This window comes from Saccharomonospora sp. NPDC046836 (assembly GCF_040645195.1).
GTDB lineage: Bacteria > Actinomycetota > Actinomycetes > Mycobacteriales > Pseudonocardiaceae > Prauserella_A.
The window spans coordinates 55199-110924 of the sequence record NZ_JBEYXW010000006.1 but is presented as its reverse complement, the minus strand read 5'-3'; the positions used below and the strand labels follow the sequence as shown (position 1 = coordinate 110924).

Sequence of the window (55726 nt, the reverse complement as noted above, 5' to 3'; positions counted from 1 at the left end):
TGACGCCGCGCTTGTCACGATCAGCTCCACCAGGCTCATCCACCAGGCTCGCCGCCCGCTGACCCGAAATCCCTATCTGCCCGACCTTGTAGGTCTCGCCACGACCGACACTGACGCCGTGCTCGTCACGATCAGCTCCACCAGGCTCATCCACCAGGCTCGCCGCCCGCTGATCCGAGACATGCCCGACCTTTGCAGAACTCGCCGCGACCGACACTGACGCCGCGCTTGTCACGATCGGCTCCGCCGGGCTCGTTCCACCAGGCTCTACAGTGGGCCGATGCCGCCCTGGGTTGCTCGCGGACTCGGCATGGCCGTGCTGCATGCCGCCGCCACCGTCGCGCTCGCGAAGATCGCGGTCTACCAGCCGACCGAGTCGACGTTGCGCACTGCCGTGGTGCTAGCGCTGCTGGTGGGGGCCGCTGTGCTGTGGGGTGCGGTCGACGGCTGGCGCCGGCTGCCGGACGCGAGCCGTGGCTGGTTCGTCGGCGCACTCGTCGCCGGGCCGCTGTCCGGTGTGCTCGCCGTCCTCGGGCGCGCGGCGTTCGTCGACCAGACGGGCATCAGTGAGCTCGGCGTCGCCCTGACCGGAGGGGCCGCGTTCACCGCCCTGCTCATCCTCGTCCCCGCGGGGCTCGGGTTGCTGGTCGGCGGCAGGCTCGCCCAGCCAGCACAAGCCGGGGACGGCGCGACCACCGAACCTGGGAAGCCCTCGCCTCGGCCGCGGCGGCCGAAGGTCGGCCCCACTGGCTAGACCACTCAGCCACTCAGCCACCTGCGCCCAACGTCGGCCCGGCCGGGTAGGTCTCCCATTCCTGGCGGCTCACCGGCTCGGCGGTCGAGCCGTTCAGTTCGATTGCCGCCGGAGGCACGACCGGCCACAGCGTGCCGTCGATGACGAACCCGGCCCCGAGCCCTGGCGCCTCCACGGCCTGCGCAGCCGACGGCAGCCGTGCGGTGACCGGAATCCGATCCAGTACGGCGAGCCGCTCGTCGAGCACCACGTCGGCGATCTCGGTGGCCACCGATCGGCGGTCGACCCGCACCACGGCGCCGCCGACCACCAGGTCCATCGTGCGGACTGGTGACGGCATGGCGAAGCCGTCGAGCACCGCCAGCGCGCGTCCGGCATCGGCGCACCCGTCCAGGCCGTGCACATCGAGCCCGTAGTGGCGCAGTGCCGTTGGCGCGTTGGCCCTGCCGATCACGGTCGCGTGGATGACGTCGACCGGGACCCGCCCGCAGGGGTCCCCGGCCGATATCGGAGCGTGCCCGTCGGGCTGACGGACCAAGCCGGGACCTTCCTCCCATTTGTCCGGGATGAGCACGGGCTCGTACGGCGTGGCCGTGAAGTCGCGGTTCCAGAAGGTGATCGTGGTGCCACCCGAGGTCTGGTGCGCGATGGCGAAGGCGTCCAGCGCGTCCACCCACATCAGGTCCGCGCTGAACGCGTCGACCAGCGAGCGTGTGCGGTCGGTCGCCGTGTGCGGCACTGGGACGAAGCCCTGCGCTCCCAGGGCCTCGACACCGGCGGCGAAGGTGGGGTCCTTGGCCCGCAGGAGGAACTGCCCCGCACCGTTCCAGCCGGCCGCGCGGCCGGTGGTGTCGGTGAACATCAGGTAGAACCAGCCGTCGAGGTAGACGGCCGCCGGTTGCCCGGCACCGTAGGTGTTGTCCCGGCGGGTGTCGTGGGCGGGGCGGACGATCGGCTCGTCGTCGAGCCTGGTCCAGTTCCGGCCGTCGGTGCTGGTGACCACGCCGATCGCGTTGCCGTGTTCGTGGCTGCCCGCCGCACCCGTGTAGTACAGGTAGTAGGTTCCGTCGACCCTGATGACCGACGGGTCGCAGGTGTGCACCGCATCGAAGGCGCCGGGGTTTCCGGACAGTACAGCCTCCGGGATGCCACCGCCGGGGCCGGTGAACGGCCCGTCCGGCGAGTCCGCCTGCGCGTACAGGATGTCGTCACCGGGCGGTGGGGCGCTGCTGTACTGGCTGCACCACCACATCCGGGTCCGCCCGCCATCGGTCATCACGGTGGGGCCGTAGTTGTAGACGGCGTCGGCGCCCCCGGCCGCGACGACGCCTTTGCTGGCGCGGTGCCGGTCGACGGCCAGGTTGACCGGCTCGGGTGTCTCGGTGGGTTTGGCACCGCCACCGCCGGTGCCCGGCCGCATTCCGTCCGCCTGTGGCCGCGCGCTGCTCACGGTGCACGCCGCCACGAGCAGGGAACTCGACGCGGCCAGCGCCACGGCGACGAAACGCCCACGACGGTCCCGGGTGCGCATGCTGGCGGTAGACCTCCATCCCTCCCCACGGCCAAAGTGATGTCGGCCCGGGACCCCGCCCAGTCTACGGTTCCATCACCCGAACGGGTGCATGGTGGGTGGTGTGGGCAACGAGCCCGACCTCGAAGCCGTCCTCGTTCTCCAGGTAGGCCGCGTAGTGGCTCGTCCCCTGCATGCGGGTACGCCGCGGCAAAGAGCGGTCGCCAACGAGCAGCCACCCGAAGCCGGCCTCGGCACGCACGAGGCCGGGTACCCACAGCTCGATGTGGGTACCCGGGATGGCGGCAGAGCCACATACACCCGATGCTCGGCGCCGTAGTGCGTTCCGCCATCGACATCGAGGAAACCCAGCAGTTCCACCAGTTTTGACTATCTACATTGGACTCATGAACGAGCGACCAGACCGCGGCCACGCCAGCGCGCCCAAGGCGTGGTCGAGCAGCCGCGCCACGGCCTCCGTGGCCAGCCCGCGCCCGCTGCGGGCGCGATCGAGCGTGTAGCCGATCTCCGCGACGCCACCGGGCAGTTCAGCAGCTGCGCCGTGCCGATGACCCGGCCTTGTGCCTCGACCACTCAGTTACCTGTGCCGGGTGGCCCGTCATAGGAGAGCCTGCGCTCGATCATGGCGCGGCATCCCCTGTGAGGTAGCGGCTCGGCTCCGGATAGGTGTGGAGCTGGACGAGCGCGTTGGTGTCGGCGCGGTCCAGTCCGCGCAGCAGAACCGGGTCGCCGCGCAGGACCGGGAACGCGTTCAGCGCGCGTTGTCGGCCAGCCAGCGCAACGCGAGCCGGTACCCGTCCACACCGAGCCCGACGATCACACCGGTCGCGATGTCGGAGAGCACGCTGTGATGGCGGAACTGTTCCCGCTTGTGGACGTTGGAGATGTGCAGCTCGATGAGCGGTGCTGTGAGCTGGGCGGCGGCATCGCGCACAGCGATCGAGTAGTGCGTCCAGGCACCGGCGTTGAGCACCACGGGCGCACCCGCGTCGGCGGCCTCGTGCAACCAGCCGACCAGCTCGCCCTCGTGGTCGGTCTGGCGTACCTCGACGTCCAGACCGAGTTCCGTGCCCGTGTCGACGCACAGGCCGGCCAGGTCCTCGTGCGTGGTGGAGCCGTAGACGGCGGGCTCACGCTTGCCGAGCCGGCCCAGGTTCGGTCCGTTGAGAACGAGGACCTTCACAGGAGCACTCCCCCGCCCTGTCCTTCGGCTGCCGCGACGGCGGAGTACGCACCGGCGAGCAGCGCCGGGTCGGGGCCTTCGAGCCTGCCCGGCTTGGCGAGCCCGTCGAGCACCACGAACCGCAAGGTGCCGGCCCGGCTCTTCTTGTCCGCCCGCATGCCGTCGATGAGCTGCGGCAGCGCATCGGCCTCGTAGGTCGTCGGCAAACCCAGCGAGCGCAGTACCGCGGCGTGCCGGTCAGCGGTCGCATCGTCGAGTCTGCCGGCCAACCGCGCCAGCTCGGCAGCGAAGACCAGTCCCACACTCACGGCGGCGCCGTGGCGCCAGCGGTAGCGCTCGCGACGCTCGATGGCATGACCGAGCGTGTGCCCGTAGTTGAGGATCTCCCGCAGGTCCGACTCACGCAGGTCGGCGGCGACGACCTCGGCCTTGACCTGGATCGACCGCTGCACCAATTCGCCGAGCACCTCGCCCCGCGGGTCGAGTGCCGCCGCGGGATCCTGCTCGATCAACTCCAGAATCCGCGGGTCGGCGATGAACCCGGCCTTGACGACCTCCGCCATCCCCGCGACGAGCTCGTTGTGGGGCAGCGTCTCCAGCGTCGCCAGGTCGACCAGCACGGCCGCAGGCTCGTGGAACACCCCGACGAGGTTCTTGCCCGCCTCGGTGTTGATGCCGGTCTTGCCGCCGACGGCGGCATCCACCATGCCGAGCAGCGTGGTCGGCACGTTCACCAGTCGCACACCGCGCATCCAGGTGCCCGCGACGAATCCGGCCAGGTCGGTCACCGCACCGCCGCCGAGGGCGACCACGACGCCGCGGCGGTCGAGCCCGATCTGGCCGAGCACGTCCCAGCAGAAGTCGGCGACCCGCAGTGCTTTGCCGTCCTCGGCATCGGGAATCTCGACGCGATGCGCGTCCAGCCCCGCCTCGACGAGCTCGGCGCGGACGGCCTCCGCGGTCGTGGTCAGCGTCGGCGGGTGGATCAGCGCGACCTTGGACGCGTCGCGGACCACCGCGGTGAGCTCGGCGAGCAGGCCGCGGCCCACCACGACCTGGTATGGCTGCGCCGTCGTGACCTCAATGCGGACGGGTTCGGTGGTCATCGTGCTCCTCACTGCGGCAGGCGACCGCGCGGCGCGCCCGCATGCCCACTGCCTACTCCACAAAGGACCGTTCGGACGCCTGGCGTGGAGATTGTTCCACAGCCTCACCGGACAGCCGCTCGACGATCAACGCGACGACCTCGTCTGGTGTGCGGCCGGTGGTGTCCACCTCAACGGTGGCCACATCGCGGTAGACGGGCAGCCGCTGTTCGAGCAACGCCTTGTACGTCGCGCGTGGGTTCACGCCGACCAGCAGCGGGCGCGCGCTGGAAAGGCCGGTGCGCTGGACCCCATCGGCCATGCCGACATTGAGGAACACCACCGTATGCTCGCGCAACCGCTCGCGCGTGGTCTCCAACAGCGGCGCGCCACCACCCAACGCGTAGACGCCGGTGTACCGGCCGAGGCCAGCGGCGACGATCTTCTCCTCGATAGCCCGGAACACGGACTCACCGTCGTCGGCGAAGATGTCGGAGATCCGCCTGCCGGTCTCGGCCTCCAGGTCGACATCGGCGTCGGCGTAGTCCACCCCGAGCCGCCGCGCGAGCAGCAGCCCCACCGTGCTCTTGCCCGAGCCGGGCGGACCGACCAGTACAACCGGGCGACGAACAGTCATGCAGGTCACGGTAGCCTCCGCGCACCGGCACCGTTCGAGCGCCTCACTGCTCGCGGACCCGCGGCGCCCGGCTCGGACGCGCCGTCAGACGGTGACACGGGTCAGCGCTGCCACCACGACTCCAGGCCGGCGAGGTAGGCGTCGGCATTGCGCCTGGCCTCGGCCAGTGAGTCGCCACCGAACTTCTCCAGCGCCGCATCGGCCAGCACGAGCGCGACGACCGATTCGAGCACCACACCGGCCCGCGGCACCGCGCACACATCGGACCGCTGATGGATCGCCACCGCGGGCTCACCGGTCTCGACGTCCACTGTGGACAACGCGCGGGGCACCGTCGAGATCGGCTTCATCGCCACCCGGACCCGCAGTGGTTCACCGTTGGTGATGCCGCCCTCCAGGCCCCCGGCGCGGTTGGACCGCCGGGTCACGCCCTTCGGCCCCGCACCGCGGTCGATCTCGTCGTGCGCCTGGCTCCCCCAGCGGCGGGCGGTGGTGAAACCATCGCCCACTTCGACGCCCTTCATGGCCTGCACGCCCATCAGCACGCCGGCCAGCCGCGCGTCCAGCCGCCGGTCCCAATGCACATGAGAACCGAGCCCCGGTGGCAGCCCGTATGCGAGCACCTCGATGACGCCGCCGACGGTGTCGCCTGCCTTGCGCACCGCATCGACCTCGGCGACCATCGCCTCGGTCGCCGCCGTGCCGAACGCGCGCACGGGACTGGCATCGATCGCGGCCAGGTCACCGGATTCCGGCAACGGTCCCTCCGGCGCCTGCGCGCCGCCGATGGACACCACATGGCTGAGGACCTCGACGCCGAGCAGCTGCCTGAGGAACGCCCGCGCCACGGTACCCAGCGCTGTCCGGGATGCCGTCTCCCGCGCGCTGGCCCTCTCCAGGACCGGACGGGCCTCGGCGAAGCCGTACTTCTGCATGCCGGGCAGGTCCGCGTGGCCAGGGCGCGGCCGGGTCAGCGGTTCATTCCGCGCCAGCCCCGCCAGCTCCTCGGGGTCGACCGGGTCGGCCGCCATCACCTTGTCCCACTTGGGCCACTCGGCGTTCTCGATCTGTACCGCGATCGGCCCGCCCTGCGTGCGGCCGTGCCGGACACCGCCGACGAACTCGACACGGTCGGTCTCGAAACCCATCCGGGGGCTCCGGCCGAAGCCGAGCCGCCGGCGAGCGAGCTGCTCGCTCAGGTCAGCGGTCGAGATCTCGACCCCGGCGACCATCCCTTCGAGGATGGCGGCGAGAGCGGGGCCATGTGACTCACCTGCGGTGATCCAGCGCAACACACATCGATCCTGTCATGCGGCGCCGCCTCGGCTTCAGCTACCCATACCCACCTCCGATCCGGTTTCCAGTCCCCCGCCAGGGAACAGCGCGACCAGGCAGGTGGCGGCCAGCAGGCCCGGCCCGTGCGGTACCCCCTCCCGCCATCGGCGCATGTGGAACAGCGCCGCGACGGCTGCCAGGACCAGCGTGGTCACCGCCGCCGTGCCGGCGGCGACCACGAGGGCCTGCCAACCCGTCGCGCCGAGCACGCCACCGAGGCTGCCCGACAGCTTGACGTCACCCGCACCCAGTGCGGCCGGCGCGACGGCGTGTACCAGGGCGTGGGCCGCACCGAACAGCACAGCGCCGACCATCGCCCGCGCGGCGAGCGCACCACCGGGCCCGGTGACCGCCGCGATGCCGAGCGCTGCGCCCGCGAGGGGATAGGCGGGCAGCGTGAGCACATCGGGCAGCCGCCGGTGGCGAAGGTCGGCGAGCGTGAGCGGAACCGCGAGGGCGGTGACCACGAGCGGCACGGGCAGCCACCACTCGGGCATGCCACTCACCGACCATCGCCACATCACCACAGCCCACAACGTCGCCGTTCCCGCCGCACACCACTGAGCCGGCACGGCAGCCGGGCGCCGCGCTCTGCTCAGCACCCGGCTCGCGGCCCAACCTGTGAGAAGGCCGGCAACGGCAACGATCGCTCCCCAGTACACGCTGTCCAGCGTCGCGGTCGCCGTTGCGAGAACACAAGAAACAAGCGGAGCGAAAACTCCGTTCGCGCGGGGAACCCACCAGATCTCACCCGGTTGGACCAGCGCCCGGCCGGCCTCGCCACCCGGGCTAGCTGGAGACAGGCAGTCGTAGCAGGGCTCGGCCGTCGGGCAAGCGGATCTCCAGCGCCGCGATCTCGTCCGGGTGCAGCGGGGTGCCGACGGACATCTCGGCGGTGTCCTCCGGCACCGCATACCAGCTGGCGAGCTCCCGCACCGTGCCGTCGCGCCGCACCGCGACCAGCACGTAGTCGCCGCCGCGAGCCCCGCGATAGCTACACGACATGGCCACCTTCGTACCCCAGGCGGCTGGCTCGAGACTCACGCTGGCGCGCACCGGGTAGGGCCCGAGCGCCGTCATCTCGGTGCCCTGAGGTTCGTTCCCCGGCAACACGAGAGCGAGCACCAGCGTCACCGCCGCCGCGACGGCGGTGACGGCCGCGGCCACGGTCGTGACCAGCCGGCGACGGTGCCGCCGCGCCCCCGCGAGCAACGCGGGCAGCACGCCGGCAGGCGGCGGCTCCGGCCGCAGCTGGCTGCGGACGTCGACCTGGGCCAGCAGACCGGGCATCCCGGCGAGCTCGCGCACCGCATGCGCGCAGGCCGCGCAGCTGCTGAGGTGGTCTTCGAACGCGGCACGGTCCTGCGGGGACAGCGCTCCCAGAACGTAGGCGGCGTCGAGGTGCGCGAACGGATCCCCGCTCGTCGCGAAGGTCTCGTTCACCGGGTCACCCCCTTTTCCTCGAGCGCGAGGCGCAGCGCACGCAGCGCGTAGTGCGTACGCGACTTGACGGTGCCCTCGGCGATCCCGAGCCGCACGGCCGCATCCGCGACCGACATGCCCTCGAAGTAGCAGAGCAGCAGCACCTCCCGGTGCCGGTCGGAGAGCTCACCGAGCGCGTCGGCCACGATCCAGCCCTGCACGGCGCGCTCCGTGTCGTCGGGCACTGCCAGTTCGGGTGGTGCGTCGGTGGCGATCTCCGAACGCGTGGCCGCCGAGCGCCACTCGTCGATGGCGATGCGGCGGGCCACGGTGAACAGCCACGCCCTCGCGGAGCGCTGCGACTGGTCGAGCACCTTGGGGTGCCGCCACGCACGCAGCAGGGTCTCCTGCACGACGTCCTCGGCGCGCACCCGGTTACCACTGGTCAGCTGTAGTGCGTAAACCCACAGCGCGGGCGCGTGCTCATCGTGTAGCGCCCGCATGAGCCCCTCCTCGCTGTGGTCACTCACACGTGTTCGCTCTCCCGCGCGGGCGCCCTAGGTAGGACACCAGCAGCGCCAGGCCGAACACCACGCAGCCGGCCTCCGTGATCACACCCCAGACCTCCGCCTGTGTGGTGAACTGCTCCCGCACATCGAAGAAGCCCACGGTCAGCGAGAGCACGTACGCCAGCAGGGTCGCCGCCCCGAATCCGATGGCCACCAGCGGGGCGAGCCAGTGCCGCCAGGCGAGCACCGCAACGGCGATGACAACGCCGGCGATGACGTTGACCAGGAACAGCGGACCGACCACAGCGGTGTATCTGGCCCAGTCGAGCCAGACGACCCAGTGCACCCCGGCCGAGCCGAGCAGTCCCAGCGCGACCAGCACCCGCAGAATCCAGCCCACCATCGCTCCTCCAGCCGCCCTGGAATGGTCCCTACCCCTGCACACACGGCGCAGCACCCGTTCCGGTTCGATGTTCACCGCGATTGAACCCGCAAGGCGGCGGGCTCGTGTGTTGCCGTATGACAGCCCGATCTCACACCCGGCGCACCCTCCTGACCACCGGCGCCGCGGCGGCCGGAGCAGCCGTCGGCGCCCTCGCGCTGAGCGCATGCAGCGGCGACGACGCCTCCTCCGGCAACGGCCAGGGTTCCACCGTTACGGCCGGTGAACGGCTCGCCGCGGTCGATCAGGTGCCGGTCGGCGGCTCGACGGCCGTGACCACACCCGATGGCAAGGACGCGATCGTGTCGCGCCGGGCCGAGAACGAGGTCTCGTGCTTCAGCGCGGCGTGCACCCATCAGGGCTGCAAGGTCAACCCCGAGGGCGCCGACCTGGTGTGCCCGTGTCACCGCTCGGTGTTCGACGCGTTCACCGGGCAGGTGAAGACGGGCCCGGCCAGCACCCCGCTGCCCGCCATCGCGGTCGCGATCGAGAACGGTCAGATCGTCACCACGTAGCCGGGAGCGTCCCGTCAGCTCGTCCAGGTGAACAGCACGTCGCCGACGACGACGGAGGCACCGAGGCGAAGCCCGGCCAGCACGCCGTCCACCGCGTCCAGCGCGATGACCGGCACGATCGGCGAGTAGCCCGCGGCGCGCACGGCGCCGGGGTCCCAGCCGATGACGGGCTGGCCCGCGCGCACCGTTTCCCCTCGGACGACGTGCACAGTGAAGCCCTCGCCCTGCTGCTTCACCGTGTCGATGCCGAGGTGGACCAGGACGGCCCTGCCCTCGGCACCGGCGATCACGAACGCGTGCGGATGCAGCGTGACGACGGTCCCGTCGATCGGCGCGACCGCGTCGGCGTGCCCGTCCGGGGGCTGCACCGCGATTCCTGGCCCCACCATGGCCTGCGCGAACACCGGATCCGGCACATCCCGCATCGGCGCCGTCGTGCCCGCGACCGGACTGTGGACCGGAAGGCTCACAGCAGGTCCTGGATGTCGCCGGCGATCGTGTCGGCCTCTGGCCCCACGATCACCTGCACGACGGCACCGACTTTCACCACGCCGTGCGCCCCCGCTTTCTTCAGCGCGGGCTCGTCGACGAGCGAGCCGTCCGCGAGCTCGCAGCGCAGCCGCGTGATGCAGCCCTCGATGTCGAGGACATTGCCCGCACCCCCCAGCGCCGCAAGGATTTTCTCCGGCCTGTCGTCCGCCATCGCGGCCTCCTGAATCGTCCGGTTACCGAGCGCGAACCCCGTAACGGTGGTTGACACCTGGTCGGGTAACGGAGCATTCTGCCCCATCAATAAATGGTCTAGACCGCAACGTACCAACCCCGGCCTGCTGACGCGAGCGACCACAGACCAGCGCATCCCGCACCGAACATGGAGGACCCCATGAGCGCAACGACGGCGGCGGAAGCACAGGACAAGGGCAGGAGACTCGCCGGGCTGCAGCGCTTCGGCCGCAGCCTGATGCTGCCGATCGCCACCCTGCCCGCGGCGGGGCTGCTGCTCCGGCTCGGTCAGGACGACATGCTCGGCAGATGGTCTGCCACCGAAGGTGTCGCCCAAGTGCTCGCCGCCGCCGGTGGCGGGCTCTTCGACTGGTTGCCGTTACTGTTCGCGGTCGGCATCGCTGTCGGTTTCGCCCGCAAGGGTGACGGCTCCACCGGCGTCGCCGCGGTCGTCGGCTTCATCGTGTTCAGCAGGGTCGTGCAGGTCTTCGCTCCCATCGAGGACATCGAAGGGTTCTCCGAGAGCTGGTACCTGCAACCGGTCAGGTGGCCCTACAGCGTGCTGTCCGGCGTGGTGGTCGGTCTCGTGACCGCCGTGCTGTGGCAACGCTTCCACCGCATCAAGCTCCCGCCGTACCTGGCTTTCTTCGGCGGGCGCCGGTTCGTGCCGATCATCAACTCGGTCGTGCTGCTCCTGCTCGGTGTGGTGTTCGGGCTGATCTTCCCCGTCATCGACGCCGGGATGCAGCACCTTGGCGAGGCGGTGACCAGCGACGCCGTTGTCGGTGGCGGCGTGTACGGCCTGCTCAACCGGCTCCTGATCCCACTCGGCCTGCACCAGCTGCTCAACGTCCCGGTGTGGCTGATCTTCGACGGCGGCGACATCAACAACTTCTTCGCGGGCGACCCGAATGCCGGTGCCTTCATGACCGGCTTCTTCCCGATCTTCATGTTCGCGCTGCCCGCTGCGGCGCTCGCGATCTGGCAGACCGCGCGGCCGGGACAGAAGAAGGTCGTCGGCGGCATCATGGTGTCGGCGGCGCTGACCTCGTTCCTCACCGGCGTCACCGAGCCCATCGAGTTCGCGTTCATGTTCGTGGCCTGGCCGCTGTATCTGGTCCACGCCGTGCTCACCGGACTGTCCCTGGCCCTGGCGAACGCGCTGGACATCCACCTCGGGTTCTCCTTCTCGGCAGGGGCGATCGACTTCGTGCTCAACGCCGGTGCTCCGGCGGCCAGCAAGGCGTGGCTGCTGATCCCGATCGGCCTGGTCTACGCGCTCGTCTACTACCTGCTGTTCCGGTGGGTCATCACGAGGTGGAACCTGCGCACCCCCGGGCGCGAGGAGGACACCGAGACCGACGGGTAACCGCCCGGCGACTGGGTACTCCGCGGTCATGGAGCAACGGCGGCAACGGCCTCGCACGCGGGAGGAGTACGCACGCGGTCTACCCGACTACCACGACCCGACCGGCGGGTACGGCGGTGCGGCGCCGTCCTACAGCGCACTGACGCTGCGGATCATCCTGGCCGCGTTCGCGGTGGTGCTCTGCGCGGGCGCCGCGGTGCTGTTCGCCGTGAACGGCATCGTCTGGGCCACGGTGGTGCTGTGCGTGCTGGGTGTGGTCATGCTGATCGACCTCGGGTGGGTGATCCACCGCAAGCGGCGAGGTGAACCCGGCTGATGCGCAGGCCCCTCACCCCTCCCAGCGTCTTCACCGACCGCAGCGACGCGGGCCGGACGCTGGCCGAGCTCCTGCGCGAGCGCGACTGGGTGGAACCTTTGGTGCTCGGGCTCGCGCGCGGCGGCATGGCGGTCGCTGCGGAGGTCGCCGTCGAGCTCAACGCACCGCTGGATGTGGCGGTTGCGCGCAAGATCGGCGCGCCCGGCTATCCGGAGTTCGGCATCGGCGCGGTGACGGCCCACGGGCCGGCGATCTACGACGAGCACAGCATGCACCTGCTCGGGCTCACGCCCACGGATCTGCACGACGTCTGCGCACAGGAGCGGACGGAGGCCCAGCGCCGCGTTGAGCGCTACCAGCGCGGGCGCGAGCCCGAACGCATCGAGGGGCGCGATGTGCTCCTCATCGACGATGGGCTCGCCACCGGTGTCACCGCGACGGCGGCGCTGCGGGCGCTGCGCGCCGAGGGTCCGCGGCGGCTGGTGTTCGCCTCGCCTGTGTGTGCGATGCCCGCGGTCGCCCGGGTCCGCACCGAGGCCGACGAGGTGCTCTGCGCGGCGCAGCCGGCCGAGTTCCGCGCGGTCGGCCAGTGGTACGCGGACTTCGCACAGGTCACCGACGACGAGGTGATCGACCTGCTCGACAAGGGCATGCCGCGCTGACGGGCGGTGCCTGTCCGCCAAGGGTGCCTGTCTTCGTAGGGTGGGTTCATGGACAGCATGCGGTTGATCGAGCAGTGGCCGGTGCACAACGCCGCGGCGGCAGTGGTGGCGACTGACGGCACGGTTCTCGGGCGGCACGGTGAAACGGACCGGGTGTTCCGGCTGGCCTCGGTGACGAAGCCGCTGACCGCCTACACCGCGCTGATCGCGATCGAGGAGGGTGTCGTCGAGCTGGACACTCCCGCGGGCCCGCCCGGCGCGACGATCCGGCACCTGCTCGCGCACGCCGCCGGTCTGAGCTTCAGCGAGCACAAGGTGCTCGCGCCACCCGGTCGGCGCCGGATGTACTCCAACGCCGGTTTCGAGCAGCTCGGCGACGCACTCGCCGAGCATTCCGGCATCCCGTTCGCCGCTTACCAGGACGAGGCGCTGTTCCAGCCGCTGACCATGACTCACACGCGGCTCACCGGCTCGCCCGGCGCGGGCGGGGAGTCCACTGTGGATGACCTCGTGCTGTTCGCCGCCGAGTTGCAGCAGCCGAAGCTGATCGCACCGGAGACGCTGGCACAGGCGACGCAGGTCGTCTTCCCTGGACTGGACGGTGTTCTGCCGGGCTTCGGCCACCAGCGGCCCAACGACTGGGGCCTCGGTTTCGAACTGCGCGACCACAAGAGTCCACACTGGACAGGCAAGAACAGCTCTCCGCGCACGTTCGGACACTTCGGACAGTCGGGCACGTTCCTGTGGGTCGATCCGGACGCTCGCGCCGCGTGTGTCGCGCTGACCGACCGGAACTTCGGTCCCTGGGCCGCCGAGGTGTGGCCTGCCTTCACCGACGCCGTGCTGGCGGAGCTGGCAACGACCTAGCTCGCCCGGGTCCCGGCCATCGCCGCGACCCGACGGGCGAGCTGGGCGGCGGCCTCCCGCAGCTCCGGTGGCTCCAGCACCTCCGCCTCGAAGCCGAGCCGGGCCACGTGCATGGCGAGCCAGTCCAGGTCGTCCCCACCGACGACGAGCACGCACCACCCGTCGCGATCGTCCTCGACGCGCCCCACCTGGGGCGGCACCAGCTCCCGAACCCGCTCGGGCCGGGCATGCACCCGCACCCTGGCGAGATACCGGTACGGCGCCTCGGCGACCGACCGCTGCACATAGGCGACCGGGTCCGGATGCGCTCTCGCCCGGAAGCGCCAGGTCGTCGCCACCACCTCACGCATCCGGTCCAGGCGGAAGGTGCGCCAGTCGTCGCGGTCGACGTCCCAGGCCATCAGGTACCAACGGCGGCTGGTGGCGACCATCCGCACCGGCTCGACCGTGCGCTCGCGGTCGGCGCCGTCGCGTCCGGCGTACCGGAACCGCACGCGCACGGCGTCGCGACAGGCGCGCGCGAGCGTGACCAGCAGCTCCGGGTCGATCTCGGTTCCGGGACCGAAAAGGGTCTCGGTAGCGCCGTGCACCGCCCGCACCTCGGCGCGCAGCCGGGGCGGCATCACCTGGTCGAGCTTCGCGAGCGCCCGCAGTGCCGCCTCACCCGCACCGGCGACCGTGCCGCCCGCCGCCAACCGCAGGGACACCGCCGTCGCGATCGCCTCCGCGTCGTCGAGGGGCAGCGGCGGCAGCCGGGTGCCCGCGCCGAGCTGGTAGCCGCCGCCGACACCCGCCGTCGCGTGCACGGGGTAGCCGAGCGCTCGAAGCCGTTCCACGTCGCGGCGCACCGAGCGGTCGGTGACGCCCAGCTCGGCGGCGAGCTCAGCACCGGTCCAGGACGCCCGCCGCTGCAGCAACGCCAGCAACCGCAGCACCCGCTCGGTCGTCGCCTCGACGCTCACGGGCTCATCGTTCCACAGATCACGGAACGATCCTGTCCGCTATCTGCGCGAAGCTACGACCATGACCGCCCCGTCCTGGAACGCTCTGCTCCGAGACCAGCTCGCCTGGCATTGGACCAACCAGCTGCGCGACCGCCTCCACGGGCTCACCGATGACGAGTACTTCTGGGAGCCGGCGCCCGGCTGCTGGAGCGTGCGCCCCCGCGGCACCGGCATCGCACCAGTGCAGGCCGGGTCCGGCGCGATGACCATCGACTTCGCCAGCCCGGTACCCGACCCACCACCGTTCACGACGATTGCCTGGAGGCTCGGGCACGTGATCGTCGGCGTGCTCGCAATGCGCAACGCCGCGCACTTCGGCCGCGCGTCCACCGACTACCAGTCGTTCTCCTACGGGGCGACCGCGGCCGAGGCGCTGGCCCAGCTCGACGCGGAGTACGCCACGTGGCTGGCCGGGGTCGAGTCCCTCGGCGAGGCCGGCCTCGCCCGCCCGTGCGGACAGGCGGAGGGACCGTTAGCCGAATATCCTCTGGCAGCGCTGGTGCTGCACATCAACCGCGAACTGATCCACCATCTGGCCGAGGTATGCCTGCTGCGCGACCTCTACCTGCACACACACCAGGAGGCGAGCTGAGATGGCCCGCGACGTCCAGGTCACCTTCGACTGCGCCGACCCGGCCGGGCTGGCCGCGTTCTGGGCCGAGGCCCTCGGCTACCGGCTGCAGGACCCGCCGAAGGGCTTCGAGTCGTGGGAGCAGGCCCTGGAGGCGATGGGCGTGCCGCCCGAGAGCCGCAACGACGCCTCGGCAGTGGTCGACCCCGAGGGTTCCGGGCCGCGGCTGTTCTTCCAGCGAGTGCCGGAGGGCAAGCAGGCCAAGAACCGCGTGCACCTCGACGTGCGAGCGGCCCCCGGGCTCGAGGGCGACGCGCGGATGGCGGCACTGGAGGCGGAGGCCGAGCGGCTCGTCGCCCATGGCGCCACTCGGCTCCGGCGCCACGAGCCCGCTCCCCCGCTCGGCGCCGGTCACCTCGTGCTGGCCGACCCCGAGGGCAACGAGTTCTGCCTCGACTGATCAGCCGACTGTCACGGTTCCCGCCGTACCCTGGCCAGCCAGGCGGCCATGTCGGCATGCTCACCGGCCGGCAGGCCGAGACGCGGCGCGTCGTCCGCGCCGATGAGCACGCGGTACCGGCTCGGCTTGAGGCTTTCCAGCACCCAGCCGTCGGCGAAGGCGTCGCGGATGACCGTGTCGCTGATGCGCGGGCCGATGCCCGGCTCCGCGTCGGACAGCGCCAGCACGAAGACCCGCGCACCCGGACGGCACACCGCATGCAGGCTGCGGGTGTACGCCGCCCTGTCGCCGGGGCCGAACACGTGGAACAGCGCGGAGTCGACGACCGTGTCGTAACGCGGCTCGGATCCGAGCCGCAGCGCGTCGGCGACCTCGAACCGGGCCTCGACACCCTGTGCGGCGGCATTGGCACGTGCCTGCGCGACGGCGGGCGCGGAGAAGTCGACGCCCTCGACGTCGTAGCCGCGCCGTGCCAGGTAGATCGTGTGCTCGCCCAGACCGGTGCCCGGATCCAGTACCGAACCGCGAATCCAGCCCGCGTGCTCCAACTCGACGATCGCCGGCTGAGGTTCACCGATGATCCACGGCGCGGACCGGGTTTCGTAGGCGGAGTCGAACACGCTCCGGGGCACAGTGGGCTCCATGGCCTCGATCCTGCCCGGCGGCGAAAAACCGTGCCACGTGCCCGCTGAATTTGGCAATTTCACCAATGGTTCACCGGCGCCCCGCGATAGTGGCTGCGTCGCATCGACGCGCATCCCTGACCTGGCGGTCTTCCTGCAGCCTGGAGAGGCAGCATGCGCGCATACCGTGATCACATCTTCGGCACCGAGGTGTCGCTGGCCGGACTCGCCGCGCCCGCCGAGGAGTTCGGGTGGCTGAGGACCGTCGAGTCGACGTTGAGCCGCTTCGATCCCGGCAGCGAACTGTCGAGGTTGAACCAGGCGCGGACCGCCCGGGTGAGCCCACTGCTGCTGGACGTCCTGCTGGCCGCCTGCCGGTGGATGGCCTGCACGGACGGCCTGGTCAGCCCGTTTCTCGGTGCTGAGCTACGGCGGCTGGGCTATGACCGGTCGTACGAGCTGCTCGGTGGGCACGACGCGCCCACGCCAGCGCCGGCCGCGCGTGGTGGCGAGGTCCGTATCGACCCGGACGACCGCACCGTCGAGCTGCCGCCGGGAGTGGAGCTCGATCTCGGCGGATTCGCCAAGGGCTGGGCGGCCGCGAGGGTACGTGCCCGGCAGCGCACCGTGCGCGGGCTGGTCAACATCGGCGGCGATCTCGTGTGCTGGTCGTCAGAACAGGCGTGGACGATCGGCATCGGGGACGGGCCGTTACGGGTCCACGTCCACGACACTGCGGCCGCGACCAGCAGCACCATGCGGCGAACCTGGAATGCGGGTGGCGTGGCCCGGCACCACCTCATCGATCCCCGCACCGCAATGTCCACGGACACCGACTGCGTGCAGGCCACGGTACTGGCGCAAGACCCGATCGCATGCGAGGTCGCTGCGAAATGCTGTGTGCTGCTCGGCATCGAGCAGGCGGGGCGGTTCGTTGCTGATCTGGTTCCCGGTGCGGAGTGGGCGCTGCTGGACCGCTCCGGTCGCTGGCACCGCTCGGACAATCTGCCGTCGACGGATTCGTGAGGAGCCGCTCGTGAGAGCCACCACGGTGCGTATCGTGCTGCCGGCCGTCGTACTGACCGGTGTGGTCGGCGCGGCCGGTCTCACGCAGGTTCTGGCCGAGGCGGACAGCGCGCCGCCACCAGCCAGCGCACTGACCCAGGGCACCCCCGCGCCGGATCCCGGCTCCGTGCAGGCCTCCGCGGCGCTCGGCCTGCTGCGGATCGACTACCACTACGAGCGGCAAGGTCGCTCCGCCAGCAACCAGTACGCCATCTGGATCGAGGACGAGGCGGGCGACTACGTCGCCTCCGTCTTCGCGACCAGCTGGATCGGGCACGGCGGGTACACGCGGCGCCCGATGGGGATTCCCACGTGGCGGGGGAAGGCGAACTGGGCGGAGGCCACACAGGCACAGATCGAGGCCGTGGTGCGGCCGGTCCCCGGTACCGGTGACCAGGTCATCTACTGGAACGGTCTGGACGCGCAGGGCGCACCGGTGCCGTCCGGGACCTACCGGGTGCGCATCGAGGGCAACGTCGAGTGGGAGCGGATGGTGGAGTTCTCGGCGTCGTTCACCGTCGGCACCGAGGCGTCCGAGGTGACGGCCGAGGAGGTCCGCAACGATCAGCCCGAGGACCGGATGATCTCCGGCGTGCGGGTCTCCTTCCTGCCGGGCGAGCCGCTCACCACGGACATGGTGACCGAGTACACCAGAGGATCCTGATGGCAGTGGCGCCCACCGGGACGGTCCCGCGGCGCACCCGCGTGGGGAGCGTCCGCGTGCTGCGGGTCACGATCGCGGTGTCCGCACTGCCGATGCTCGTCCCGCTGTTCTCCGCGGACGACGGCACACCGCCCCTGGTCCCGGTGGCCGCGGTGCTGGGGTTGCTTGGTGGGCTGCTGTTGTGGTGGCAGACGGTGCTGGGCATCCGGCAGCTCACCCGGTACCTGACGGCGGACCGCGCCGCAGTGGTGCGGTTGCACACGTGGCTCGGTGTGACCGGGGCGATGGCGGTTCTGCTGCACCCGTTGCTGTGGCGGCTGGCCGAACATCAGGACTGGCCCTACCTCTGGACTCTCGACTTCACCTGGGTCGAGGGCCGTTTCGTCTCGCTCGGCCGCATCGCGTTCCTGCTGTTCCTGCTGGTCTGGTTGTCGAGCACCCTCGCGCGGTACGCGCTGAGCTACCGGTGGTGGCGCTACCTGCACTACCTCACCTACCCGATCACGATGCTGGTGTTCATCCACGCCCACGGAGCCACCGGCGTGCTCGCGGGCAACACCGCGCTGCTCGCGTACTGGTGGCTGCTCACCGTGGGACTCGCGGGCGCGCTGGCGCTCCGGCTGGCCAGTCCGTTGCTCGCCAGGCCCTATACGCTCACCATGCACCGGCGCGCCGGCTCGCGCATCGCGTTCTGCACTGCCACGCCGGGGCAGCTGCCGCTGCCCGCGCGGCCAGGGGAGTTCTTCTTCGTGCGTGCCAGCCGGTGGCGGCGCGGGCATCCGTTCAGTGTGGTGTCCACAGCAGACACCGGCGCCGTCCACTTCGCGGTGGGCGAAGCGGGGCGCTTCACACGCACCCTCGGCACTCTCGAACCAGGCTCCATTGTGGACGTCTACCTCGACGGCCCGTACGGCGCTTTCCCGGACAATGCCGCGGACTCGGGGCACGAGGCGGTGTTCATCGCAGGCGGTATCGGCATCACTGCCTTCGCACACCAGGCCCTGCACACCGATCCTGAGCGGACCTGGCTCTACCACCTGGTGCGCGATCCGGCGGAACTGATCTACGACCACGACCTGGCAGCGACGCTGGGTCAGCGCTACCGGCCGGTGGTGAGTGCGGCCGATGGCCGGCTCACCGCGGACGCCGTGCCCGAGAGGTTGCGCGCGACGGCGACGTTCTCCGTGTGTGGCAGCCCGCGCTTCACCGAGAACTGGTACCGGCAGTTGCGCGGCGCCGGTGTCGCAAGGGAACGGATCCGGCTGGAGCAGTTCGAGTAGCGAACCGAGTCTAGGGCCGCATGACCCGGATGGGCTCGCCTGCCTGGTAGGCGGCGATGTTGGCCACCGCGTCGCCGTAGAAGACCTCGTACACATCGCGTGTGACGTAGCCGAGGTGTGGCGTGAGGACAGTGTTCGGCATTGTCCGCAATGGATGGTCGGCAGGCGGCGGCTCCTGGTCGTACACGTCGAGCGCGGCACCGCCGATCCACCGCTCCCGCAACGCCTCCAGCAGTGCGGCCTCCTGCAGGATCGGCCCGCGGGAGGTGTTGACCAGCCACGCCTGGGGCCTCATCGCGGCGAGCTCGGCGGCGCCGATCAGCCCACGGGTGCGGCGGCTGAGCACCAGGTGGATGGTGACGACGTCCGACTCGCGGAGCAGGTCGACCTTCGACACGGCGGTCACGTCGTGCTCGGCCGCCTTCTCCGGCGTCAGGTTCTGGCTCCACGCGATGGTTCGCATACCGAACGCCTGGCCGATCCTGGCCACCCGGGAGCCGAGCCTGCCGAGACCGATGATGCCCAGTGTCGCCCCTGCGAGGCTGCGGCCGATCGTGCGCTGCCAGCCGCCCTCACGGACCGAACACTCCTCCACGGGCAGGTTGCGCATGGCGGCAAGGATCAGTGCCCAGGTGTGCTCGGCCGTCGGATGCGGCAGGTACCCGGTGTAGGTGACCAGGATTCCCCGCTCGCTCGCGGCCGCGACGTCGATCGAGGCGTTCCGCTGGCCGGTGCTGACCAGCATCTTCAGGTCCGTGAGCTCGGCGAGCAGGTCCGCGGGGAACGGCGTGCGCTCCCGCATTGCGACCACCACCTCGAACCCGCTCAGCCTGCGGACCAGCTCCGCGCGGTCGGCGATGTGCTCGGTGAACACTTCGATCTCCGCGCCGAGCGAAGCCCAGTCCGCGAGGCTGAGCGCGACGTTCTGGTAGTCGTCGAGAATCGCAATACGCATATCCGCGAGGCTAGTGCCCCTACGGCACAGCGACCTCGATGTGGACGAGGTGGTGGTCGGAGGCGTCGTTGAGCCGGGCCAGTTCCGTGCCGGGGACCGGCCAGAACACACAGGCGCCGCGCGGGATCAGGTTGCGCGAAGGCAGCACGTAGTCAACGCGCAGGTTCCCCGGCTCCGTGTCGGAGAAGTCGGCGGTGTCCAGCGCCGGGTCGCCCTTGTGACGGGCATTGGCACCACCCTGCTCCTGCGCAGCGACGACGGCGCCCACGCTCGTGGGCTTGGTGTCGCGCACCCGGGGCGCGCGCAGCAGTTGGCCGGCGGCGCCGGCGACGCTGTCACCGTCCAGCGGGTCGGCGTTGTAGTCGCCGGCGATCACGAAGCGCTCCCCCGGCTTCAGCCCGCCGCGCTGCCCGCCATCGTCGTAGATGTAGCGGCCCTTACCCGGTGTGACGTAGTCGGCCCAGAACCGGATCTCGTCGTGGTTGCGGGTGCCGTTGCGGTCCTCGGGACCGTCGAAGGTCGGCGGGGTGGGGTGCGCGACGAGGAAGTGCACCGTGCGCTTGCCGACGCGGACCGGCACGTCCCAGTGCGACTTCGACGACAGGCGCAGCACCTCGAGCGCCTCGGGCGAGTACCAGTCCGCGGGTTCCGGGGTCGCCGGGTCATCCGGCAGCAGGGCGCCCGGCATGTCCTTCCACAGGAAGTGCTGGAACGTGCGGACCGCCTCGGTGTCGATCGGGTACTTCGACAGCACGAGCATCCCGTACTGGCCCTCGAACACCCCGAAACCGTGCGCGTCGTTGCCGCCGCCCACCGTCCCATTGCGATCGAGATCGAAGCCCGTGGGCACGCCGGTGTTGACGGGTGCGGTGTAGGCATACGGGTAGCGGATCGGCTGGGCACCCTCCTGGCCGATCTGCAGGTAGTTCTCGCGGAACGCGTCGGCCGCGGCATTGCCGGGAACGTAGTCGAACTCGTTGATCAGCAGCACATCCGGCCGGCTGCGCTGGATCACCTCGGCCACCTCGCGCGCCTGCGGGTTGTCCGGTGTGGACAGATCCGTCAGCAGCTGCCCCGCGCTCGCGCGGTTCAGCGAGGCGTTGAAGGTGGCGAACCGCACCGGTTCCTTGACATGCGGTGCCGCCGCGGCCGGCACGGCGGGCAGGACGGACGCCGCCAGTACGGACGCGATGAGAACAGGCTTCCAGCCACGAGAATTGCGCACAGTGGTACCTCCAGTCGGCGGTCACCGTACTGGGTGAAGGTGAACAATGGCAGGCGCGCAGATTCCCGGGATGTGATGTGCCGTCACCTTCGCGGCCGCGGGGAGCCAAAGCAGGCAACTCGCGAGCTGGAGCGGGCAACTCGCGAGCCTAGGCGGGCAACTCGCGAGCCTAGGCGGGGGACTCGCGAGCTGGAGCGGGCAACTCGCGAGCCTAGGCGGGCAACTCGCGCGCCTGAGCGGGGGACTCGCGCGCTGGAGCGGGGGACTCGCGTTCAGTCCAGCGGGAGCGGCAGGATCTCGCCCGTCGCCTCGCGCAGGGCGTCCCGCATGGCCACGCGCGGTGCCGCCAGCCCGGTGAACTGCTCCACCTGCCCGAATGCCTGGTGCAGAAGCATGTCCAGCCCGGTCGCGACCCGTCCCCCGCGCGCGGCCACCGCGTCGGCGAGCGGGGTCGGCCACGGGTGGTAGATGACGTCGAGCACGCATGGCACCACCGACAGCCCGGCCAGGTGCGGGGTGACCGCGTCCGGGGGAACGGTGTTGACCAGCACAGCGGCGTCGGCAGCCGCGGCCAAGAAGTCCACATCGGACCAGCGCAGTACCTCGACGGACAACCCGGCACGACGGGCCGCCTCCGCGGACTCCGCCGCCCGCGCGGGTTCCCGCACGATCAGCTGGACCCGGCGCAGACCGAGCTCGGCGAACGCCGCGACCGTCGCCGCTGCCGTACCGCCTGCGCCGAGCACGACGCCCAGCTCACCGCCACCGGCGTAGCCGCCCGCCGCGCGCAGCGCGCCGACCACACCGTCCACATCGGTGCAGTCCGCGCGCCAGCGGCTGGAATCCAGGCGCACCAACGTGTTCGCGGCGCCGACCGCGGCGGCGCGCGGCGTCACCTCGGCCGCGAACTCCAGCGCCGCGCGCTTGCCCGGCATCGTCACCGACAGCCCCACCCACTCGGGGCCGAGACCGGCGACGAAGCCGGGCAGGCCGCCGGCGTCGACCTCGATGCGCTCGTAAGTCCAGTCCCGCAGACCCAGCGCCCGGTAGGCGGCACCGTGCAGCACCGGCGACAGCGAGTGCTCCACGGGCTTGCCCAGCACCGCGGCGCGACGGGCCTCAGTAGACACCGCGAGCCTGCGCCTCCCTGGCGTACTGGCGATGTTCGTCATAGGTGACGGCGAAGCACGACAACCCGTTGGCCTCACACTTGACGAAGTAGACCCAGGCGCCCTGTGCCGGCCGCTCCGCCGCGGTGATCGCATCGAGGCTCGGCATCGAGATGGGGGTCGGCGGCAACCCGAGGTTGCGGTAGGTGTTGTAGGGCCCCGCCCGTAGCCGGTCCTCTTCCGTGGTGCGGACCTCGGGACGATCGAGCACATAGTTCACGGTCGAGTCGAACTGCAGCCGCATGGGTTCGGCGATCCGGTTGTAGATCACCCGCGCGACCTTCTCGAAGTCCTGGCGTACCGCTTCGCGCTCGACGAGTGAGGCGATGATCAGCAGCTGATAGGGGCTGAAGCCGGTGCCGTCCGCGGCATCGGGCAGCCCGGCCGCCTGCAGCCGCAGCGTCGAGGTCTCCAGCACCGCGGTGAGCAGTTGCTGGGCATCCCAGCCGGGCTTCACGTCGTACACGCCCGGCGCGATCAGGCCCTCCAGCTTGCGCTTGGGCTCGGCCTTCTGCGCATCGGCAATGGCCCACTCCGGCACGCCGAGCTCGGCCAGGTCGGCGGTCTCCGCCACCTCGCGCAGCCGCTCCACCGGTATGCAGGTGCTCTCACCGTTGAGGTCGGCACAGGAAGCGTTGGACAGCAAGGCGAACACGCCGGGCGTGACCTTGCCGTCGGGTTGGTTGATGTCGTCGAGCTGGGTACCCGCACGCAGCTGCAGCTCACCGACCCGCGACTGCGGCTCGACGAGCGCACCGACCGCGTCGGCCCCGGACATCTTCGTCTTCACCACGTAGTAACCGGGCTGGATGCCGAGCACGCGGCCGTCGTCCTCGCTCGCGCTGACGAACGCCTCCGAGCTGGCGACCACGTCGAGATCGCGGAGCTTCCCCGCGATCGCCCTGGTCGAGTCGCCCTCCTCCACTTCGAGGAGCACGTCCCGCTCGCCGGCGCCGGCGTAGTCCTCGTAGCCGAAACCCAGCAGTTCGCGGGCTCCGTAGTAGGCGCCGCCGCCCAGCAGCACGATCACCGTCAGCGCGGCGAGCCAGCCGAGGAACCGCTTGCCACGCCGGGCCGAGGTGCGTTCGGCGGGTGGGTCGTCGTCCTCGTCATCGTGCGCGTCCCCGAGCAGGGCCGAAGCCGACCGCTCCTCGTCCTCGCGGAAGTCGTCGCCGCCAGCCTCGTCGGCATCGTGCCGGTCGTCGTAGTCGAAGCCGAGGTCGAGGATCTCGGTAGGGCTCTCGTCGGCCGGTACGCCATCGTTGGGCGAGCGCCTGCGCCGCGCCGGCGGTCGGCGCCTGCGTTCGGCCGGCTGCGCCGCCTGAGCCTCCCCTGGCCGGGATCCATCGGGCTCGGCTGCGGCCTGTGGGGCTCGCCCTGTCCGGCGCCGGGCACCGGGCTGGTCGGCGAGTGCAGGGCGCGGTGGCTCCGCGGCATGGCGGGGCGGACGTTCGGTCGGCAGCGGGCGCCGGGCCTGCCGCGCACCCGGTCGTCTACCGGATCCGTCGTGGGGCGTGGTCATGACCGGCCCTTCCTCGCGATCGCCGCGGCCCGCGCGTCGAGCCAGCCCTGCAGGATCTCCACCGCCGCGGCCTGGTCCACCACGGCCCGCTGCTTGCGGCCCCGGACACCCCGCTGGGACAACATCCGGCTCGCGCTGACGGTGGTGAGCCGTTCATCGGCCAGCCGCACCGGAACGGGCGCGACCCGGTCGGCGAGCCTGCTCGCGTAGTCCGCGGCGGCCTCGGCGGCGGCTCCGTGGCGGTCGGCAAGCGTCCTTGGCAAGCCCACGATCACCTCCACGACTTCGTGTTCGGTGACAAGGCGGGCCAGTTCGTCGAGATCGCTGTCGTCCTGCACATCACGCGACAGGGTAACCAGAGGGGTAGCCAGGATGGGTGAGGGATCGGTCAACGCCACACCAACCCGCACCGACCCCACATCGACGCCAAGCCGGCGGCCGGCACCGGGATCGTGCTCCCCGGGCCGGTCAGGTCGGATGTCGGTCACCCCGCCGCGACGGCTTCGCGCAGGGCGGCGATGGCCTGCCCGATACCGGCGGGGTTGGTTCCGCCGCCCTGGGCCATGTCCGGCTTCCCACCGCCGCGGCCACCGACCGGCCCTGCGAACGCCGGCACCAGCTTGCCCGCCGCGAGGCCCTTGTCCCGTGCCGCCGCCGTGGTGGCCACGACGAAGCTGACCTTGCCGTCGGACGGCGCGAACAGCGCCACCACACCGGGCCGGGAACCGAGGCGGTTGCGAATCTCGCCCGCGAGGGCGCGCACACCGCCCGCGTCGATGCCGTCGGCGAGCTGCTCGGCGACCAGCGCGACACCGCCCACGTCCTGTGCCTTGTCGGCCAGCGCGCTCGCCGAGCCGAGCACCTTCTGGATCCGCAGCTGCTCGATCTCCTTCTCCGCGGAACGCAGCCGGGACAGCACGTCGTCGATGCGGGCAGGCAGCTGCTCGGTCGGCACCTTCAGAGTGTTCGCCAGCTGCGAGACGAGCAGCTGCTCCTTGCGGACGTGGCGCAGCGCATCGGTGCCGACGAGAGCATCCACGCGGTGCACCCCCGACCCGATGGACGCATCGCCCACGAGCTTCACCAGCCCGAGCTCGCCGATGCGCTCGACGTGCGTACCACCGCACAACTCACGCGAGTAGTCACCCATGTCCACGACCCGGACGTCGTTGCCGTACTTCTCGCCGAACAGCGCGATCGCGCCGACCTCGAGCGCCTTGTCCTTGGTGGTCGTGTAAGCCTGCACCTCGACATCGGTCTGCAGGTAGTCGTTGACCTCTTCCTCGACCTCGGTCAGCACGTCGGACGACACCGAGCCGGGAGTGGTGAAGTCGAACCGCATCCGGCCCGGCGAGTTCAGCGACCCGGCCTGCGCGGCACGGTTGCCATAGGCACCCCGCACCGCCGCGTGCACGAGGTGCGTGGCGGAGTGGGACCGCGCAATGGACGCCCGCCGGGTGGGGTCCACCGATGCCGTCAGCTCGGTGTCCAGCGCGACCTCGCCCTGGAGCACCTCGACGCGGTGCACGAACAGCCCGGGAACGAGCTTCTGTACATCGTGGACCTTGAGCTCGACGCCGTTGCCGATCAGCACGCCGGTGTCGGCGACCTGACCACCGCTCTCGGCGTAGAACGGGGTGCGGTCAAGGATGAGCTCGGCCCGCCGGCCCTCGCGCACCACCGGCACCGGCACACCGTCGGCGAGCAGCCCGATCACCCGTGCGGTGGCCTGCAGGTCGGTGTAACCGAGGAACTCGGTCTCCCCGTGCTGCTCCAGCACCCGCCGGTAGACCGAAAGGTCGCCGTGACCGGTCTTGCGCGCGGCGGCGTCGGCCTTGGCGCGCTGCCGCTGCTGCTCCATGAGCGTGCGGAAGCCGTCCTCGTCGACGGACAAACCCTGCTCGGCGGCCATCTCAAGGGTCAGGTCGATCGGGAAGCCGTAGGTGTCGTGGAGCTGGAACGCCTTGTCCCCGGCCAGGATCGCGGCGCCGGAACGCTTGGTCTCCTCTGCAGCGAGGTCGAAGATCCGGGAGCCGCTGGTGAGGGTGGCGAGGAACGTCTCCTCCTCGACACGCACGACCTCCGAGATACGGTCGAAGTCGTTGACCACTTCCGGGTAGGTCGGGCCCATGGTGTCGCGGACGACCTCGGCGAAGGCGGGCAGCACCGGCTCGTGCACGCCGAGCAGGCGCGCGGAGCGGACGATACGGCGCAAGAGGCGGCGCAGCACGTAGCCGCGACCGTCGTTGCCGGGGGTGACGCCGTCGCCGATGAGCAGCACGCCGGTGCGTGCGTGGTCGGCGATGACCCGGAAACGGACGTCGTCGGTGTGGTCGTTGCCGTAGCGGCGGCCGGACAACTCCTCGGCGCGGCCGATCACCGGACGGACCAGGTCGGTCTCGTAGACGTTCTCGACGCCCTGCAGGATGGTCGCGACCCGCTCGACGCCCATACCGGTGTCGATGTTCTTCTTCGGCAGTTCGCCGATCGGCGGGTGACCGTGCTTCGGGCTCTTGTCGCCGCGGATGTCCTGCATGAACACGAGATTCCAGATCTCGATGTAGCGGTCCTCGTCGGCGGCGGGGCCGCCCTCACGGCCGTATTTCGGGCCACGGTCGTAGTAGATCTCAGAGCACGGGCCGCCGGGACCGGGCACGCCCATGTCCCAGTAGTTGTCCTTGCCGTCGCGGGCCTGGATGCGCTCACCGGGCAGGCCGGTGATCTTCCTCCACAGCCCGGCCGCCTCGGAGTCGTTCTCGTACACGGTCGCCCACAGCCGGTCCGGGTCCAGCCCATAGCCGCCCTCGCTCTGCGGCGTGGTGATCAGCTCCCAGGCGAACTCGATCGCGCCTTCTTTGAAGTAGTCGCCGAAGGAGAAGTTCCCGGCCATCTGGAAGAAGGTGTTGTGCCGGGTGGTCTTGCCGACCTCGTCGATGTCCGGGGTGCGCACGCACTTCTGCACACTCGTGGCCCGCGGGTACGGCGGCGGGACCTCACCGAGGAAGTACGGCTTGAACTGGACCATGCCCGCGTTGACGAACAGCAGCGTCGGGTCGTCCAGGATCAGCGAGGCGCTGGGCACCTTGGTGTGCCCGTGCTTTTCGAAGTAGTCCAGGAACCGCTTGTTGATCTCGTGTGTTTCCACTGGTCTTCCTTGAAGAAGTGCGGCTCGGCAGCCACCGGATCGGGCACCGGCCTGGTTTCGGGGGACGGCTGCGACGGCGGAAGGCGCGGCAAGGGCGCCGCTCAGCCCTCCGCCCGGGGAGCTCGCCGAGCATGCGGCGCGGCGGCGGCGTGCTTGCCGGCGCTGGTCACGTACCGCCGCACAGGCGTGGTCCCGCCCTGCAGGCCCGAGCGCTGCTCCACGATCTCGTTCAGCTCCTGCTCCCGCTCGCTCATCCCGGCGCGAACCTCCGCGCCGAACGCTCCGATGGCGCCGGCCAGCTCGCGCACGGCCTCGCCCACGTTCGAGGCTAACCCTGCGGGAGTGGCTTGACGAGCCGTTTCCGTGGCCTTGCGGGACAACGCGACGCCGGCGGCGACGCCCATGCCGAGCCAGAACAGCCGCTTCATCGGTTGCTCTTCCTGCCTCGTCTGCGCGAGTGCTTCCCGTCGGCGACCTTGCCCTTGCGCCGTGCGCGGACGGCCTTGCTGATGCCGTAGGACAGCGCCGCCGTCTTCACCAGCGGGCCACCCAGCGTCGCGGTGAACACCGACGACAATGCCGCGACGTTGCCGGAGACGGCCTGCGCGTTGGCCGTGATGCCGTCCACCCGCTCGAGCTGGGTGTTCACGTGCGTGATGGTGTCGTTGGCACCGTGCAGCAACGGGTCCGTGTTCTCGTGCGCCTTGCGGATGGCGATCGTGGCCTCGTCCAGCGTCCGGCCGAGCTTGATCAACGCGATCGCCAGGAACAACACCAGCAACACGAAGGCGCCCGCGGCGATCAGCGCGGCGATCTGCCCTGCCGACACGTCCCCTCCTCCAGGATCGATGGCCACGTCAGTTGCCGGTCAGGCTACCGTGCGGCGCGTCCGGCGGAGCGGGCCGCCCTATCGCTCGGTCACTGTCTGTGTCGCGACTGCGCGGTACAGCACCGCCATGTCCTCGTCACCGTGCCCTGCGTCGATCACGGCCCGCAGGTGGGCCAAGGCCGCCCGCACCCCGGCGAGGTCGGTCTCCCCCGCTGCGTCGAGTACCAGTCCGGCGTCCTTGGCGGCGTGCCGGGCCGCGAAGCTGAGCGGGTACTCGCCGCTCATCATCGCCGCGCTCTTGAAGTGGGCGTAGCCAACGTCGAGTGACCCGCCGGAGATGACGTCCAGGAACAGAGCCGGATCGAGCCCGAGCTGCCTGGCCAGCGCCACGCTCTCCGCGGTGGCGTTGGTCAGCGCGAGCACCCAGGCGTTGGCGACGAGCTTGAGCCTGCTGGCCGCGCCCGTGGCGCCGACCCAGAGCACGCGCGACCCGACCGCGTCGAACACCGGTGCACAGCGCGCCCGCAGCGCCTCCGGGCCGGACCCGAGCACCACCAGCGCACCCTGCTCGGCGGCGCCCTTCGTGCCGAGGACGGGTGCGTCGACGAAGCTCACGCCGGCGTCGGCGGCGAGCCCGGCGAGCGTGGCCGTCCACTCGACGCCGATGGTGCTCATCTGCAGCCACACCGCGCCGGGGGCGAACGCGTCCAGCACGGGTTCCACCGTGGCGCGCACCGTGGGGCCGTCGGAGAGCATGGTGACCACCAGGTCGGCACCCTCGACGGCCTGCCGTGGGTTCTCCGTGACCATCGCACCGCGCGGGGCGAGCGGGCGCGCCTTGTCAGGTGTGCGATTCCAGGCCCGTACGGTGAGCCCGGCGTCCAGCATCTTCCCCGCCATCGGAAAGCCCATCACCCCGGTGCCCAGCACCGCGACAGTCGGTGTGTCCGCCATGTGCACACTCCCTTCCTGCCTACCCGCCCGGCACCTCCGGGCGGTGCCCGTTCAGCGAGGTATGAGGTCACGCGGATAGGGCGAATGCCTGCTGCGCAACGACAGCCCCTATCCGCGCAACCTCTCACTCCGGATGGTGCGGCGCAGCTTCGGCACCCGCTCGGCGAGCGTGCGCTCGGCGCCACGCTGGGTCGGCTGGTAGTAGTCCCTGCCCAGCAGCTCGTCCGGCGGGTACTGCTGGGCCAGTACGCCGTCGGCGACATTGTGCGGGTAGCGGTAGCCCTGCGCGTTGCCGAGCTTCGCGGCCCCGGCGTAGTGCCCGTCCCGCAGGTGTGGCGGCACGGTGCCGACCCCGCCGGCGTGGACGTCGGCCAGCGCCGCGTCGATGGCGGTGATGACCGCGTTGGACTTGGGTGCGGTGGCCAGGTGCACCGTGGCTTGTGCCAGCGCGAGCCTGCCCTCCGGCATGCCGATGAACTGCACCGCGTGTGCGGCCGCCACCGCCGCCTGCAACGCCGTCGGATCTGCCATCCCGATGTCCTCGCTGGCGTGCACGACGAGCCTGCGTGCGATGAAGCGCGGGTCCTCCCCCGCCGCGATCATGCGGGCGAGGTAGTGGAGTGCGGCGTCGACGTCGGAACCGCGGATGGACTTGATGAACGCGCTGATCACGTCGTAGTGCTGGTCGCCGTCGCGGTCGTAGCGCACCGCAGCCTTATCCACAGTGGACTCGACGGTCGCCAGTTCGATGGTGCGCTGCGCGGTGGCGGTGGCCGCGTCCGCGGCGGCCTCGAGTGCGGTGAGCGCGCGCCGGGCATCCCCCGCCGCCAGCCGCACCACGTGTGCCATGGCCTCGTCCGTGAGTTCGTACTCGCCGCCGAGGCCCCGCTCGTCGGCGAGTGCACGCTGAAGCAGGTCGCGGATGTCGTCGTCGGTCAGCGGGCGCAGCTGCAGCACCAGTGACCGCGACAGCAACGGCGACACCACGGAGAACGACGGGTTCTCGGTGGTCGCCGCGACCAGCAGCACTGTGCGGTCCTCCACGGCGCCGAGCAGCGCGTCCTGCTGGGTCTTGGAGAAGCGGTGCACCTCGTCGATGAACAGCACGGTGTTCTCGGCGTTGTAGCGCCTGCGCCGCCGCGCCTCCTCGATGACGCCGCGGACCTCTTTCACACCGGCGGACAGCGCCGACAACGCGACGAAGCGGCGCCCGGTCGCGGTGGACACCAGGTTCGCGAGCGTGGTCTTACCGGTGCCCGGTGGCCCGTACAGCAGCACGGAGGCGGGGGCCGCGCCCTCGACGAGCCTGCGCAGCGGTGCACCCTCGCCCAGCAGATGCTGCTGGCCGACGACCTCGCCGAGCGTGCGCGGTCGCATCCGCACGGCCAGCGGCGACCCCGGCGGCACGGGCGGCGGCGACACCGCGGCCACGGGTTCCGGGGGCGGCGCGAGGTCCGGATTCACCGTGAAGAGTTCGTCTTGTTGCACACCTCGACGGTAGCGGCGAGGGCCGACAACCGGCGCAGACACCTCAACGGCGGACCGCACGGTACCTCAGATACTCGGCAGGCAGGACGAGCGTGCCGTCCGTGGCGGTGTTGAACGACGACACCAGTTCGGTCAGCTCGGCGGCCAGCCGCTCCTGGCCTTCGGGGGGCAACCCGCCGAAGGTGGTGATGGTGGGGCCGAAATAGGCGCGGAACCCTTCCACGTAGCTCGCCACCGAGGGATAGCGGAAGACCTGGTCCAGGGTGCTCGCGCGGACCTCACGCACATGGTCGCCGAGCAACTCCGCGAGCCCGGCCTCCTCGCCCCAGACCATTGGTGACGGCAGGTCCTTCGGTGGCGGGACGTAGCGGGCGTACAGCTCGAACACCTGGCCGGCGAACCCGCCCGCCGTCCAGTTGGTCAGCCCGAGGCGGCCACCCGGACGGCATACGCGCACGAGCTCGTCCGCCGCCTGCCGCTGATCCGGTGCGAACATCACCCCGATCGTGCTGAGCACGACGTCGAACGCGCCGTCCGCGAAGGGCAGCTCTTCGGCGTCACCGACCTGGAACGTGACCGTGAGCTGCTCTGCCGCGGCACGGACGCGGGCCCGCTCGACGAGCGCGGGGACGTAGTCGATCCCGGTCACCACGCAGTGCCTGCGCGCCGCCGACAACGCCGTGTTGCCGCTGCCGGTGGCGACGTCGAGGACCCGCTCACCACCCCGCAGATCGATGTCCTCACACAGCAACTCGCCCATCAGTGGCATCGCGCCGGCGATCTTGGCGTAGTCACCGCTGGCCCAGGTGCGCCGCTGCGCGGCCTTGAGTTCGGTCATCACCTCAGCGTGCGCCGGGCGGACCGGCCCCTGGAACACCGGGATTTTCAGGCGCTCACGAGCGCACCGCGGCGGGCAGCTCCTGTGGGCTGGTGCCTTCCGTGTCCGCTGTGCCGGCTTCCCGGCGGGGACGCCAGGCGCGCCCGGCCATCGAACGCAGGATGATGCCCGCCGCGTACGGCAGCAGGTCCCGGCCACGCCGCCACAACCAGGGCGCGCCCTTGACCACCAGCCAGCCCACGTGATCGAGAGTGCTCGTCTGCGCCCCGCCGGAGCAGGTGAGCCCGACCGGCGCGGGCACAGCGAACCCGGCCTGGCTCAGTAGTTCGGTGAATCCGCGTGCGAGCAGCCGGTGTCCCAGCTCGGACGGGTGGAGCCGGTCGACGCTCCACGACGCCAGGTCGTAGGTGCCTGGTACGGCGTCGAGGTCGAGGCAGGGCACCTCGTGCCGCGTGACGGCGGTGCCGATGGCGGCGTTGAGCTCGCCGATACGGGCCCGCAGGGCTCGGCGCAAAGCGCCGGGCAGGCGGAATACCCTGCCGTGATCGTGGAAGCACACCACGACCGGCAGCGCGCCCTCCGCGAGCAGGGCGGCCAGCACCCGGTCGAGGTCTGCGGCGAGCTTCGCGGGATCGAAGTCGGAGCGCAGGGTGTCGTTCATCCCGGCAACCAGCAACACCACGTCGGGGCGATGGGCGAGCGCGACGGGCAGCTGTTCAGTGCGTACGCACCGCATGCGCGCGCCGGTGAAGGAGCAGTTCAGGTAGCCGTCGGGGGTGATGCCGAGTGCCTCGGCGGCCAGCGGCCCGACACCGCGCCAGCCGCCGCCCGGCAGTGGATCGCCGAGCCCGACCGCGGTCGAGTCGCCGAGCACGGCCAGGCGCTGGGCCGTGCGGGTGGGAGCGTCGGGAGCGGGAGTCTTGGCGGAGTCGTCGCGCACCACGACTGACACCTTCAGGTGCCCACACTCACCACCGGTGATGCCTGGGTAACGTCAGGCGGTCGGCCTGGCGAAAGCTTGGTGCCGGCGGGGCGCTAGCGGAACGCCGGATACAGCGCGAGCTGCAGGCCACGACCGAAGCGGGCACCGAGGGCCTCCGCGACGGCGGCGGCGTGCTCGGCGACGGCTTTCTCACCGTCGCGCTCGGCGTGCTCGCCGAGGTCACGCCACCAGGTCACGAGCGCTGCGGGGCGGCTCGTCGGGGTAACGCCGCGGGCGGCACCGAGGGCGGGCAGGTGCCGCCACGTGGCGTGCCAGACCAGTAGCAGCTCGGTGTCGAGCAGGTAGGCCGCCAGTGCGTCCTCGTCGGCCAGCGCGGGCCACAGATCCACAACCTCGGCACGCCAGGCCGCCACCATCGCCTCGCTCATCCCGCGTGGCAGGGCGAGCGGCTGCGGGCTGGACACGAACGGCACCCGCAGATGCGCCGCATCGACAAGTGCGCTGCGGACACGGCCGCGCTCGAAGTCGAGGAACCGCACCCCTTCCGCGGTCACCAGGTTGTTGTCCGGCCACAGATCGACTGGGCTGAACGCCCGGTACCCCGGCGAACGGGTGTGGTCCGCTGCGCGCTTGGCGGCCTCCCGCACGGCGGGCGGAGTGAGCAGGCCGAACGTCTCGTTCAGCAACACCGGCAGTCGCTCGGCGGCGGCCGCGAACCCGGTCTCGGCATGACCGGCCTGCCGGGCACCCTCGTCGGCGCGTTCCCGCGTACCGAGCCTGCGCAGGAGCGCGTGGAAGTCCGCTTCCCGGTTGGCGGTGCTGAAGTGCATGCGCCCGAGCGCACGCGCCCACGACAGCAGTGCCGTCTCCGCGGCGCGGCTGTCCGAGCCGCGGAGCTTGTCCTCCAGCGTGGCGGTCCGGCCGAGGTCGTCGATCACGAGCACCCGGTGATCGGCACCGTGTGCCAGCAGCTCGGGGCACGTCCGGTCCTCCGACGGAAGTGCGGTGAAGAGCTGGTAGCTGGCGGCCTCCCGCGCGTACGGGTCGTCCCCTCCGGGCTGCGGTGACCCCGGGTAGTGCTTGATCACCAACGTGCGTGGCAGGGCGAACGGCGACGACGCCACCCGCGCTCTGACCACCGTGGCCGGGCCACTCCCGGCGAGGTCTTCGGCATCGATCAAGGTGATCGTGCTGCCGAAACGTTGTGCGAGCACTGATTCAGCAGCGGCGACAGCGGCGTCGATCGAGAGGTACCCCGCTCCTGCATCGACTGTTGAATCGTCGGTCGAGGAGGTGTCCACAGTCATTGGCTTCGACCCTACTAGTGAACGGGTAACGATGACCACAAACGTTTGCCGACGAAACGTTTCGCCGTCGAACGCCGGTGGTTGTGAGATCGGGCGCCCGCGTCGTGCGGCCCCGCACGCGCCGGGCATTACGCAGGCACGGCTCGCCGGAACCCAGATCGATGCGTACGCGTCGGCGCGCATCGCCGCGGGCGCCTGGTGCGCACGCCGCCCGGGAACCGAGCGGCGTGTGCCGACGCCGCGCCGGCCGGGGAACCGAGCGGCGAGCGTCGCCACGGGCGCGTTATGCGCACGCCGCCCAGAAACCGGGCGGCGTGCAGTCCGGGTGGCGGGGCGTCAGCTAGCCGCGCGGCTGCGGCTTGGCGTCGACGCCCGCTTCCTTGCGCTGCTCGGCGGTGATCGGCGCGGGTGCACCGGTCAGTGGGTCGAAACCGCCACCGGTCTTCGGGAAGGCGATCACGTCGCGTAGCGAGTCGGCACCGGCGAGCAACATGACGATGCGGTCCCAGCCGAACGCGATGCCACCGTGCGGCGGCGGGCCGAACTGGAAGGCATCCAGGAGGAAGCCGAACTTCTCCTGCGACTCCGCCTCGGAAAGCCCCATGATCTCGAAGACCCGCTTCTGCACGTCGGCGCGGTGAATACGGATCGAGCCGCCACCGATCTCGTTGCCATTGCAGACGATGTCGTAGGCATAGGCCAGCGCGTTGCCGGGGTCCGCCTCGAACTTGTCGATCCACTCCGGGGTCGGCGAGGTGAACGCGTGGTGCAACGCGGTCCACTTGCCACTACCGACAGCAACGTCGTCGGTCTCGTCCGCCGCCTCGAACAGCGGGAAGTCCACGACCCACACGAAAGACCAGGCGTTCTCGTCGATCATGCCGAGCCTGCGGGCGATCTCCACACGTGCGGCGCCGAGCAGCTGCCGGGCGTCGTTCGGCTTGCCCGCGGAGAAGAACACGCAGTCACCCGGCTTCGCACCGGCAGCGGCCGCCAGGTTCTCGCGTTCGTGCTCGGACAGGTTCTTCGCGACCGGGCCCCCGAGGGTGCCGTCCTCGCCGATGAGTACGTACGCGAGGCCCCTGTGCCCGCGCTGTTTCGCCCATTCCTGCCACGCGTCGAGCTGTCGCCGCGGCTGGTCCGCGCCGCCGGGCATCACGACGGCACCGACGTACGGCGCCTGGAACACCCGGAACGGCGTGTCGGCGAAGAACTCGGTCAGCTCGGTCAGCTCGAGCCCGAAGCGCAGATCCGGCTTGTCCGTGCCGTACTTGGCCATGGCTTCCGCGTAGCTGATGCGCTGGAACGGGCGCGGCACCTCGACGTCGATCAGCTTCCACAGCGCCGTGACGACCTGCTCGCCCATCGCGATGACGTCGTCCTGCTCGACGAAGCTCATCTCGATGTCGAGCTGCGTGAACTCCGGCTGCCTGTCGGCGCGGAAGTCCTCGTCCCGGTAGCAACGGGCGATCTGGTAGTAGCGCTCCAGCCCGCCGACCATCAGCAGCTGCTTGAACAGCTGCGGCGACTGCGGCAGCGCGTACCAGGAACCCGGCCGCAACCGAGCCGGCACGAGGAAGTCCCGGGCGCCTTCCGGCGTCGACCGGGTCATCGTCGGTGTCTCGACCTCGACGAAACCCTGGTCGTGCAGCACGTTCCGCGCAACGCGGTTGACTTCGCTGCGCAACCGCATCGCGTTCGCCGGGCCACCGCGCCGCAGGTCGAGGTAGCGGTACTTGAGCCGGATCTCCTCACCGACGTCGAGCCGCTCGTCGATCGGGAACGGCAGCGCCGCCGACTCGGACAGCACCTCCAGCTCGGTGACCAGCACCTCGATCTCGCCGGTCGGGATCTCCGGGTTGTCGTTGCCCTCCGGCCGCTTCGCGATCTCGCCGACGACCTTGATGCAGTACTCCGCGCGGAGCTGGTGTGCCCGCTCGGCCATCTCGCCTTCCCGGAACACGACCTGTGCGATCCCGCTCGCGTCGCGCAGGTCGATGAAGATCACCCCGCCGTGATCGCGCCGCCGGGCCACCCAGCCGGTGAGTGTGACGGTCTGGCCGGCCTGCTCGGCACGTAGTGTGCCGGCGTTGTGGGTGCGAAGCACTTCGCGGGGTCCTCTCGGAAAGCGGTGGTCACGGTCTTGCCATCGGTGTTTGCCGGCAACACGCCGACGGCTCAGGTTAACCAACCGGCCCTGGTTGGCCGCCACCAGGTTTCCCAGACGGAGCCCGCGTCACGCATCGCTGCGCACTGCGGGCGGCGGCGTCACAACAATGTCATCTGGCCTCCCTCCGTGCGCGCACTTTCGCCAGCGGGACGCGGCATGCTGCCCTCCGGCCAGCCTGCGTCCCCATCCCCTGGCACCCCGCGTTCCGCTCCGCCCGAGCGCGGTGCGAGCCCGTGCCGCCTCAGCAGTGGTGTGACCCGCGCCGAGAGCCACTTCCGGTAGCCGGCCTGCACGTAGCTGCCCCGCGCGTACAGCTCGCGATAGCGCGGGACGAGCTCGGGGTGCTGCGCGGCAAGCCACTGCGCGAATCACTCGCGCGCGCCCGGGCGCAGGTGGAGCGGAATCACGGTGACGCCCGTCGCCCCTGCCTCGGCGACGGCCGCCAGCAGCCCGTCGAGCGCCTCGACCGAGTCGGTGAGGCCGGGCAGTACCGGAGCGACGAACACGCCGCACGACAAGCCCGCCTCACGAGCCTTGCGCACCAGTTCCAGCCGCGCCTGCGGGCTGGGCGTGCCCGGTTCGAGCGTGCGCTGCAGTTCCCGGTCGAGCAGGGCGATCGACACACCGAGCCCAACCGAAACGTCCGCGCTCACCGAACGCAGCAGCGGCAGGTCCCGTGCGAGCACCGTGCCCTTCGTGAGGATCGAGAACGGTGTTCCCGACCGCGCAAGCGCGGAGATGATGCCCGGCATCAGCTCGTACTTGCCCTCCGCACGCTGGTACGGATCGGTGTTGGTGCCCATCGCGACGTGCTCGCGCTGCCAGCTCCGCCTGCGCAGCTGGGCGGTGAGAACCTCCGGCGCGTTGACCTTCACCACGACCTGAGTGTCGAAATCGCGCCCGGCGTCGAAGTCGAGGTAGGTGTGCGTGTTGCGGGCAAAGCAGTTGTGGCTCACCACCCCGTTCGCAATGAAGTCACCTGCGCCTGTGGTGATGTCGAACAGCGGCAGGCGTTTCCCGAGTGGTTCGACGGACACCACACCCAGCTTCGCCGCCGATTTGATGGCCGTGCCGTCGATGGTGCGTTTCCTGGTGACCGCCGGACCGGTCGTGTGGAAGAACCGCAGCCGCTCACCGAGCCCGCCGGCTAGCCGGAGCACGCGCAGGCCGCCAGCCCGGCCCGGGTCCTCCACGACATGAGCGAAACCGAACCGCTTCAACGCCACCCGCGCCGTGCTCAGGACCGTCGCATCAGTGAGAGGAAGGCGGAGGATCCCCCGCGAATGGCTGCCCTCGATGTCGAAGAGCCCGGCGAGGAAGCCCCGCTGCCAGTCCTCTTCAGGCGCGATGGGGAACTCGCCCGCATCGACGTCACAGTCCGGTGCGAACCGCCGGAGCCGGTCCAGTACCTCCGCCTCCGCCGGGCGCCGGCCCGCGTGCGCACCAGCGAGGTAACCGGCCCGGTACGCAGGAGTGTCCGGTGGCCCCGCCGCGAACCGGCCGACCCCCAGCAACGCGTTGCCGGTCGTCAGGTGCGGGCGCCGCGCCGCGCCCTGCCGCGCACCGGTGACGTGCTTCCAGCCCCGGTTGGTCAGGAACCGGTGATCGCCGCTGGCGACCAGCTGCGTCCCGTCCTCCAGCGTGACCCGGTACGCGGGCTTCATGGTCGCCCAGTGCGCGAGCACCCTGGTCGGTATGTATCGCCGGTACCTGCCTTCCAGACGGGTTCCATAGACCTGCTCCCCCACGCGCAGCTCGGCGAGCGGCTTGGTGCGGCCGTCGGCGAGCAGGATCGGCGTGTCCCCCGCCAGGCAGTAGGTACAGGCATGCGAGCACCCCCGGTACGGGTTGACCGTCCACTGGAATGGCATCCGCGACGCATTCGGGACCTTGTTCAGTACCGACCTGGCATGCACCTCATGGAAGGTGACGCCGGAGAACTCCGGCGACCGCACGGAGCGGATCAGCCCGGACACGCCGAGCAGAGCCTGCTCGGCACTCCCGTCTGCGCGCTTGTCGGCTCGCTGGCCATCCCATCTCACAGCCTTGATTCGAACACATGTTCGATGTATTGTCAAGCGAAAGGCCCTGTAGTTGCAGCGGCCGGGAAGGGGTTCGAGGAAGAGTTCTTAGGAAGAAACAGGGCGGCATGGTGGCGGCTGGGTCGCTGTCACGTCCGACCCCCAGCCGGACGTGACAGCCGGGACCGAGCCCGTCACCACGCCGCCCACCGTCGAGCGATGTTCTCGATCAACTCAGACGCGGGCCCGTGACGACGGGTTCCGCCGAGCTACCGCAAGATAGGCCGGTGCTCCGCGATATCGCCGATGACGACACCGGCCCCGTCGAACGGGTGGCCGGGGCCGGACAGGCCCCACAGCCGAACCGCCAGCCGGAGCCGCGCGGGGGCACAACCGGCCGTATGGGCGCCCGGGACACGAGACCGCGCTCTGCCGAGCGGGCAACGCACCACCGCGCCGAACCGCCAGCCGGACATGGACACGGCCATGGGCATGGACATGGACATGGCCCTGCCGGGCCTGCTTCCCGCCGGGTGCGGGTTCTGCTCGTCTGCCTCCTCGCGCCGTTCGCGCTGGCGACAGTGGCGGCCGTGGCGTTGCTCTTCCCGTGGGGTGAGCCTGCCGCCCACAGCCGGCATTCCGTGGGCACGCCAGTGCATGGGGAGGTCACCGCGACCGCGACCGGACCGTGCCTTGCGCCCGGCCAGGTGCAGGTCGGCGAGCCGGCACCCGATGACCGGTCCTGCCTGACCGTCGATGTCGTCCTCACCGACGGCGAGGCCTCCGGCCAGACGATCAGCAAGACCGTGCCCATCGAGCCGAGTACCCCGCGGTTCACGGCAGGTGACGCGGTCGTGCTGTCCTACACCGGCTCCCAGCCTGCCGATCCGGAGTCGTACCAGATCCAGGACTTCCAGCGGGGTGTGCCGCTGCTGCTGCTCGCCGCACTGTTCGCCATCGCGGTGCTCGTGCTGGGACGCTGGCGCGGGCTCGCCGCGCTGGTGGCGCTGGGACTGAGCTTCGCGGTGCTCGCCGTGTTCGTCCTGCCTGCGATCCTGCACGGGGAAAATCCGCTGGCGGTGGCGATCGCGGGCTCGAGCATGATCATGCTCGTAGCGCTGTACCTCACGCACGGGGTCTCCGCGCGCACATCGGTGGCCGTGCTCGGCACCATGGTGAGCCTCGCGCTCATCGGCGTGCTGTCGGTGATCTTCTCCGCCGCGGCACAACTGACCGGGCTCAGCGACGACACCGCCTCGCTGATCGCCGCGCTCGGGCACGGCATCGACGCACGCGGGCTCCTGCTGGCCGGGGTCGTCATCGGCGCCCTCGGCGTGCTCGACGACGTGACGGTGACCCAGACGAGCGCGGTCTGGGAACTACGCAGGGCGAACCCCGCACTGAGCTGGCGCCAGCTCTACAGCGCTGGCCTGCGTATCGGGCGTGACCACGTTGGCTCGGCTGTGAACACCCTGGTCATGGCCTACGCGGGCGCGGCGCTGCCGGTGCTGCTGATCTCCTCGTTGTCCGGCGTTGGCCTCGGCACGATCCTGGGCTCGGAGGACATCGCCTCCGAGATCGTGCGCACGTTCGCCGGCAGCATCGGCATCGTGGCGGCCGTGCCGGTGACGACCCTGCTCGCCGCACTCATCGTGGTGCGCGAGGAGGACGTCACTCCAGCGTCGCGACGAACCGGCTCACCGCGTCCATCGTGAACCGCTGGGCGAGCTTGCCCGACGGCGCCACGGACCCGAGCCGGTAGAGCGGGCGGTCGGCCGCGGCGTCACCACGGGCCTCCGAGCGCAGCTGGGCCACGAGCAGCTCGGAGAACACCATGCCGTTGGCGTCGAAGTTGTTGGCCAGCGCGTCGGCGAGTCTGCGCAGCGCCAGAATCCCCAGCTCGCGGCCCCCGGTACCGGCGTAGACCGCCAGGTCGATCTTGACGGCGTTACCGCGCTGCCCCGCGTTGATGAGCAACCCGACGGTGCGGGTACCGCGGACGTCGGTGACCAGCAGATCGATGCGCTTGGCCGTGACGAGGTCGATGCGGCGGGTGCCCCAGTTCCGCACGGCCACCGTGTGCCCCTCCAGCCACACCTGCCGCCGCGCGGTGAACGACACCAGGTACAGCAGCGGCAGCGCGACGACGGTGGCGACCACCAGCCCTGCGGTCTGCCCGCCGATCAGCCCGGCGATCCCGCCGAAGGCAGCGGCGAAGATGACCACACCGACCAGGCCCGACACGGCGCGACGGCGGCGCAGCGCCGGATTGTCGCCATAGAGCGAGATCCTCTCCGGCTCCGGCGCCGGCGTGCGCTGCACCTGCTCGGGCTCACTCATGAGATACCCCCTCGCGCACCGTCTCCGAGAAACGGGTTCGTGGCCTTCTCGCGGCCGATGGTCGTGTTGGGCCCGTGCCCGGGCAGGACGACGGTGTCGTCCGCGAGCGGCAGCAGCGTGGTCCGCAGCGACCGCATGATCGCCGCGCCATCGCCGCCCGGCAGGTCGGTCCGCCCGATCGAGCCCGCGAAGAGCGTGTCCCCGGTCAGCGCGAGCTGACCGCCCTGCGTGCTGCCGAGCAGCAGGACCACAGAACCCGGGGTATGCCCCGGCGTGTGCTCGACGATGATCCGCAGCCCCGCCAGTTCGAGCGTGCCCTCGCCGAGCTCGCTGACCCGTCGCGGCTCGGCGAGCGTGCGGGGGCCGAGCGCGGCGGCGAGCTGCGGACCGAGCCCACGCAACGGATCCGAGAGCAGCGGCCGGTCCTCGAGCCTGATCCACACCGGGATGCCGTGCGCGTCGGCGACCGTGGCCGCGGACGCCACGTGGTCGAGATGACCATGGGTGGCCAGCACGGCCGCGGGGGTGAGGTGATGCTCCCGCAGCGCCTCGTCGATGCGCTCGGTGGCGCCTTCACCTGGATCGACGATCACGCACTCGCGGCCGGCACCGGAGGCCAGCAGGTAGCAGTTCGCCTGGAACGCGCCGGCCGGAAACCCGACGACGAGCACGAAATCCACCTCCGCGATTGGGATCTGCCCCACCCTAGCCGCCCCTCTACCGGGTTCTCACAGACAGTGCCCATAGACTGCCGCCAGCCCGCAGCCGCCCGCCTCGGCCGGTCGCGGGTGTCCGCGAGGCGAATCTCGAGAACTTCTGGGAGGGCAGGTGGCGACCAACCAGCAGCGCCGTGAGGCTGCGAAACGCAAGCTCGAGCGGCAGCTCGTGCGCCGGGCCGAGCAGGCGAAGCGACGCAGGATCATCGGCGTCGGCGTGACCGTCGGTGTGGTCGTCATCGTCGCGGGGCTGGTGGTGATCCTGACGACCCAGGGCGGCGACGACCCCAACGCCGAGCCTGCCCAGTCCTCGTCGGCCGCACCGTCGTCACCGCAGATCGACATCCCCACTCAGCGCATGCAGCCCGCGGCCCGCCCCGAGCCCCTGCCGAACCCGGCCACCTGCGAGTACCCGACCTCCGGCGAGGCGGCCAAGCAGGTGAACCCGCCCAACGGCCAGAACGTCTCCGCCGAGGGCACCGTCAACGTCACCCTGCACTCGAGCGCGGGCGACATTCCGCTGGCCCTCGACCGCGCGCTGGCGCCGTGCACGGTGAACAGCTTCGTCAGCCTGGCCGAGCAGGGCTACTACACCGACACGGCATGCCACCGGCTCGGCACCACCGGCCTGCAGATGCTGCAGTGCGGCGACCCGAGCGGCAGCGGCAGCGGCGGCCCCGGCTACACGTTCGGCGACGAGACCTTCGACTCGCTGACCTACGGCCGCGGCATCCTGGCGATGGCCAACGGCGGGCCCAACACCAATGGCAGCCAGTTCTTCATGGTGTACGGCAACGCGCCGCTCTCCCCGGACTACACGGTGTTCGGCACGATCAGCGACGCGGGCCTGCAGGTCCTCGACGAGATCGCCCGTGCAGGCGATGACGGCAGCTTCGAGCCGAGCCCCGGCGGCGGCAAGCCGAACATGGACGTGACGTTCACCGGTGTCACCGTCGACGCGTAGTGCGGGCTGAGCTCAACGGTTCGCCGGCCACCGCGGAGCAGCTCGCTGTGTCCGCGGTGGCCGGTTACGGCCACTTCACGACGATGCAGGTGCGTGCGGGGCGCGTCCGCGGTGTGGATGCGCACCTGCGACGGCTGGCCACCGCGACCCGCACACTGTTCGGCACCGACCTGGACACCGGGCTGGTGCGTACCTACCTGCGCCGGGCGGTCTCCGGCGCCGATGCGGTGACGGCCAGGGTCACGGTGCTCTCGCTGGCGACACCGCGGGGTGCGGCGGCCCCGGTCGAGCCCGACGTGCTGGTGACGTTGCGTGCGCCGAGTGAGCCGTCCACGGTGCCCGTCCGGCTGCGGTCCGTGCGGCACGAACGCGTGTTGCCGGAGGTCAAGCACGTCGGCACGTTCGACCTGTTCCATCACACCCGCGAGGCCCAGCGTGCCGGGTACGACGACGCACTGTTCGTCAACGCCGCCGGCTTCGTCTCCGAGGTGTCGGTCTGGAACATCGGCTTCTTCGACGGGGAACGCGTGCTCTGGCCGGACGCGCCGAAACTCGCCGGCACCACACAGCTCCTGCTCGAACATGGGCTCGCGGCGCTGGGTGTGCCCACGCGCACCCTGCCGGTTTCGCCGGCCGCAGCGCGGGCGGAACGTTCGGCGTTCCTGTGCAACTCGGCCGATCCGGCCCGCCCGGTCGCCGCGATCGACGACACCCCACTGACCATCGATCACGCGCTGACCGACCTCCTCACGCGCGCGTTCGCCACCAACGCCTGGGTAGCGATCTAGCCGGAGTCAGCCGGTGAATCTCGGGGGCCGGCGTTCGAGGAAAGCGGCCACGCCTTCGGCGTAGTCGGCGCCGTGCACGACGGCGCCGCGGATCTCGTCCACTTCGGAGTCTGCCTCGGCCTGGCCGGACAGGATCTTCTCGATGATCCGGTTCATCCCGCGAACCGCAGGCTGAGACCGTGAACACAGCGTGCGCACGAACTCCATTGTGGACTCTTCGAGGGCCGCTTCCGGGAACACGTCGTTGACCAGCCCCATCTCGCGCGCCCGTGCGGCATCGACGAGCTGACCGGACAGCAGCAGGTACCGCGCATGCGCGGGGCCGACGAGCAGCACGAGCCGGCGGGTCGACGTGAAGTGGTACACGATGCCCAGCTTGGCCGGGGTGATCCCGAAACGTGCGTCGTCGGCGGCGAACCGGAAGTCGCAGGCCACAGAAAGCTGGCAGCCGCCGCCAACGCAGTTGCCGCGGATCATCGCCACGGTGGGCTTGCACAGCGAGCTGAGCGCGTGCACCGCGGCGTCGACGGCCTTGTCGTAGGTCGCGGCACCTTCAGCGGACGAGCGCAGGTCACGGAACTCGCCGATGTCGGCGCCCGCCGAGAAGTCCGCACCGGCACCGGTGAGCACCAGCACCTTCACCGCGGGATCCTGCGCCACCTCGTCGACGAGACCGGGTATGGCCGACCACATGTCGTAGCTGATGGCGTTGCGCTTACCGGGCCTGGCGAAGGTCAGCCGCGCGACCTCGCCGTCACGTGCGAATTCGATCCCCTCGGTCATGACACCGCAGCCTAGGGCGCTGTGCGGGCCTTACGAGGCCGAGGTGACCCGGTACACGTCGTAGACGCCCTCGACGTTGCGCACCACCTTCAGCACGTGCCCGAGATGCTTGGGATCGCCCATCTCGAAGGTGAACCGGCTGACCGCGACCCGGTCACGCGAGGTGGTGACCGAGGCCGACAGGATGTTCACCCGCTCATCGGCGAGCACCTTGGTGACGTCGGAGAGCAGCCGGTGCCGGTCGAGCGCCTCGACCTGGATCGCCACGAGGAACACCGACGACTCCGACGGCGCCCATTCGACCTCGACCAGCCGCTCCGGCTGCTGGCGCAGGTCGTCGGCGTTGGTGCAGTCGGTGCGGTGCACGCTGACGCCGCCGCCGCGGGTCACGAAGCCGAGGACCTCGTCGCCGGGCACCGGCGTGCAACACCGGGCCAGCTTGGCCCAGATGTCGCTCTGCCCCTTGACGATCACGCCAACGTCGCCTGAGCCGCGCCGCCGGGTGACCGTGGACGGGGTCGCCCGCTCCGCGAGCTCCTCCTCGGCCTCCTCGACACCGCCGATGAGCGCGACCAGCCGCTGCACGACGTGCTTGGCGCTGGTGTGCGCCTCGCCGACCGCGGCGTAGAGCGAGCTGATGTCCGGGTGCCGCAGCTCCTTGGCGACCGCACTCATCGAGTCCGCCGACACCAGCCGCTGGATCGGCAGCCCGATCTTGCGGACTTCCTTGCTGATCGCTTCCTTGCCCGCCTCGATCGCCTCGTCGCGCCGTTCCTTGGCGAACCACTGCCGGATCTTGGCGCGAGCCTTCGGCGATCCGGTGAAGGCCAGCCAGTCCCGGCTGGGGCCGGCGCCCTCGGCCTTCGAGGTGAAGATCTCGACGACCTCACCGTTCTCCAGCTTGCGCTCCAGCGCGACGAGCCTGCCGTTGACCCGCGCCCCGATGCAGCGGTGACCGACCTCGGTGTGCACCGCGTAGGCGAAGTCCACCGGCGTCGACCCCACGGGCAGCGTGATCACGTCGCCCTTCGGCGTGAAGACGAAGATCTCGCGGGTCGCCAGGTCGTAGCGCAGCGACTCGAGGAACTCGCCGGGGTCGGCGGCCTCCCGCTGCCAGTCCAGCAGCTGCCGCATCCAGGCCATCTCGTCGATGTCGACGGCGGTGCCGCTGTGGGTGCCCCTGGTCTCCTTGTACCGCCAGTGCGCGGCGATCCCGTACTCGGCGGTGCGGTGCATCTCGTGCGTGCGGATCTGCACCTCGAGTGGTTTACCGTCCGGCCCGATCACCGTGGTGTGCAGCGACTGGTACACCCCGTACCGCGGCTGGGCGACGTAGTCCTTGAACCGGCCCGGCATCGGCTGCCACAGCGCGTGGACGACACCCATCGCGGCATAACAGTCACGGACGTCCTCGACGAGAATCCGCACGCCCACGAGGTCGTGGATGTCGTCGAGGTCGCGCCCCCGCACGATCATCTTCTGGTGGATCGAGTAGTAGTGCTTGGGCCTGCCCTCGACCTTCGCGGTGATCCGCGAGGACTCGAGCTGGTTGGTGAGCTCTCCGATCACCCAGCGCAGGTAGGTGTCCCGCGATGGCGCGCGGTCGGCGACCAGGCGCACGATCTCGTCGTACTTCTTCGGCTGCAGGATGGCGAACGCCAGGTCTTCCAGCTCCCACTTCACCGTCGCCATGCCGAGGCGGTGCGCGAGCGGGGCAAGGACCTCAAGGGTCTCCTTGGCCTTGCGCGCCTGCTTCTCCGGCGGCAGGAAACGCATGGTCCGCATGTTGTGCAGCCGGTCGGCCAGCTTGATCACCAGCACCCGCGGGTCGCGCGCCATGGCGATGACCATCTTGCGGATGGTCTCGGCCTCGGCGGCGTGCCCGAGCTTGACCTTGTCCAGCTTGGTGACCCCGTCGACGAGCTGCGCGACCTTCTCCCCGAAGTCGGCGGAGAGCGCATCGAGCGAGTAGCCGGTGTCCTCGACGGTGTCGTGCAGCAGCGCCGCCACGAGCGTCGTGGTGTCCATTCCCAGCTCGGCCAGGATGGCGGCCACCGCGAGCGGATGCGTGATGTAGGGGTCGCCGGACTTGCGGCGCTGGTGCCGGTGCAGCTCCTCGGCGACGTCGTAGGCGCGCTGCAGCAGTGCCAGGTCGGCGTTCGGGTGGAGCTCACGGTGGACGGCGGCCAGCGGTTCCAGTACCTGCTTCACCGACGCGGCACGCTGGGCGGTGATGCGCCGGGCCAGCCGTGCCCGCACCCGACGGGTCGCCGAGGGAGCCCTGATCGCGCCGCCGTTCGGCACGACGCGAGGGGCTTGCGGTTGCTGTACCTGCGCCGACGGCTGGGCAGATTGTGCACTCGCGTCGCCGCCCGAACGGGCTGACACGACGGAATCGAGCTCTTGGCTCACCCGCACCTCCGGCTCATTGCGCGGTCGCTAGACACCCAGGGTAACCCCCGGCGACTGCCGCCGCGTTCAGCGCTCCGGCCGGCGCACCCGCGCCCAGTTCAGACGGTACGCAGCGCGGCGACCGGCAGGCCGGCGAGACGGTCCCGCGCGCCGAGCGCGGCGAGCTCCAGCACTACGGCGACACCCGGCACGGTCGCACCCGCCTCCCGCAGCAGCGCGGCGGTCGCGGCGACCGTGCCGCCGGTGGCCAGCACGTCGTCGACGATGGCCACCCGCTCCCCCGCCGCCACTGTCCCGACCGGCAGCTCCAGCGTGGCGGTGCCGTACTCCAGCGCGTAGTCGATACGGCCTGCCACCGCGGGCAGCTTCCCCGGCTTACGCACGAGGGCCACGCCGAGTCCCCTGGCGTAACCGACAGCCGCCGCCAGCACGAACCCGCGCGCCTCCACCGCGGCCAGGCGGTCCACCGAGTCGCCGACCTCCTCAGCCAGCGCGTCGACCACCGACGCGAACGCCGCGGCGTTGCCGAACACCGGGCTCAGGTCGCGGAACAGCACACCCTGACTGGGGAAGTCGGGGATCTCCGCGACCAGATCCAGCGCCTCGTCGACCTTCATCGCTTGCGTTTGCCGGCGGGCTTACCGCCCCGGCGCTGCTGCTGCCGTTGGTGCGCCTTCGGGTGCCGGGCCGGCACGCTGGCCGCGGCGGCGAAGGCCTCCTCGCGGCGCAGCTCGGCGGCCAGCGCATCGTCGTCGGCCGGATCGAAGTCCTCGGTCTCCCTGGCGGCGGCCTTACGCGCCTGGTTCTCCCTGCGGGCACGCACCCGCTCGGCCTGCTGCTGGTACTTCGGGTCCCGCATCTTGAAGAACACCAGCAGCGGAGTGGCCAGCAGCACCGACGACAGCACACCGGCAAGCATGCCGGTCAGCTGCACCAGCGCCAGGTCCTGCAGCGTGCCTGCGCCGAGCAGGATGTAGCCGACGACCAGCAGGCCGAGCACCGGAAGCAGCGCGATCACCGACGTGTTGATCGAGCGCATCAGTGTCTGGTTCAGCGCGAGGTTGGCCGCCTCGGGGTAGGTGCGCCGGGTGAGGTTGAGCAGACCGCGGGTGTTCTCCTTGACCTTGTCGAACACGACGACCGTGTCGTACAGCGAGAAACCGAGAATCGTCAGCAGGCCGATGACGGTGGCCGGGGTGACCTCGAACCCGACCAGCGAGTACACCCCCGCCGTCACCACGATGTCGTGGATCAGTGCGACGAGTGCCGCGATCGCCATCCATTTTTCGAAGTAGACGATCAGGAAGATCGTCACCAGCACGATGAAGACCGCGAGGGCGAGGAGCGCCTGTCGCGAGATCTCACCGCCCCACGACGCGCTCACGGCGCTGTCGCTGATCACGTTCATGCTGGGTTGCCCGTCAGAGCCCAGCGGCTGCAACTCGGTGAACAGCGCCTGTTTGACCTGGGCGACCTGGTTGGTGTCCAGCGTGTTGGACCGCACCTGGATGGTCGCCGCGTCGCCGACGCCAACCTGCTGTGCCTCGGACGGGTTCTCACCGATGGCGCCGGCGAAGATCTCCTTGGTGCGTTCCGGATCGATATGCCCGTGCGCACCCTGCGCCGGCATCTGGATCTGGGTTCCGCCCTCGAACTCGATGCCCAGGTTGAAGCCCTTGAACGCCATGGACCCGATGCAGATCAGCATCAGCAGGCTGAACGCCACGAACCAGCGTTTCCGGTGACCGACGATGTCGAAGGCGCCGGTGCCGGTGTAGAGCCGGGTGAAGACCGACTCCTTGCGAGCGGTGGCCTTCTCGGTGGGCTCGGTGGGCTCGGGCGTCTTGTCGTTGCGCTCGTCCATGTCAGGCCCCCTTCGTGGCCGCGCCGACATGGCCGCCGGTCCGTCGGGTCGCCCCGACCTTCTGCACGGCGCCGAGCCCCGACAGTGCCGGGCTCGACAGCCGCTTCGACTTGGCCACCAGCGCCACCAGCGGGTGGGTGACCAGGAAGACGACGATCAGGTCGAGCACCGTGGACATGCCCAGCGTGAAGGCGAAGCCCTTCACCTCGCCGACCGCCAGCAGGTACAGCACCGCGGCCGCGAGGAACATGATGGCATCGGAGGCCAGGATCGTCCGCCGGGCACGCAGCCAGCCGCGTGGGACGGCGGAGCGGAAGGTCCGGCCTTCCCGCATCTCGTCCTTGAGCCGTTCGAAGTACACGACGAACGAGTCGGCGGTGACACCGATGGCGACGATGAACCCGGCGACACCGGCGAGGTCGAGGGTGAACCCGATCCAGCGTCCCAGCAGCACCAGCACGGCGTACACGATCATGCCGGACAGCGCGAGCGACAGGACCGTCAGCACACCGAGCATCCGGTAGTAGATCAGGCAGTACACGAAGACGAGCGCGATACCGATCCCACCTGCGATGAGCCCGGCCTCCAGGGACGCCAGGCCCAGTGTCGCCGACACGGTCGTCGCGTCGGACGAGTTGAACGACAGCGGCAGCGAGCCGTACTTCAGCACATCAGCCAGGTTCTTCGCCTCGGCCTGGGTGAACTGCCCGGTGATCTCGGTCTGCCCGTTCGGGATCGCCTCGGTGATGTTGGGCGCCGACACGACCTTGGTGTCCAGCACGAATGCAGCGCGCTGGTTGATGTTCGCGGAGGTGAAGTCGGCCCAGGTGCTCGCCCCCGCGCTCTTGAAGGTCAGGTTGACCACCCAGGCACCACGCTGGCTGTTGAAGCCGGAGGTGGCGTCCTGGATCTCCGTGCCCTCCAGGAACACCGGCGCGAGCACGTACTTCTCCGTGCCGTCCTCGTTGCAGGTCACCAGCGCCTTGGCGGGGTCGTCGTTGCCGACGAGCGGGTCGGCCGCGCCGGGCATGCAGGTCAGCGACGCGAGCGCCGCGGCCTGGGCCTGCTGCGCGGCCGCGACCGCGGTCTGGTCGCTGGGGTTGGCCGGGAGGAGGGCGTCGCTCTGCCTGACGGCCTTCGCCGCCTGGATCTCCTGGGCAACCCTCTCCTCAGGAGTCAGCGACTCGCCGGAGCCGGGTTGCGGCGACGGGCTCGGCGAAGGCGGCTGCTGGGCCGCTGCCGGGGAGCTACCACCGTTGGCCGGTGGCGTCGGTGTCTGTGGCGTCTGGCTGCCACTGCCCGGGGGCTGGCCGGTCTCCTGCTGCGGTGGCTGTGTCTGAGCCGCCGGCTCGGCCGCGATCACCTGGCGGAAGCCGAGCTTGGCCGTGCGGCCGAGCGTCTTGGCCTGCTCACCCTCGTTACCGGGCACCGTGATCACGACGTTGCTGCCGTCGAGGAGGACCTCGGCACCACTCACGCCGATCCCGTTGACCCGGGTCTCGATGATCTGCCGCGCCTGCTCGAGCTGTTCGCGGGACGGGGCAGAGCCGTCCGGCGTCCGCGCCGTCAGCGTGACCCGGGTTCCGCCTTGCAGGTCGATGCCCAGTTTCGGCGTCGGCTGGCGGTTGCCGGTGAAGAACACCAATGCGTACAGCACGACGACGATGAGGACGAAAAAGATGAGGTAGCGTCCCGGGCGGATGTGCCCGGCCGGAGGTGCCACGGTCGGTCGGTCTCCTCGAACTCGGTGTCGCGGCTAGGGGTCATGCCGCGTAGGCACGCTGTCCTGGGATGAGAAAGCGAACGCACGCAGCACCGAGACAGTACTCGGTGCTGCGTGAACGCCTTGTTCGCCCCACGCCGGAGCGCACGCACCGGCGCTGGCGAACGGGCGAACCGCGTTACTTCTTCTCGTGCTCGAGCGGCGGAGCGACCTGCGGGCCCTTGGCGGCCTCGCTCTCCTTGACGTCGGCCTCGGCGACCGTCACGTCGTCCTCGTCGTCGGTGGCGTCGTCGGCGGCGTCGTCCTCCACCACCGGATTGATCTTCTCCCGGACCGCCTGCCGCAGCCAGGTGGTGACCACGCCGTCGGCGATCTCGAGGTCGATCGTGGTGTCGTCGCTGGCGTCGGCCACGGTCGCGTACATGCCCGACGTCGTCATCACGCGGTCGCCGGGCGCCAAGCTGTTCTGCAGCTCCTGCTGCTGCGCCATCATCCGCTTCTGCTTGCGCGTGCCCATGACAAGCGGGATCGCGACGACGAGCAGCAGCAGCAGCGGCAGGAAAAGGCCGTCCATGGTTCTCCATTCGGGGACGCCACCGGTGGCGATGCGTCCGGGTTTGTCTGAATGTGCTCTCTTGAGTGTGCCAGGTACCGCTGTGAACGCCAGCACCGCCTGACGGGAGCACCTCGGCCCTTGTTCAGTCGAACAGGGTCTGCGCAGCGGCGTCAACCCCGGCGACGTCCGCCGGCGCCTGCAGACCGAGATGCTCCCACGCGGCTGCGGTCGCCACACGACCACGCGGAGTGCGCGCCAGCATACCGGCGCGGACGAGATACGGCTCACACACCTCTTCGACCGTCGTCGGCTCCTCCCCCACCGCGACGGCGAGCGTGGACACCCCGACGGGGCCGCCACCGAACGAGCGGACGAGTGCGGCCAGCACCGCCCTGTCGAGGCGGTCGAGACCGAGTTCGTCGACGTCGTAGACCTCGAGCGCCGCGCGAACGACGTCCAGTGTGGCCTTGCCGTCGGCACGGACCTCCGCGTAGTCACGTACGCGGCGGAGCAGGCGGTTGGCGATACGCGGCGTGCCACGGGACCGCCGGGCGATCTCGCTCCTGCCCGCATCGTCCACGAGGATCCCGAGCAGGCTCGCCGACCTGGCGAGGACCTGTTCCAGCTCCTGCGGGCTGTAGAACTCCATCTGCCCTGTGAAGCCGAAGCGGTCGCGTAGCGGTCCGGTCAGCGCACCGGAGCGGGTGGTCGCGCCGACGAGCGTGAACGGGGCGATCTCCAGCGGGATACTCGTCGCGCCGGGCCCTTTGCCGACCACGACGTCCACGCGGAAGTCCTCCATCGCGAGGTACAGCATCTCCTCGGCGGGACGGGCGATGCGGTGGATCTCGTCGATGAAGAGCACGTCGCCCTCGGCGAGGTTCGACAGCATCGCGGCCAGGTCACCGGCACGCTCCAGCGCAGGGCCGGAGGTGATCCGGATGGCCGCGTCCAGCTCGGCGGCGATGATCATGGAGAGGCTGGTCTTGCCGAGTCCGGGTGGCCCGGACAGCAGCACGTGGTCCGGTGGGACGCCACGCTTGCGCGCGCTCTCCAGCACCAGGTGCAGCTGCTCGCGCACGCGCGGCTGCCCTACGAACTCGGTGAGCTTGCGTGGCCGCAACGCGGTCTCGACCTCGCGCTCACCGGTCTGCGGGAACGCCGACAGCGCCGGGGTGTCCGGCTCGGAATCGGTCACGGCAGCTCCGTCGCCGCGGTGGGCGGGCCTGCCGGGCTCATCGCTTGCGTCCCAGCGTGGTCAGCGCGGCGCGCAGGACGTTCGAGGTATCGGCGCCGGGATCGCTCGCGACAACCGTGTCCACGGCCTGTTCGGCCTGTTTGGCGGGGAAGCCGAGGCCGACCAGTGCCTCCACGACCTCGGTCCGCACGGCGCCGGACGCACTCGCCCCCGGCACGGCGCCGGTGGTTTCGGCCGGCGTGACCTTGTCCCGCAGCTCCAGCGTCAGCCGCTCGGCGCCCTTCCGGCCGATGCCGGGAACCTGGGTGAGCACCGTGATGTTGCCCTCGGCGAGCGCGGTACGCAGCTTGTCCGGGTCGAGGACGGCCAGCGCGGCGAGCGCAAGGCGCGGGCCGATCCCGGACACGGTCTGCAGCAGGCCGAACAGCTCGCGTGCCTCGGCGTCGGCGAAACCGAACAGGGTCAGGGAGTCCTCCCTGACCACGAGCGAGGTGTAGAGCCGGACCTCGTCACCGCGGCGCAGCGTGGCCAGGGTCGATGGGGTGGCCTGCACGGCCAGCCCGACTCCGCCGACCTCCACCACCGCGTGGTCGAGCCCGATCGACAGCACCTCGCCGCGCACTGAGGCGATCATCGCCCTGCTCCCGTCTTCCTTGTCGTGGCGGCCCGCACCGCACCCGTGTCCTTGTCGGCGGCCTGTCGTGCCTTCGCCGCCGCGGCCAGGCGGGCCCGGTGCACGCGGGCCAGCTCCGCCGCCCTGGCCTCCGCCTCGGCCAGCCGGGACCGCATCGGCTGCCGCCACAGATGGCAGATGGCCAGCGCCAGCGCATCGGCCGCGTCGGCAGGGCTCGGCCGTTCCACGAGCTTGAGCAGCCGCGTCACCATGCCCGTGACCTGTGCCTTGTCGGCACGACCCGACCCGGTGACGGCGGCCTTGACCTCACTGGGGGTGTGGAAGGCGACAGGCAGGCCCCTGCGTGCGGCGCTGAGCGCGACCACACCGCCGGCCTGTGCCGTGCCCATTGCCGTGCGGACATTGTGCTGGCTGAACACCCGTTCGACCGCGACGGCCTCCGGCCGGTAGGTGTCCAGCCACTCCTCCACCGCGCCGGAGAGCTGGAGCAGCCGGCTCGCGAGGTCGGCATCGGCCGGGGTACGCACGACGTCGACCGCGACACAGGTCACGGTGCGGCCGAGGCCGCCATCCACGACCCCGAGGCCGCACCGGGTCAGCCCGGGGTCCACACCGAGCACACGCAAGCCGGCCTCCCTCTGCCGCGAACACCAGTTCGAGAACGCAGGCTACCGGCCCGCGCAGGGCCGGTAGCCGAGGCACGCCGGGTAACGGTTACGGGAAGCGCACGAGCGCCTGGACGGGCGTGTGGTCCGAGGGGTACCGGCCGTCGACGCGGAAGGTGTTGATGGCGGCCGCGAGCACCTGCACCCGCGAGTTCGCCAGTACCCAGTCGATCCGGTTCGCGCCGAGCACCGGGTCACGGTAGTTCGGGAAGGTGCCCCACGCCGGCGTGAGCTGTGCGCCTGCCGCCCAGGTGTCGACCAGACCGCCCTCGGTGAGAATGCGGTAGGACGCCGAGCTCGGCGCCGGTGTGTTGAAATCGCCGGTCAGCACCACCGGAAGGCTCGGGTCGAACCCGGCGATCCGGTCACGCACGAGTGCCGCGCTGCGCTGCCGGGAGTTCTCCGACTGGTGGTCGAAGTGGGTGTTGACGTGAATGAAGTCCCGCCCGGTACGCAGATCCCGGAACCGCACCCAGGTGACCATCCGGATGACGTTGTTGCCCCACGACTTCGAGCCGATCACGTTCGGGGTGTCCGACAGCCAGAAGTGGTCGAAGTCCAGCGGCTGGACTCGCCGCGTGTCGAAGTACACCGCCATGAACTCGCCGCGGCCGCCGCCCTCGCGCCCGAGCCCGATCCAGTCGTAGAAGTGCGGCAGGTCGCCGCTGATCTGCAGGACCTGACGGTAGAGCGCCTCCTGGACACCGAGCACCGTCGGCTTCTCCAGCTCAAGGAACTCCGCCAGCACCGGCTGCCGGTCGGCCCACGAGTCAGGGGAACCCGGCGCTGCGTTCACGTCGACGCGGATGTTGAACGTCATGACGTGCACCTGGTCGCCCTTCGCGGGGCCGATCAGCGCCTTGTCCCCGTGGCTTGCGGTGGTATCGGCGCCGGCCACCCCGGCGGTACCCAGCAGGCCGGCGATCCCTGCGGCGCCGGCGATTCCCAGCGCACCTCGCCGCGACACACCCGATACGTCCACGTTTCCTCCTCGAAGTCGGACTCGACGAACGAGGAGACTGTGGTCGATGATCATGTGCGGAACCCGGCGCGCAGACGACCGCGGGACGAACAGGAACCGAACTCGGCCGCCGCCGCCTTCAGTCCACTATGGACTTTCGCCGCCCGGCGTCCAGCTCTCCGGTAGGCCACTGACAGTCAGAATCGGCTGCCAGGCGGCGAAACCTTCGGGCGCACCGGCGTCCCACGGCCACTGCCGTTCCGGCGTGGGCACGATGATCTGCACGGCGGGGAAATCGCCGTCGGGGTAGACGAGAAAGGCGCTGCCGAAGAACTCGGGGTAGTGCCCACGAGCGACCTTTTCGAACGTCACCGGCACATCGTTGAAGAAATCGTCGTACAGCGTGCCGAACTCGAACTGCTCCCCCGCGGCCGCGCGGTCGACGTAGGCGTCCAGCAGCACCGACCCGAGCGGTTCCGGCAGCCCGACGACCACCGCCTCCGGCACACCGTGCATCGCCCACGCACACACCGTGAACGCGTATCCCGCGCCGTGATCGTCAGGGGGCACCGTGATGACGGCGTTGCCGCGTTCCTCTGCCTGCGCGACGATCCACTCGCGGAGTTGGTGATCCTGCTCGTCGGCAACGGTCTCGGGCGTCACGGCGATCATTGTGCCGTACCGGTGCGCGAGAGCCCAGCATCCTGACGGAAACCGACGTGACGCATTTCCTAGCGATAGGCGGCCATTACCCCCTACTATCGACAAACCGACCCCGAACTGGAAACCACACCATGTCCGACCACACCTTGAAATCCCCGCCTCCCGAGGGCGAAAGGGAAAACCTGCACGACCGGATCGTCACGGCCGAGCTGAAGCTCATGACCGGGGAACAGCTCACCCCGATGGAGCAACGCATTCTCGCCTACACCGTCTTCGCGGGTGGCTGCGCTTCCTGCGCACAGTGAGTTCCACAGCTCGATCGACTGTCCGAAAAGGACTCTGCGTCGCGCGGTAACCAGCCGCTACAAAGCCGGACGCCGCTTTCGCTCCGGCGTGCGAAGCGAAAGCGGCGTCGGGTGGTGCGAAGGTCAGGCGCCGACCTCGGCCAGGACCTCGTCGCTGACGTCGAAGTTCGCGTAGACGTTCTGCACGTCGTCGCAGTCCTCGAGCGCGTCGATCAACCGGAACACCTTCTTGGCGCCCTCGGCGTCCAGTGGCACGTTGACCGACGGCAGGAAGTTGGCCTCGGCGGACTCGTAGTCGTAGCCCGCTTCCTGCAGTGCCGAGCGCACCGCAACGAGGTCGCCCGCCTCGGAGACGATCTCGTAGCTCTCACCGAGGTCGTTGACCTCCTCTGCGCCCGCGTCGAGCACGGCCATCAGCACGTCGTCCTCGGCGAGATCGTTCTTCGGCATGAGCACGACACCCTTGCGGTTGAACAGGTACGCCACCGATCCGGGGTCGGCGAGTGAGCCGCCGTTGCGGCTCAGCGCGGTCCGCACCTCGGAGGCGGCCCTGTTCTTGTTGTCGGTGAGGCACTCGATCAGCACGGCGACACCGTTGGGGCCGTAGCCCTCGTAGGTGATGTTCTGCCAGTCGGCGCCACCGGCTTCCTCACCGGCGCCGCGCTTGCGCGCACGCTCGATGTTGTCTGCCGGGACCGAGTTCCTTTTGGCCTTCTGGATGGCGTCGTACAGCGTCGGGTTGCCGTCCGGGTCGCCCCCGCCAGTCCGCGCGGCGACCTCGATGTTCTTGATCAGTCTCGCGAACAGCTTGCCACGCTTGGCGTCGAGGGCGGCCTTCTTGTGCTTGGTCGTGGCCCACTTGGAGTGGCCGCTCATCTCTCCTCCAGATCTAACGTTTCCTGCACGATGCCCACGAACAGCCGGTGCACACGCTCGTCCCCCGTGAGCTCGGGATGGAACGCGGTGGCGAGCACCGGCCCCTGGCGGACCGCGACGATCCTATCCGCAGCCGCTCCCGCGTCCTGGGTATGCGGGATCCTGGCGAGCACCTCGACCCCGTCGCCGGTCTTCTCCACCCACGGGGCGCGGATGAAGACGGCGTGCAGCGGTCCACCGTCGATTCCGGCGACGTCGAGGTCGGCTTCGAACGAGTCGACCTGGCGACCGAAGGCGTTGCGCCGCACCACCATGTCGAGCGCGTCGAGCTGGTGCTGGTCGGGTCGGCCGTCGAGAGCCTGCCTGGCCAGCAGGATCATGCCCGCGCACGAGCCGAAGGCCGGCATTCCGTCGGCCAGCCGGTCCCGCAGCGGTTCCAGCAGTTCGAAGGTCTCCAGCAGCCGCGACATCGTGGTCGACTCCCCGCCGGGCAGCACGAGACCGTCGACCTCGGCCAGCTCGCCGGGCCTGCGCACCGAGACCGCCCGCGCGCCCGCCCGTTCGAGCATCGTGGCGTGTTCGCGGACATCGCCTTGCAGGGCGAGCACACCCACCACCGGTCGCCGCTCTGACACGCACCCACCTCTCCCAGGGATTCCCGCTGGTCAAGCCTACTGGGCTGGGCGCAGCGATCG

At 70.5% G+C, this 55726-nt stretch carries 59 protein-coding genes; 15 read left to right on the top strand and 44 right to left on the bottom strand.

The window, feature by feature from the left end; genetic code table 11:
• The first annotated feature begins 280 nt into the window (after positions 1-280).
• Entirely contained in the window at positions 281-754 is a 474-nt protein-coding gene (locus ABZ863_RS10410) for a B-4DMT family transporter (RefSeq protein WP_358533501.1), read from the top strand.
• A 13-nt stretch (positions 755-767) separates the two neighbouring features.
• Here the strand turns inward: ABZ863_RS10410 and ABZ863_RS10405 are convergent, their stop codons facing one another.
• From ABZ863_RS10405 to ABZ863_RS10360, 10 genes are all read right to left on the bottom strand, one after another.
• Entirely contained in the window at positions 768-2285 is a 1518-nt protein-coding gene (locus tag ABZ863_RS10405; protein ID WP_358533499.1) for a beta-xylosidase, read from the bottom strand.
• Positions 2286-2658: 373 nt separating this feature from the next.
• Positions 2659-2790, bottom strand: coding sequence for a hypothetical protein (locus ABZ863_RS10400; protein WP_358533897.1), 132 nt, complete (start codon positions 2788-2790; stop codon positions 2659-2661).
• Positions 2791-3036: 246 nt separating this feature from the next.
• Complete coding sequence (gene aroQ / locus ABZ863_RS10395; protein WP_358533497.1) at positions 3037-3468, bottom strand: type II 3-dehydroquinate dehydratase; 432 nt, start codon at positions 3466-3468, stop codon at positions 3037-3039.
• A complete protein-coding gene (aroB, locus tag ABZ863_RS10390) occupies positions 3465-4574 on the bottom strand; it encodes a 3-dehydroquinate synthase (RefSeq protein ID WP_358533494.1) in 1110 nt (369 codons plus the stop codon). The genes aroQ and aroB overlap by 4 nt, the downstream gene beginning before the upstream one ends.
• Positions 4575-4626: 52 nt before the next feature.
• Positions 4627-5190: a shikimate kinase gene (locus ABZ863_RS10385; protein ID WP_358533492.1), complete on the bottom strand. Its 564-nt coding sequence runs from the start codon at positions 5188-5190 to the stop codon at positions 4627-4629.
• A 101-nt stretch (positions 5191-5291) separates the two neighbouring features.
• On the bottom strand, positions 5292-6485 hold the full coding sequence (gene aroC, locus ABZ863_RS10380) for a chorismate synthase (RefSeq protein ID WP_358533490.1): 1194 nt from the start codon (positions 6483-6485) through the stop codon (positions 5292-5294).
• A gap of 33 nt (positions 6486-6518) precedes the next feature.
• Entirely contained in the window at positions 6519-7022 is a 504-nt protein-coding gene (locus ABZ863_RS10375) for an A24 family peptidase (protein ID WP_358533488.1), read from the bottom strand.
• A gap of 292 nt (positions 7023-7314) precedes the next feature.
• A complete protein-coding gene (locus ABZ863_RS10370; RefSeq protein ID WP_358533486.1) occupies positions 7315-7968 on the bottom strand; it encodes a zf-HC2 domain-containing protein in 654 nt (217 codons plus the stop codon).
• A complete protein-coding gene (locus ABZ863_RS10365; protein WP_358533483.1) occupies positions 7965-8477 on the bottom strand; it encodes a sigma-70 family RNA polymerase sigma factor in 513 nt (170 codons plus the stop codon). The genes ABZ863_RS10370 and ABZ863_RS10365 overlap by 4 nt, the downstream gene beginning before the upstream one ends.
• Positions 8470-8859, bottom strand: coding sequence for a hypothetical protein (locus ABZ863_RS10360; RefSeq protein WP_358533481.1), 390 nt, complete (start codon positions 8857-8859; stop codon positions 8470-8472). Before ABZ863_RS10360 ends, ABZ863_RS10365 begins: the two co-directional genes overlap by 8 nt.
• Positions 8860-8975: 116 nt before the next feature.
• Here ABZ863_RS10360 and ABZ863_RS10355 point away from each other — a divergent pair, with 116 nt between their 5' ends.
• Entirely contained in the window at positions 8976-9413 is a 438-nt protein-coding gene (locus ABZ863_RS10355; RefSeq protein ID WP_358533478.1) for a Rieske (2Fe-2S) protein, read from the top strand.
• A 14-nt stretch (positions 9414-9427) separates the two neighbouring features.
• Here the strand turns inward: ABZ863_RS10355 and ABZ863_RS10350 are convergent, their stop codons facing one another.
• Together ABZ863_RS10350 and ABZ863_RS10345 are read right to left on the bottom strand one after the other, a co-directional pair.
• A complete protein-coding gene (locus ABZ863_RS10350; protein ID WP_358533475.1) occupies positions 9428-9883 on the bottom strand; it encodes a PTS glucose transporter subunit IIA in 456 nt (151 codons plus the stop codon).
• On the bottom strand, positions 9880-10116 hold the full coding sequence (locus ABZ863_RS10345) for a glucose PTS transporter subunit EIIB (protein ID WP_358533472.1): 237 nt from the start codon (positions 10114-10116) through the stop codon (positions 9880-9882). The genes ABZ863_RS10350 and ABZ863_RS10345 overlap by 4 nt, the downstream gene beginning before the upstream one ends.
• Before the next feature lie 180 nt (positions 10117-10296).
• Here ABZ863_RS10345 and ABZ863_RS10340 point away from each other — a divergent pair, with 180 nt between their 5' ends.
• Genes ABZ863_RS10340 through ABZ863_RS10325 form a run of 4 tightly spaced genes read left to right on the top strand, consistent with a single transcriptional unit; the run spans position 10297 to position 13350 of the window.
• Positions 10297-11505, top strand: a complete 1209-nt coding sequence (locus ABZ863_RS10340) for a PTS transporter subunit EIIC (RefSeq protein WP_358533469.1) — start codon at positions 10297-10299, stop codon at positions 11503-11505.
• Positions 11506-11533: 28 nt separating this feature from the next.
• A complete protein-coding gene (locus tag ABZ863_RS10335; RefSeq protein ID WP_358533467.1) occupies positions 11534-11821 on the top strand; it encodes a DUF6343 family protein in 288 nt (95 codons plus the stop codon).
• Positions 11821-12483, top strand: a complete 663-nt coding sequence (locus ABZ863_RS10330) for a phosphoribosyltransferase family protein (RefSeq protein ID WP_358533465.1) — start codon at positions 11821-11823, stop codon at positions 12481-12483. Before ABZ863_RS10335 ends, ABZ863_RS10330 begins: the two co-directional genes overlap by 1 nt.
• 48 nt (positions 12484-12531) lie before the next feature.
• Positions 12532-13350 (top strand): serine hydrolase domain-containing protein, encoded by an 819-nt coding sequence (locus ABZ863_RS10325; RefSeq protein WP_358533463.1) that lies wholly within the window; start codon positions 12532-12534, stop codon positions 13348-13350.
• On the opposite strand, the gene ABZ863_RS10320 is transcribed toward ABZ863_RS10325, so the two are convergent.
• A complete protein-coding gene (locus ABZ863_RS10320; RefSeq protein ID WP_358533461.1) occupies positions 13347-14312 on the bottom strand; it encodes a YafY family protein in 966 nt (321 codons plus the stop codon). The two genes, ABZ863_RS10325 and ABZ863_RS10320, sit on opposite strands and share 4 nt — an antisense overlap.
• A 61-nt stretch (positions 14313-14373) precedes the next feature.
• Here ABZ863_RS10320 and ABZ863_RS10315 point away from each other — a divergent pair, with 61 nt between their 5' ends.
• Positions 14374-14946, top strand: a complete 573-nt coding sequence (locus ABZ863_RS10315) for a DinB family protein (RefSeq protein ID WP_358533460.1) — start codon at positions 14374-14376, stop codon at positions 14944-14946.
• A 1-nt stretch (position 14947) separates the two neighbouring features.
• Positions 14948-15385: a VOC family protein gene (locus ABZ863_RS10310; protein ID WP_358533458.1), complete on the top strand. Its 438-nt coding sequence runs from the start codon at positions 14948-14950 to the stop codon at positions 15383-15385.
• 11 nt (positions 15386-15396) lie between these two features.
• On the opposite strand, the gene ABZ863_RS10305 is transcribed toward ABZ863_RS10310, so the two are convergent.
• On the bottom strand, positions 15397-16029 hold the full coding sequence (locus ABZ863_RS10305; protein WP_358533455.1) for a class I SAM-dependent methyltransferase: 633 nt from the start codon (positions 16027-16029) through the stop codon (positions 15397-15399).
• A gap of 153 nt (positions 16030-16182) precedes the next feature.
• On the opposite strand from ABZ863_RS10305, the gene ABZ863_RS10300 reads away from it, so the two are divergent.
• From ABZ863_RS10300 to ABZ863_RS10290, 3 genes are read left to right on the top strand one after another with little or no spacing between them, the layout of a single operon-like run.
• Positions 16183-17034: an FAD:protein FMN transferase gene (locus ABZ863_RS10300; RefSeq protein ID WP_358533452.1), complete on the top strand. Its 852-nt coding sequence runs from the start codon at positions 16183-16185 to the stop codon at positions 17032-17034.
• Between the two features lie 10 nt (positions 17035-17044).
• Positions 17045-17737: a DUF2271 domain-containing protein gene (locus ABZ863_RS10295; protein WP_358533449.1), complete on the top strand. Its 693-nt coding sequence runs from the start codon at positions 17045-17047 to the stop codon at positions 17735-17737.
• Entirely contained in the window at positions 17737-19017 is a 1281-nt protein-coding gene (locus tag ABZ863_RS10290) for a ferredoxin reductase family protein (protein WP_358533447.1), read from the top strand. Before ABZ863_RS10295 ends, ABZ863_RS10290 begins: the two co-directional genes overlap by 1 nt.
• Positions 19018-19027: 10 nt before the next feature.
• Here the strand turns inward: ABZ863_RS10290 and ABZ863_RS10285 are convergent, their stop codons facing one another.
• The 15 genes from ABZ863_RS10285 to ABZ863_RS10215 form a co-directional block, all read right to left on the bottom strand.
• On the bottom strand, positions 19028-19972 hold the full coding sequence (locus tag ABZ863_RS10285; RefSeq protein WP_358533444.1) for a D-2-hydroxyacid dehydrogenase family protein: 945 nt from the start codon (positions 19970-19972) through the stop codon (positions 19028-19030).
• 19 nt (positions 19973-19991) lie between these two features.
• Entirely contained in the window at positions 19992-21197 is a 1206-nt protein-coding gene (locus tag ABZ863_RS10280) for an endonuclease/exonuclease/phosphatase family protein (RefSeq protein ID WP_358533441.1), read from the bottom strand.
• A 272-nt stretch (positions 21198-21469) separates the two neighbouring features.
• Positions 21470-22369 (bottom strand): shikimate dehydrogenase, encoded by a 900-nt coding sequence (locus ABZ863_RS10275; protein ID WP_358533438.1) that lies wholly within the window; start codon positions 22367-22369, stop codon positions 21470-21472.
• Complete coding sequence (gene mltG / locus ABZ863_RS10270) at positions 22317-23888, bottom strand: endolytic transglycosylase MltG (RefSeq protein WP_358533435.1); 1572 nt, start codon at positions 23886-23888, stop codon at positions 22317-22319. The genes ABZ863_RS10275 and mltG overlap by 53 nt, the downstream gene beginning before the upstream one ends.
• Entirely contained in the window at positions 23885-24376 is a 492-nt protein-coding gene (gene ruvX / locus ABZ863_RS10265) for a Holliday junction resolvase RuvX (protein ID WP_358533432.1), read from the bottom strand. Before ruvX ends, mltG begins: the two co-directional genes overlap by 4 nt.
• Positions 24373-27033: an alanine--tRNA ligase gene (alaS, locus tag ABZ863_RS10260; protein ID WP_358533429.1), complete on the bottom strand. Its 2661-nt coding sequence runs from the start codon at positions 27031-27033 to the stop codon at positions 24373-24375. The genes ruvX and alaS overlap by 4 nt, the downstream gene beginning before the upstream one ends.
• 101 nt (positions 27034-27134) lie before the next feature.
• Positions 27135-27461, bottom strand: coding sequence for a hypothetical protein (locus ABZ863_RS10255; protein ID WP_358533426.1), 327 nt, complete (start codon positions 27459-27461; stop codon positions 27135-27137).
• Complete coding sequence (locus ABZ863_RS10250; protein WP_358533423.1) at positions 27458-27862, bottom strand: DUF948 domain-containing protein; 405 nt, start codon at positions 27860-27862, stop codon at positions 27458-27460. The genes ABZ863_RS10255 and ABZ863_RS10250 overlap by 4 nt, the downstream gene beginning before the upstream one ends.
• A 78-nt stretch (positions 27863-27940) precedes the next feature.
• Positions 27941-28816: an NAD(P)-dependent oxidoreductase gene (locus ABZ863_RS10245; RefSeq protein ID WP_358533420.1), complete on the bottom strand. Its 876-nt coding sequence runs from the start codon at positions 28814-28816 to the stop codon at positions 27941-27943.
• Between the two features lie 108 nt (positions 28817-28924).
• Positions 28925-30304, bottom strand: a complete 1380-nt coding sequence (locus ABZ863_RS10240; RefSeq protein ID WP_358533417.1) for a replication-associated recombination protein A — start codon at positions 30302-30304, stop codon at positions 28925-28927.
• A gap of 43 nt (positions 30305-30347) precedes the next feature.
• Positions 30348-31142 carry a methyltransferase domain-containing protein gene (locus ABZ863_RS10235; RefSeq protein ID WP_358533414.1) on the bottom strand — a complete coding sequence of 265 codons (795 nt, stop codon included), beginning with the start codon at positions 31140-31142 and terminating at the stop codon, positions 30348-30350.
• A gap of 55 nt (positions 31143-31197) precedes the next feature.
• The gene (locus tag ABZ863_RS10230; RefSeq protein ID WP_358533411.1) at positions 31198-32085 is read right to left on the bottom strand and encodes an SGNH/GDSL hydrolase family protein; all 888 of its coding nucleotides are present in this window, start codon (positions 32083-32085) and stop codon (positions 31198-31200) included.
• A gap of 92 nt (positions 32086-32177) precedes the next feature.
• Positions 32178-33392 (bottom strand): phosphotransferase, encoded by a 1215-nt coding sequence (locus ABZ863_RS10225; protein WP_358533409.1) that lies wholly within the window; start codon positions 33390-33392, stop codon positions 32178-32180.
• Positions 33393-33732: 340 nt separating this feature from the next.
• Positions 33733-35499, bottom strand: coding sequence for an aspartate--tRNA ligase (gene aspS / locus ABZ863_RS10220; protein ID WP_358533406.1), 1767 nt, complete (start codon positions 35497-35499; stop codon positions 33733-33735).
• A 431-nt stretch (positions 35500-35930) separates the two neighbouring features.
• Positions 35931-37604, bottom strand: a complete 1674-nt coding sequence (locus ABZ863_RS10215; RefSeq protein ID WP_358533404.1) for an intein-containing Rv2578c family radical SAM protein — start codon at positions 37602-37604, stop codon at positions 35931-35933.
• Positions 37605-37870: 266 nt separating this feature from the next.
• Between ABZ863_RS10215 and ABZ863_RS10210 the strand changes: the two genes are divergently transcribed.
• A complete protein-coding gene (locus tag ABZ863_RS10210) occupies positions 37871-39298 on the top strand; it encodes a YibE/F family protein (RefSeq protein WP_358533401.1) in 1428 nt (475 codons plus the stop codon).
• Here ABZ863_RS10210 and ABZ863_RS10205 read toward each other — a convergent pair.
• Both ABZ863_RS10205 and ABZ863_RS10200 read right to left on the bottom strand, forming a co-directional pair.
• Positions 39255-39923 (bottom strand): hypothetical protein, encoded by a 669-nt coding sequence (locus ABZ863_RS10205; RefSeq protein ID WP_358533398.1) that lies wholly within the window; start codon positions 39921-39923, stop codon positions 39255-39257. The two genes, ABZ863_RS10210 and ABZ863_RS10205, sit on opposite strands and share 44 nt — an antisense overlap.
• A complete protein-coding gene (locus ABZ863_RS10200) occupies positions 39920-40594 on the bottom strand; it encodes an MBL fold metallo-hydrolase (RefSeq protein ID WP_358533894.1) in 675 nt (224 codons plus the stop codon). Before ABZ863_RS10200 ends, ABZ863_RS10205 begins: the two co-directional genes overlap by 4 nt.
• A gap of 157 nt (positions 40595-40751) precedes the next feature.
• Here ABZ863_RS10200 and ABZ863_RS10195 point away from each other — a divergent pair, with 157 nt between their 5' ends.
• Together ABZ863_RS10195 and ABZ863_RS10190 are read left to right on the top strand one after the other, a co-directional pair.
• Positions 40752-41603, top strand: a complete 852-nt coding sequence (locus tag ABZ863_RS10195) for a peptidylprolyl isomerase (protein ID WP_358533396.1) — start codon at positions 40752-40754, stop codon at positions 41601-41603.
• The gene (locus tag ABZ863_RS10190) at positions 41603-42391 is read left to right on the top strand and encodes an aminotransferase class IV (RefSeq protein WP_358533393.1); all 789 of its coding nucleotides are present in this window, start codon (positions 41603-41605) and stop codon (positions 42389-42391) included. The genes ABZ863_RS10195 and ABZ863_RS10190 overlap by 1 nt, the downstream gene beginning before the upstream one ends.
• Positions 42392-42397: 6 nt before the next feature.
• On the opposite strand, the gene ABZ863_RS10185 is transcribed toward ABZ863_RS10190, so the two are convergent.
• The 11 genes from ABZ863_RS10185 to ABZ863_RS10135 form a co-directional block, all read right to left on the bottom strand.
• Positions 42398-43174 (bottom strand): enoyl-CoA hydratase-related protein, encoded by a 777-nt coding sequence (locus ABZ863_RS10185; protein WP_358533391.1) that lies wholly within the window; start codon positions 43172-43174, stop codon positions 42398-42400.
• A 30-nt stretch (positions 43175-43204) separates the two neighbouring features.
• On the bottom strand, positions 43205-45586 hold the full coding sequence (locus ABZ863_RS10180; RefSeq protein WP_358533891.1) for a bifunctional (p)ppGpp synthetase/guanosine-3',5'-bis(diphosphate) 3'-pyrophosphohydrolase: 2382 nt from the start codon (positions 45584-45586) through the stop codon (positions 43205-43207).
• Positions 45587-45684: 98 nt separating this feature from the next.
• On the bottom strand, positions 45685-46203 hold the full coding sequence (locus ABZ863_RS10175; RefSeq protein ID WP_358533388.1) for an adenine phosphoribosyltransferase: 519 nt from the start codon (positions 46201-46203) through the stop codon (positions 45685-45687).
• Positions 46200-47450 (bottom strand): protein translocase subunit SecF, encoded by a 1251-nt coding sequence (gene secF / locus ABZ863_RS10170; RefSeq protein ID WP_358533385.1) that lies wholly within the window; start codon positions 47448-47450, stop codon positions 46200-46202. Before secF ends, ABZ863_RS10175 begins: the two co-directional genes overlap by 4 nt.
• Position 47451: 1 nt before the next feature.
• Complete coding sequence (gene secD / locus ABZ863_RS10165; RefSeq protein ID WP_358533382.1) at positions 47452-49173, bottom strand: protein translocase subunit SecD; 1722 nt, start codon at positions 49171-49173, stop codon at positions 47452-47454.
• A gap of 178 nt (positions 49174-49351) precedes the next feature.
• Positions 49352-49747: a preprotein translocase subunit YajC gene (gene yajC / locus ABZ863_RS10160; RefSeq protein WP_358533379.1), complete on the bottom strand. Its 396-nt coding sequence runs from the start codon at positions 49745-49747 to the stop codon at positions 49352-49354.
• A gap of 124 nt (positions 49748-49871) precedes the next feature.
• Positions 49872-50927, bottom strand: a complete 1056-nt coding sequence (gene ruvB, locus ABZ863_RS10155; RefSeq protein WP_358533376.1) for a Holliday junction branch migration DNA helicase RuvB — start codon at positions 50925-50927, stop codon at positions 49872-49874.
• Between the two features lie 37 nt (positions 50928-50964).
• A complete protein-coding gene (gene ruvA, locus ABZ863_RS10150) occupies positions 50965-51561 on the bottom strand; it encodes a Holliday junction branch migration protein RuvA (RefSeq protein WP_358533373.1) in 597 nt (198 codons plus the stop codon).
• On the bottom strand, positions 51558-52187 hold the full coding sequence (gene ruvC / locus ABZ863_RS10145; RefSeq protein WP_358533370.1) for a crossover junction endodeoxyribonuclease RuvC: 630 nt from the start codon (positions 52185-52187) through the stop codon (positions 51558-51560). The genes ruvA and ruvC overlap by 4 nt, the downstream gene beginning before the upstream one ends.
• 88 nt (positions 52188-52275) lie before the next feature.
• Positions 52276-53208, bottom strand: a complete 933-nt coding sequence (locus tag ABZ863_RS10140) for an endonuclease/exonuclease/phosphatase family protein (protein ID WP_358533368.1) — start codon at positions 53206-53208, stop codon at positions 52276-52278.
• Positions 53209-53334: 126 nt separating this feature from the next.
• Entirely contained in the window at positions 53335-53859 is a 525-nt protein-coding gene (locus ABZ863_RS10135) for a DUF4262 domain-containing protein (RefSeq protein WP_358533365.1), read from the bottom strand.
• 122 nt (positions 53860-53981) lie between these two features.
• On the opposite strand from ABZ863_RS10135, the gene ABZ863_RS10130 reads away from it, so the two are divergent.
• Positions 53982-54155, top strand: a complete 174-nt coding sequence (locus ABZ863_RS10130) for a hypothetical protein (protein ID WP_358533362.1) — start codon at positions 53982-53984, stop codon at positions 54153-54155.
• Positions 54156-54278: 123 nt separating this feature from the next.
• On the opposite strand, the gene ABZ863_RS10125 is transcribed toward ABZ863_RS10130, so the two are convergent.
• Both ABZ863_RS10125 and pdxT read right to left on the bottom strand, forming a co-directional pair.
• Positions 54279-55031, bottom strand: coding sequence for a YebC/PmpR family DNA-binding transcriptional regulator (locus tag ABZ863_RS10125; protein WP_358533359.1), 753 nt, complete (start codon positions 55029-55031; stop codon positions 54279-54281).
• Entirely contained in the window at positions 55028-55666 is a 639-nt protein-coding gene (gene pdxT, locus ABZ863_RS10120) for a pyridoxal 5'-phosphate synthase glutaminase subunit PdxT (RefSeq protein WP_358533356.1), read from the bottom strand. The genes ABZ863_RS10125 and pdxT overlap by 4 nt, the downstream gene beginning before the upstream one ends.
• Positions 55667-55726: the final 60 nt, after the last annotated feature.

Excerpts from the sequence above, each read along its gene's own strand:
- ABZ863_RS10410 (WP_358533501.1), top strand. The coding sequence starts at position 281 with ATGCCGCCCTGGGTTGCTCGCGGACTCGGCATGGCCGTGCTGCATGCC.
- ABZ863_RS10405 (WP_358533499.1), bottom strand. The coding sequence starts at position 2,285 with ATGCGCACCCGGGACCGTCGTGGGCGTTTCGTCGCCGTGGCGCTGGCC.
- aroB (WP_358533494.1), bottom strand. The coding sequence starts at position 4,574 with ATGACCACCGAACCCGTCCGCATTGAGGTCACGACGGCGCAGCCATAC.
- ABZ863_RS10385 (WP_358533492.1), bottom strand. The coding sequence starts at position 5,190 with ATGACTGTTCGTCGCCCGGTTGTACTGGTCGGTCCGCCCGGCTCGGGC.
- ABZ863_RS10375 (WP_358533488.1), bottom strand. The coding sequence starts at position 7,022 with ATGCCCGAGTGGTGGCTGCCCGTGCCGCTCGTGGTCACCGCCCTCGCG.
- ABZ863_RS10360 (WP_358533481.1), bottom strand. The coding sequence starts at position 8,859 with ATGGTGGGCTGGATTCTGCGGGTGCTGGTCGCGCTGGGACTGCTCGGC.
- ABZ863_RS10355 (WP_358533478.1), top strand. The coding sequence starts at position 8,976 with ATGACAGCCCGATCTCACACCCGGCGCACCCTCCTGACCACCGGCGCC.
- ABZ863_RS10345 (WP_358533472.1), bottom strand. The coding sequence starts at position 10,116 with ATGGCGGACGACAGGCCGGAGAAAATCCTTGCGGCGCTGGGGGGTGCG.
- ABZ863_RS10340 (WP_358533469.1), top strand. The coding sequence starts at position 10,297 with ATGAGCGCAACGACGGCGGCGGAAGCACAGGACAAGGGCAGGAGACTC.
- ABZ863_RS10335 (WP_358533467.1), top strand. The coding sequence starts at position 11,534 with ATGGAGCAACGGCGGCAACGGCCTCGCACGCGGGAGGAGTACGCACGC.
- ABZ863_RS10330 (WP_358533465.1), top strand. The coding sequence starts at position 11,821 with ATGCGCAGGCCCCTCACCCCTCCCAGCGTCTTCACCGACCGCAGCGAC.
- ABZ863_RS10325 (WP_358533463.1), top strand. The coding sequence starts at position 12,532 with ATGGACAGCATGCGGTTGATCGAGCAGTGGCCGGTGCACAACGCCGCG.
- ABZ863_RS10315 (WP_358533460.1), top strand. The coding sequence starts at position 14,374 with ATGACCGCCCCGTCCTGGAACGCTCTGCTCCGAGACCAGCTCGCCTGG.
- ABZ863_RS10310 (WP_358533458.1), top strand. The coding sequence starts at position 14,948 with ATGGCCCGCGACGTCCAGGTCACCTTCGACTGCGCCGACCCGGCCGGG.
- ABZ863_RS10305 (WP_358533455.1), bottom strand. The coding sequence starts at position 16,029 with ATGGAGCCCACTGTGCCCCGGAGCGTGTTCGACTCCGCCTACGAAACC.
- ABZ863_RS10300 (WP_358533452.1), top strand. The coding sequence starts at position 16,183 with ATGCGCGCATACCGTGATCACATCTTCGGCACCGAGGTGTCGCTGGCC.
- ABZ863_RS10290 (WP_358533447.1), top strand. The coding sequence starts at position 17,737 with ATGGCAGTGGCGCCCACCGGGACGGTCCCGCGGCGCACCCGCGTGGGG.
- ABZ863_RS10285 (WP_358533444.1), bottom strand. The coding sequence starts at position 19,972 with ATGCGTATTGCGATTCTCGACGACTACCAGAACGTCGCGCTCAGCCTC.
- ABZ863_RS10275 (WP_358533438.1), bottom strand. The coding sequence starts at position 22,369 with ATGACGAACATCGCCAGTACGCCAGGGAGGCGCAGGCTCGCGGTGTCT.
- mltG (WP_358533435.1), bottom strand. The coding sequence starts at position 23,888 with ATGACCACGCCCCACGACGGATCCGGTAGACGACCGGGTGCGCGGCAG.
- ABZ863_RS10255 (WP_358533426.1), bottom strand. The coding sequence starts at position 27,461 with ATGAAGCGGCTGTTCTGGCTCGGCATGGGCGTCGCCGCCGGCGTCGCG.
- ABZ863_RS10245 (WP_358533420.1), bottom strand. The coding sequence starts at position 28,816 with ATGGCGGACACACCGACTGTCGCGGTGCTGGGCACCGGGGTGATGGGC.
- ABZ863_RS10235 (WP_358533414.1), bottom strand. The coding sequence starts at position 31,142 with ATGACCGAACTCAAGGCCGCGCAGCGGCGCACCTGGGCCAGCGGTGAC.
- ABZ863_RS10225 (WP_358533409.1), bottom strand. The coding sequence starts at position 33,392 with ATGACTGTGGACACCTCCTCGACCGACGATTCAACAGTCGATGCAGGA.
- ABZ863_RS10205 (WP_358533398.1), bottom strand. The coding sequence starts at position 39,923 with ATGAGTGAGCCCGAGCAGGTGCAGCGCACGCCGGCGCCGGAGCCGGAG.
- ABZ863_RS10185 (WP_358533391.1), bottom strand. The coding sequence starts at position 43,174 with ATGACCGAGGGGATCGAATTCGCACGTGACGGCGAGGTCGCGCGGCTG.
- ABZ863_RS10175 (WP_358533388.1), bottom strand. The coding sequence starts at position 46,203 with ATGAAGGTCGACGAGGCGCTGGATCTGGTCGCGGAGATCCCCGACTTC.
- secF (WP_358533385.1), bottom strand. The coding sequence starts at position 47,450 with ATGGACGAGCGCAACGACAAGACGCCCGAGCCCACCGAGCCCACCGAG.
- yajC (WP_358533379.1), bottom strand. The coding sequence starts at position 49,747 with ATGGACGGCCTTTTCCTGCCGCTGCTGCTGCTGCTCGTCGTCGCGATC.
- ruvA (WP_358533373.1), bottom strand. The coding sequence starts at position 51,561 with ATGATCGCCTCAGTGCGCGGCGAGGTGCTGTCGATCGGGCTCGACCAC.
- ABZ863_RS10135 (WP_358533365.1), bottom strand. The coding sequence starts at position 53,859 with ATGATCGCCGTGACGCCCGAGACCGTTGCCGACGAGCAGGATCACCAA.
- ABZ863_RS10130 (WP_358533362.1), top strand. The coding sequence starts at position 53,982 with ATGTCCGACCACACCTTGAAATCCCCGCCTCCCGAGGGCGAAAGGGAA.
- ABZ863_RS10125 (WP_358533359.1), bottom strand. The coding sequence starts at position 55,031 with ATGAGCGGCCACTCCAAGTGGGCCACGACCAAGCACAAGAAGGCCGCC.